Below are 56,268 nucleotides of genomic sequence, written 5' to 3' on the forward strand. Positions count from 1 at the left end.
GTCCAGGCCGGCGCCAGCGCGGCGAGCACCCCGGCCAGCACCGCGACTCCGGCGATCGTCGCCAGCGCCGCCGGCCAGCAGCGGTACCCACCGAAGCGCGCCCCGAACAGGTACTGCTCCACCAGTGGCCGGCCGGCGAACGCGGCCGCGACGCCGAGCGCCACCCCGGCGACGGCCCCGACCGCACCGAGCACCACCCCGTCGGCCAGCACGATCCGGCGCAGCTGGGCGGCGTCCCCGCCGGCCACCGCCACCAGCGCGAGGTCCCGCCGCCGGCGCCGTACGCCGACCGCGAAGGCCGGCCCGACCAGGAGCACCACCTCCAGCAACCCCAGCCCGCCGACCAGCACCCCGGTGCTCATCTGCTCGACGTCGACCGCGGGGGAGCGGCCCGGCCAGAGGGCGGCGTCGGCGGGCGGCGGGGGGACCGGCGCCGGGGTGCGGGCGGTCACCACGATCCCGGCGTCGTTGAGTCGGCGGACCAGGTCGCCGTCGAGGGCGGCGGGCAGGTCGACCAGGAAGGTGCGGTCCGGCGCCGCCCCGGCGTCGGGCGCGGCGGCCGGGTGCAGCGCCGCCACCGGACCCAGTTCCTCGGGAAACTCGACCACGCCGACCACGGTGTAGGTGGTGGAGCCGTCGGCGGCGGTCACCGTGCCGCCGGGGCGGACGTGCAGCCGGCGCGACGCCGCCGGGTTCAGCGCGATCTCGCCCGCCCCGGCCGGTGGCCGCCCGGAGCGGAGCCGGGCGAGCCCCGCACCGAGCGGGTCGGTGAGGTCGACCACCCGGCCGGAGAGCGTCTCGTCCCGGTCGCCGAGGCGGACCGGGACCGGCACCCAGCGGCGTACCTCCAGGGCCCGACCGCCGGCCGGCAGCAGCGCGGTGACCTGCTCGGCGGTGATCGGTCCGGGCGGCGGGCCGGATTCGCCGTGGTGGCTCCAGCCGTCTCCCCAGGCGTCCTGCGTCACCGGGCCCGGGCCGACCCAGCGCAGCTCGGCGTCGGCGGTCCCGAGCTGGCGTTCGACCTGCTCGGCGCGGGTCAGCTCGGACATGTCGTAGCTGGCGGCGGCGAAGCTCAGCGCCAGCACCGGCAGGGTGATCATGGCCAGCACCAGCGCGGTCCGGCCCCGGGCGCGGCGTGCCTCCCGCCGGGCGATGCGCAGCGCCGCCCGCCAGGACCCGATCGCCCCGGCGAGCCGGGTGTCGCGGCGCGGGCTCACCGCCCGCTGCCGGTCAACAGCTGCTCGACACCGACCAGCGGCGCGGTCGTGTCGACCAGCACCCCGTCCCGCAGGAACACCACCCGGTCGGCCCAGGCGGCGTGCCGCGCCTCGTGGGTGACCAGCACCCCGGCCGCGCCCGCGTCCACCCGGCGGCGCAGCAGGTGCAGCACCGCCTCGCCGGTCTGCGAGTCGAGCGCGCCGGTCGGTTCGTCGGCCAGCACCAGCCGGCGCTCGCCGACCAGCGCCCGGGCGATCGACACCCGCTGCTGCTGCCCGCCGGAGAGCTGGTCCGGGAAGCGGTCGCCCAGCTCGGGCAGGCCCACCTCGGCCAGCGCGTCCGTGGCCAGCCGGCGGGCCCGCCGCGCGCCGGCGCCGTCGAGTTCGAGCGGGAGGGCGACGTTCTCCACCGCGGTGAGGCTGCCGAGCAGGTTGAGGTCCTGGAAGACGTAGCCGATCCGGCGCCGGCGCAGTTGCGCCAGCCGCCGCCGGTCCAGCTCGCCCAGCGGCTGGCCCTCGACACGCACCTCGCCGGCGGTCGGGCTGTCCAGTCCGCCGGCGAGGGCCAGCAGGGTCGACTTCCCGGAGCCGGACGGGCCCATCACCGCGACCAGCTCACCCGGTCGCACCGACAGGCTCACCCCGCGCAGGGCGTGCACGGCGGCCGGGCCGGTGCCGTGGGTGCGGTGCACGTCGCGCAGGTCGAGCACGGCGTCGTCCGCCGCGCTCCGCGGACCGTCCGGCTCCCCGCCCGTGCTCACCGGCGTACCTCCTCGTCGGCCCGGTCCACCGCCCCGGCCGTGGTCGTCGGCCCGCCACCCGCCGGCCGGTACCGCACCAGGCTGCTCTCGCAGTGGTCCAGCCAGCGGACCTCCGCCTCGGCCTGGAACACCATCGCGTCCAGCACCAGCCGCCACGGCAGGTCCTCGGGGCGGTCGCTGGCGTACTTCAACCGGGTCAACTCCTGCAGCGTGCGCATGGTCGCGCTGCGTTGGGTCTGCACCACCGACCGGACGTCCACGCCCGGGGTGGTCAGCGCCAGGGCGAGCTTGATCGCCAGTTCGTCCCGGGGGCGGTCGGCCCGGCTGATCGGGGTGGCGAACCACAGGGCCAGGTCCGCGCGCCCGGCGTCGGTGATCTCGTACGGGCGCTGCCCGGCCTCGCTCTCGGGCAGCGACCGGACCAACCCGTCCCGTTCCAGACGGGACAGGGTGGTGTAGACCTGCCCGATGTTCAACGGCCAGGTCGAGCCGGTCGACTCCTCGAACGCGGCGCGCAGCTGGTAGCCGTACATCTGGCCGCGTTCGAGCAGGGCGAGCAACCCGTGACGGATGGACATGGCAACGGAGTATGCATACCTGGTATGCCACCCGCAACCGGAGGCGCGACGGCCCTGCGGCCGAGGTCAGGCGGGTCGGCCGGGGAACGGCACGGTCAGTGGGGTGATCCCGGCGGTGCGCCGCCAGCGGGTGGCGCGCAGCGCGTACTCCACCAGGGCGGCCAGCGCCTGGTCCCGGTCCGCTCCGGTGGTGTCCGGCAGGGCCGCCCGCCAGAACGCCGCGGTCCGCTCCTCGACCTCCACCGCCAGCCGCAGCGCGCTCGCCCGGTCGGTCACCGGAAACGGCAGCGCGTAGCCGGCCCGGTCCGGCGGGACCGTCCCGCCGGTGGTGCTCAACCGGAGCACCAGGGCGTCCCGGCGGCTCCGGTGGGCCGCCTCGGCGTCCCGGGCGGCCTCCCGGGCGGCTCCGGTGAGTCGCACCCCGATCGGGCCGTACGCCCAGATGGCGGCGTACTCGGCGGTGAGCGCGTCGGCCAGGACGGCGGGGGGCCCGGCCGGGGCGGTCGGCTGCGTCACTTCAGTGCCTCCACGTGGGTGGCCCGGGCGGCGGCGATCGAGCCGAGCAGCGCGGCCCGCTCCGCCGGCGCCGCCGCGCAGGCCTTCGTCGCGGTCTGCCGGCCGGCGCGTTCCGCCTCGCGCAGCGCGCCGAGGGCCGCGTCCGGGTCGGTCGCCGCGGGGTCGGACGGGGTCGGTGCGGGCGCCGACGGCAGCGGGGTGCCGATCACCCGGGCGAGTTCGGCCGCGTGCGCCTGGTGCGCCTCGGCGATCGGGGTGAGCCGGTCGGCCAGCGCCGGATGGGCGGCGGCGGCCGCCCGGTGTCCGGCGGCCAGCCGGAGCGACTCCTCAACCAGCGGCGCGAGCGGATCGGGGCCGGGGGCGGGGTCGCCGTCGCGGTCGAGAAGATCACAGCCGGTCAGCGGCGCGACCGCGCCGCCGAGGGCCAGCAGCGCCCCCGCGCGCAGCACCGTTCGTCGGGAATGCCCGGAAACCCGGCCGTGTTGTGTCGTTCTGCCCGTCGCCACCGGACAAGTCAACACCATCCGTGGCGGCACGTGGGCCACCGGCGTCGGTGCGCCGCCCGGTCCGGGACGGCGCGGGCGCGTTACGCTCTGCGCAGCCACCGGCGCGTCCGCCCCGGTGGCGTGCCGGCATGGCGGCAGACCGCCGCCGAGGATCAGGAGAAGGGTGCGCCAGATGACGCAGCGTGGCCGTGCCACCAGGCCGACGGGGAGACCCCGGCGCGCCGACGGCCCGCGCGGCGCCGACCGCGCCGGCGCCCCCCGCGGCGACCTGGCCGCCCGGCGCGCCCGGCTGCGTGAGGTCGTCGAGCCGGTGGTCAACGAAGCCGGCTACGACCTGGAGGAGCTCACCGTCTCCCGGGCCGGCCGGCGGCACGTGGTGCGGGTGATCGTCGACGCCGACGGCGGGATCAACCTGGACGCCGTCGCCGACGTCTCCCGGGCCGTCTCGGCGGCGCTGGACGCGGCGGAGGAATCCGGTGGCGACCTGGTCGCGGGGGAATACCAGCTGGAGGTCAGCTCCCCGGGCGTGGACCGGCCGCTCACCCTGCCGCGGCACTGGCGGCGCAACGTGGGCCGGCTGGTGAAGGTCACCGCCCGCGGCGGCCTGCCCGAGCAGCGCGGCGAACGCCCCGCGGGGGACCGGCAGGTCACCGGCCGGGTGGTCGCCGCCGACGACGAGCGCGTGGTGCTGGAGACCGAGGCCGGCCGCGCGGAGTGGGCCTACGCCGATCTCGGCCCGGGCCGGGTGCAGGTCGAGTTCACCCGCCTCGACGAGATCGACGAGACAGACGACACCGACGACTTCGACGACGACGATGATGTGGAGGACGAGGAGAGGTGAACATCGACCTCGCGGCGCTGCGCGCACTGGAGCGCGAGCGGGAGATCCCGTTCGACACGATCCTCGCGGCGATCGAGACCGCGCTGCTGACCGCCTACCGGCACACCGAGGGTGCGGAGCCGCACGCCCGGGTGGAGATCGACCGCAAGACCGGCGCCGCCCTGGTGTACGCGCAGGAACTGGACGACGAGGGCGGGGTGGTGCGGGAGTGGGACGACACCCCGCACGACTTCGGCCGGATCGCCGCCATGACGGCCAAGCAGGTGATCCTCCAGCGGCTGCGGGAGGCCACCGACGAGGTGCACTTCGGCGAGTACGTCGGGCGGGACGGCGACCTGGTCACCGGTGTGGTGCAGGCGCACGAGGCGCGGGCTGAGAAGGGCATCGTCAGCGTCGACCTGGGCAAGATCGAGGGCGTCCTGCCCCAGTCCGAGCAGGTGCCCGGCGAGCGCTACGCGCACGGCGAGCGGATCCGGTGCGTGGTGGTGCACGTGGCCAAGGGCATGCGCGGTCCGCAGATCACCCTGTCCCGTTCGCACCCGGCGCTGGTGAAGAAGCTCTTCGCGCTGGAGGTGCCGGAGATCGCCGACGGCACCGTCGACATCGCGGCGATCGCCCGTGAGGCAGGTCACCGTACGAAGATCGCGGTGCGCTCGACGACTCCCGGGGTGAACGCCAAGGGCGCCTGCATCGGCCCGATGGGGCAGCGGGTCCGCGCGGTGATGAGCGAGCTGCACGGCGAGAAGATCGACATCATCGACTGGTCGGACGACCCGGCGACCTTCGTCGGCAACGCGTTGTCGCCGGCCAAGGCGCTGCGCGTCGAGGTGGTCGACCTGGCCAGCCGGACCGCCCGGGTCACCGTCCCGGACTTCCAGCTGTCGCTCGCGATCGGCCGGGAAGGGCAGAACGCCCGGCTCGCGGCCCGGTTGACCGGTTGGCGGATCGACATCCGCTCCGACGCCGAGCAGGCCGCCGCGCCGGGCCGGGGCGAAGCTGATCACGTCCCGGAGCCGGGCGGCGCGATCTCGAGCAGCTAGGGGTAGACTTTCTCCAGTGGTACGACGCGCGCAGCCGGAGCGCACCTGTGTGGGATGCCGGCGGCGTGCGCCGGCCAGCGAATTGCTGCGGATCGTCGCGGTCGGCGACGAGGCTGGCTACAGCCTCCGGCCCGATCCGGCCCGCAGACTGCCGGGTCGGGGAGCGCACATGCACCCGGATCCGGCCTGCTTCGCGCTGGCGGTGCGGCGTCGCGCCTTCGGGCGTGCGCTGCGCATCACCGGGGTCCTCGACCACGGTGAGCTGGCGGAGCACGTCGATGCGCCAACCACTACGTCCGGTCAACCCGACCGGACGAGGGTCGCTAGCAAGGTAGGACGACCGACATGAGCACACGATGAAGTCGCAGAAATGACCAGGCTTCAAGTGCACGAGTGAGGTCGCTGCGGGTGCTGCCCGCACGACCTCGGAGTGAGGAGTGCAGTGGCAGGTAAGGCCCGCGTACACGAGCTTGCTAAGGAGCTCGGGGTCGAAAGCAAGACCGTTCTCGCCAAGCTGAAGGAAATGGGCGAGTTCGTGAAGTCCGCGTCCAGCACCGTCGAGGCGCCCGTCGCCCGACGGCTGCGTGGCGCATTCGTCGCGTCCGCCGGTGGTTCCTCGGCGCCGTCCGCCCCGGCGGCCGCTCCGAGCCCGGCGCCGACCCCGACGCCGTCCCCGACGCCGAGCCCGGGTGCCCCCCGGGTCTCGGCCAAGCCCATGCCGCCCCGGCGGCCGGCCGCGACGACACCCGGACCGAAGCCCAAGGGCCCGGTCCCCGGCCCGCCGCAGCCGGCGACCCCGGTCGCCAAGCCGGCGAGCGCGCACGACATCGAGGTGGCGGCCGCCGAGGCGCGCGCCGCTGCCCTCAAGGCTGAGCAGGAGGCCGCGGTCAAGGCCGCGCAGGCCGCCCGCCAGCAGCAGCGGGAGAACGTCCGCCGGGAGCCCCCGGCCGAGGGCGGTCCCCGTCCGGGTCCGCGTCCGGGTCCGAACGCGGTGCCGCCGCGTCCGGGTACCCCGGCCGCCGGTCGTCCCGGCGGGCCGACCCCCGGTCCGGGTGCCCGTCCGGGCGGTCGTCCGCCGGCGCGCGGCGCCGGTAACAACCCGTTCGGCATCCAGGGTGGCCAGCAGCAGCGGCCCCCGGCCGCCGGTGCGGGTGGCCCGCGGCCGAGCCCGGCGGGCATGCCGCCGCGGCCCAGCCCGGCCTCCATGCCGCCGCGGCCCAGCCCGGCCTCGATGCCGAGCCAGCGGCCCACCACCGGTCGCCCCGGCGGCCCCGGTGGCGGTCGTGGTGGCCCCGGCGGCGGCGCAGGTCGCCCCGGCGGCGGTGGCGGTGGCTTCCGCGGCGGTCCCGGTGGCGGCGGCGGTGGCGGTGGCTTCCGCGGCGGTCCCGGTGGCGGCGGCGGTGGCGGTGGCTACCGTGGTGGCCCCGGTGGCGGCGGCGGTGGTGCTCCCGGCGGCGGTTTCCGTCCGGGTGCCCCGGCCGGTGGCGGCGGTCGCCCCGGTGGCGGCGGTCGTGGCCGTGGCGGCGGCGCCGCGGGTGCCTTCGGGCGTCCGGGTGGTCGCCCGACCCGCGGTCGCAAGTCCAAGAAGCAGCGCAGACAGGAGTTCGACAACCTGTCGGCCCCGACCATGAGCTCGGGTGCTCCCCGGGGTCAGGGTCAGGTCGTCCGGCTCTCCCGTGGCGCCTCGCTGTCGGACTTCGCCGACAAGATCAACGCCAACCCGGGTTCGCTGGTCCAGGAGATGTTCAACCTGGGCGAGATGGTCACCGCGACCCAGTCCTGCTCTGACGACACCCTGCTGCTGCTGGGTGAGCACCTCGGCTTCAACGTGCAGATCGTCAGCCCGGAGGACGAGGACCGCGAGCTGCTCGCGCAGTTCAACATCGACCTCGACGCCGAGGTGGCGGAGGACCGCCTGGTCGACCGGCCGCCGGTGGTGACCGTCATGGGTCACGTCGACCACGGTAAGACCAAGCTGCTCGACGCGATCCGCAAGGCGAACGTGGTGGCCGGCGAGGCGGGTGGCATCACCCAGCACATCGGCGCCTACCAGGTCCACGTCCCGCACGAGGGCGAGGACCGGGCGATCACCTTCATCGACACCCCGGGTCACGAGGCGTTCACCGCCATGCGTGCCCGTGGTGCCCAGGTCACCGACATCGTGATCCTGGTGGTCGCGGCCGACGACGGCGTGATGCCGCAGACGATCGAGGCGTTGAACCACGCCAAGGCGGCCGACGTGCCGATCGTGGTGGCGGTCAACAAGGTCGACAAGCCGGAGGCGAACCCGGACAAGGTCCGCCAGCAGCTGACCGAGTACGGCCTGGTCGCCGAGGAGTACGGCGGCGACACGATGTTCGTCAACGTGGCCGCCAAGCCGGGCATCGGCATCGAGGACCTGCTCGAGGCCGTCCTGCTGACCGCCGACGCGTCGCTGGAGCTGACCGCTCCGATCGACGGGCCGGCCCAGGGTGTGGCCATCGAGGCGCACCTGGACAAGGGCCGCGGTGCGGTGGCGACGGTGCTGGTGCAGAAGGGCACCCTGCGGGCGGGCGACTCGATCGTCGCCGGAGGGGCGCACGGCCGGGTCCGCGCGATGCTCGACGAGAACGGCAACCAGGTCGCCGAGGCCGGGCCGGCACGTCCGGTGCTGGTGCTCGGTCTGACCGCGGTGCCGGGGGCCGGCGACACGTTCCTGGCGGCCGAGGACGACCGCACGGTGCGGCAGATCGCCGAGCAGCGGCAGGCACGGCGGCGGGCGGCGTCCTTCGCCAACTCCCGGGGCCGGGCCACCCTCGAGACGCTCATGGAGCAGCTCAAGGAGGGCGAGAAGACCTCGCTCAACCTGGTGCTCAAGGGCGACGTCTCCGGTTCGGTGGAGGCGCTCGAGGACGCGCTGTTCAACCTCGACATCCCCGAGGAGGTCCAGCTCAGGATCATCCACCGGGGCGTCGGCGCGATCACCGAGAGCGACGTCATGCTCGCGAGCGCCTCGTCCGAGGCGGTCACGATCATCGGCTTCAACGTGCGGGCGGCCAACAAGGTCCGCGAGATCGCCGACCGCGAGGGCGTGGAGATCCGGTACTACACCGTCATCTACCAGGCCATCGAGGAGATCGACGCGGCCCTCAAGGGCCTGCTCAAGCCGGAGTACGAGGAGGTCGAGCTGGGCAGCGCGGAGATCCGCGACGTGTTCCGCTCGTCCAAGATCGGCAACATCGCCGGCTGCATCGTCCGGTCCGGTGTCATCCGCCGCAACGCCAAGGCGCGGCTGCTGCGGGACGGGTCGGTCGTGGCGGACAACCTCACGATCAACTCGCTCAAGCGGTTCAAGGACGACGCCACGGAGGTCCGCGAGGGCTTCGAGTGTGGTCTGACCCTGGGTGGTTACAACAACGTCCAGGTCGGCGACATCATCGAGACCTTCGAGATGCGGGAGAAGCCGCGCGCCTGATCCCGCGGTGACGCACTGATCAAGGGGTTTACGCCGAAAGGCGTAAACCCCTTGATCATGTGGGGGTCCGGCCGGGTATCGTCCGGGGCGATGTTCACCGGAACCGCGCTCTTCGACCTGCTGCTGCCGGGCGACTCCCGGTCGCTCAAGGCCAAGAGATCATACGTACGCCCGATCGTGGCGGCGCTGCGTCGCTTCGAGGTGTCCGCCGCCGAGGTGGGCGCGCTCGACCTGCACGGCCGGGCGCAGATCGCGGTGGCCGTGGTGGCCGCCGAGGCGGCCCACGTCCGCGAGGTGCTCGACTCCTGCGAGCGCCTGGTGGCCGGCCGGCCCGAGACCGAACTGCTGTCGGTGCGCCGGCGGCTCTACGGCGAGGAAGACTGACCGGCGGGCGCCCGGCCGGCGCCACCCCGGTGCCGCGCGACGGGCCCGGCCGCGCAGGTAGTGTTCGAGATGTTGGCCGGTCGGTTCCGGCGGCGCCGTGGCGCCGTCGGCCGACCGGGAGCGGGACGCCGTGGAGGTGGCGGAGATGACGGATCCGGCCAAGGTACGCCGGCACGCGGAGCGTATTCGCGAACTGGTCGCGTCGGTGGTGCGGAGCCAGATCAAGGACCCGCGGCTCGGGATGATCACCATCACCGACGCGCGGATCACCGCCGACCTGCGCGACGCCACGGTCTTCTACACCGTGCTCGGTGACGCGGCGGCCCAGTCCAGCACCGCCGCCGCGCTGGAGAGCGCCAAGGGCATGCTGCGCAGCACGGTCGGCAAGGCCCTCGGGCTGCGACACTCGCCGACCCTGACCTTCGTCCTCGACGACGTGCAGGACCAGGTCAAGCACATCGACGACCTGCTCGCCGCGGCCCGTAACGCCGACGCCGAGGTGCAGCGGCTGGCCGCCAAGGCCGCGTACGCGGGCGAGGCCCAGCCGTACCGGCTGGACGAGGAGTCCGAGGACGAGGACGCGGTGGGCGAGGACGCCGAGGACGAGGACGAGACCCCGCCCCGGGGCGAGGACCGACGGTGACCGACCCCTCCGGCCAGCCCGGGAGCGCCCTCGTCGCGGCGGCGCCCCCGGCCGGCACCGGCCCCACCGAGGCCGACTGGGCCGCCGCCGTCGCGGCCGTACGACAGCTGCCGCCCGACGCCCGGGTGCTGCTGATCTGCCACGTCAACCCCGACGGTGACGCGCTCGGCAGCATGCTCGGCTTCGGCCTCGGCCTGCGGCAGCTCGGCGTACGCCAGTTGCAGGCGACGTTTCCCGGCCCGCCCGAGGTGCCCGAGCCGTTCCGCGGGCTGCCCGGGCTCGACCTGCTGGTGCCGGCCACCCGGGCCTACCCGGACCCGGACCTGGTGATCTGCTTCGACGCCGCGAGCGAGTCGCGCCTCGGCGAGCTGGTCGACCGGCTGACCGGCGCCGGCGCGGCCGTGGTGCTCGACCACCACGCCTCCAACACCGGCTTCGGCGACGTCAACCTGGTGGACCCCCGGGCCGCGGCCACCTCGGTGGTCGCCGAGGAACTGCTGGCCCGGCTGGACGTGCCGCTGGACGCCGGCATCGCCGAGTGCCTCTACGTGGCGCTGACCACCGACACCGGCTCGTTCCGGTTCGAGGCCACCACCCCGGCGGTGCACCAGATGGCGGCCCGGCTGCTCGCCACCGGCATCCGCCCCGGCGACATCTCCCGTCGGGTGTTCGACACCCGACCCTTCGGCGCCGTCCGGCTCTTCGGCGAGGTGCTCGGCCGGGCCCGGCTGGAGCCCGCCGCGGCCGACGGGCACGGCCTGGTCTGGACCTACGCCACCCTGGACGACCTGGCCCGCCACGACCAGCGGCCGTACGTGCTGGAGGCGCTGATCGACTCGGTCCGGTGCACCGCCGAGGCCGACGTGAGCTGCGTGGTCAAGCAGACCACCGCCGGCGAGTGGGCCGTCTCGCTGCGCAGCAAGGGCGCGGTCGACGTGAGCCGGGTGGCGGTCGCCCTCGGCGGGGGCGGGCACCGGTTCGCCGCCGGCTTCGTCGGCGCGGGTACCGCCGACGAGGTGGTCGACCGGATCCGCGCCGAGTTGCCCGGCGCGCTGCTGCACCCCGCCGAGGGCTGACCGCGACCCCTCGCCGGACGTCGGGCGGCGCCGGGCCGGGTTCGGGCGGGCAGAGATCAGGGTCAGCTCCGGGGAGTGTTGACCTTTCCGCGCTCGGTGACGGCGGGGAGAATTGCGGGATGGAGCACCCCCACGACCTCACCGTCGACGCGCCCCGCGCCTGGGACCGGCCCGCCGTGGCCGTGCCGGTGCTGGTCTGTCTCTCCCTGGTCGGCGGTCGCTTCCCGTCCTTCTCGACGGAGGCGAATCTCTACACCCTCGGCACCGGCGGCGTGTTGATCTGGCTGGGCCTGAGCAACCGGGTGCCCCGGCGGCCGGCGCCTGCCCGGCTCGGCTCCGGCGCGGTCTGGTGGACGCTGCCGGTGGTGGTCTTCGGCGTCTTCGAGGGGGCCACCTTCGTGCTCGCCGCGGGCGACGAGTTCCCCACCTTCTCCCGGCTCGCCGACCCGCTGCTGGAGGACCAGCTGGTCCGCTCGGCGGGCTGGCTGGTCTGGCTCTCCGCGTTCTGGGGGCTGGTGCGGCGATGATGCGGACGCTGGCCATCACGGGCTTCCTGGCCGCGCTGCTGCTCTTCGGCGCGGTCGAGTGGCTCGCCCGGCGGGAGGGCTCACGGATCCCCACGCTGGGCGAGGTCTGCGCGTACGTGATGCGCTACGAGGTGGGCCCGGTGCCGGTCGGCCGGATCGGGCTCTTCGGCTTCTGGTGGTGGCTGGGCTGGCACTTCCTGGCCCGCTGACCTGATCAGGTCCGAATGGCGGGAACCCCGGGCAGCATGTGGACCTGAACGATAGCTTGGGAAACGGCCGGCGCCGCACGTGGCGGCGGCCGTGGGCGGTGGGGCCACACCGGGCGCCGCCTCCCTCCAGGGTCGACCGACCCGGGCACACGCTGCCCCACCAGCCGCTCCGGTGACCCCGGACCGCTGTCGGGCGCTCAGCACGACCGCCCGTGAGAGCTGCCGTCCGGCGGCGGCTCGCACCCTGGAAGGGGATCACCACCATGCCGAGCAAGCCGAAGCCCGAGACCACCGACGAGGCCCGTGAGCAGATGCGCCGCGCGCTGCAGACGTCGATGGACACCCGTCAGTGACGCTGACCGACCGGCGGTGACGCCGCCGACGTGCCACGCCGACGACGTCACCGCCCACCCGGCGCCGACCGGCGCCGAACCCCTTCCTCCCAGACGCTGACCGCGCCCCCGCCGGTCCTCCGCGCCCGCTGACCGGGCCCCCGCCGGTCCTCCGCGCCCGCTGAGCGCGTCGACGCCGGTCCTCCCGGCCCGCCGGCTCCGGTCCGCCCCGGGGCGCTGACGGCAGGGTGATGCCGTACGCGATTCCGGTCGCCTTGCGGGCACTCACGTCGGTGCTCCCGGGCCGCTGACGGCGGCCCACGGCGGTCCGACCAATCCGTGGAGACTCCGCGCTCGTCCGTGGCGGCCAGGTCGGTCAGGGTGCCGGTCCCGAGCTCTCCGCAGGCCGGCGGCGCGGCCGTCCACCGTCCCGGCCGCGGGTCGCTACCGTCCCCGAGGTGCGACGGATTCTCATCGCCGGCAGCCCGGGCGCCGGCAAGAGCACCCTCTCCCGCGAGGTCGCGCGCCGGCTCGACCTCCCGCTGATCCACCTCGACCGGCACTACTGGCGCCCCGGTTGGGTGCCCAGCGACGACGCCTCATGGCGGGCGGTCGTCGCCGGTCTGGCCGCCCGGCCGGCCTGGGTGATGGACGGCAACTACGGCGGCACCCTCGACCTGCGCCTGCCCCGGGCCGACCTGCTCGTCCTCTGCGATCCGCCCCGGCGGCTCTGCCTGCTGCGGGTACTGCGCCGACGCTGGACGTACCGGGCCACCGGCCGCGCCGACCTGCCGCCCGGCTGCCCGGAACGGATCGAGGCGCAGTTCCTCCGCTACGTCTGGCGCTATCCCCGGCACTCCCGGCCCCGGCTGCTGCGCGGCGTCGAGACCTGGGCGCCCGGGTTGCCGGTGGTCCGGCTCCGCACCCCTGCCGAGGTCCGCCGCTGGCTCGGTTCCCTGCCGAAGCCGTGATCGTCCGATGCCCGGCAGGGCGGGTCCACGCCCAGGGCCCTGCCCAGGGTCAGACGATCCCGCGAGGCGTCGGCCGGCGACAGGGAATGTAAGTGATGGGGCGTCTTGCATGCCTTACCTGGCTGTGTCAGGATCGGCGGCGATGAGCCAGACCAGCACCCTCACCGCGGCGCGGGCCGCCTCGCCGCGCCGGATCGCCGCGCTCGCCCTGCCGGCCCTCGTCGTGCTGGCCGCCGAGCCGCTCTACGTGCTGGTCGACACCGCCGTGGTGGGCCACCTCGGCCGGGTGCCGCTGGCCGCGGTCGCCGTCGGCGGCACCGTGATGACGCTCACCGCCTGGCTCGGCACCGTGGTCGCGTACGGCACCACGGGGCGGTCGGCACGACGGTTCGGCTCCGGCGACCGGGCCGCCGCGGTGGCCGAGGGGGTGCAGGCCTCCTGGCTGGCACTCGGCGTCGGGCTGCTGGTCGCGGTCGGCATGCAACTCGGCGGTGGCGCGCTGGCGCGTACCCTCGCCGGGGGCGCCGGGGAGGTGGCCGACGCCGCCGGGCAGTGGCTGCGGATCGCGGCGCTCGGCACGCCCGGCCTGCTGCTCGCCGCCGCCGGCAACGGCTGGCTGCGCGGCATCCAGGACACCCGCCGCCCGCTGTGGTTCGTGCTCGCCCCCAACCTGCTCTCCGCGCTGCTCTGCCCGCTGCTGGTCTACCCGGCGGGGCTCGGCCTGACCGGCTCGGCCGTGGCCAACGCGGTGGCCCAGACCATCTCCGGCGGGCTGTTCGCCGCCGCCCTGGTCGGCGAGCGGGTCGCCCTGCGGCCCCGGCCGCGGCTGATCCGGCAGCAACTGGTGCTCAGCCGCGACCTGCTGATCCGGGGGGTGGCGTTCCAGGCCAGCTTCCTCTCCGCCACGGCGGTCGCCGCCCGGTTCGGCGCCGCCGCGGTCGGCGCGCACCAGATCGCCCTGCAGCTGTGGTTCTTCACCGCGCTGGTGCTCGATGCGCTCGCCATCGCCGCCCAGTCGCTGGTCGGCGCCGCGCTCGGCGCCGGCGACGCGACCGGGGCCCGCGCGCTGGCCCGCCGGGTCGCGCTGCTCGGCGCGGCCTGCGGCCTGGTGTTCGCGGTGCTGATCGCCGCCGGCGCCGGCGTGGTCCCGTCCTGGTTCAGCTCCGACCCACAGGTACGCGAGCAGACGATGGCCGCCTGGCCGTGGTTCGTCGCCATGCAGCCGCTGGCCGGGGTGGTCTTCGCCCTCGACGGTGTGCTGATCGGCGCCGGCGACGTCCGCTACCTGCGCAACCTCACCGTGGTGTCCGCGCTCGGCGGGTTCCTGCCGGCGATCTGGCTGGCGTACGGCCTCGACCTCGGGCTGGGCGGGATCTGGGCCGGGCTGACCCTGTTCATCGTGCTCCGGCTGGCCGCCCTGCTGCTGCGGCTGCGCTCCGGCGGCTGGGCGGTGGTCGGCGCGGTGCGCTGAGCTGCCGGTCAGCAGGCCTCTCCGTCGCCCGGCCGCCAGGTCGGGTCGTAGACGTCACCGGTCGGTCCCGGGGTCGGCCTGCGGCGCAACGGCTCCTCGGGGGCCAGCGCGAGGAAGCCCCGGCCGATGCCGGCGCAGTCGGCGTTGACCAGGGTGCTCGCCGCGTCCTGCACCCAGAGCCCGCGCGACGACGGGCGGACGTCGTCGGGGTGCGGCAGGTGCCAGACCACCCTGTCCCGCACCGTGACCAGCTCGGCCCCCGGCGGGTACTCCTGCGCCCGCCACAGGTCGAAGTGGTAGACCCAGATGAAGCTGGTGGTGATCTCCAGCACCCGAATGCCGTCCTGGTCGGTCGTCGCGCGGTAGCTGACCGTGCCCTGCGCCCGAACCCGGTCCTCGGCGTCCAGCCCCGGCTCGGCGTCGTCGTCCACGCGGGTCGCGTAGTTCAACACGCTGCCGTTCGACAGGTCGTCACGGACCTCGGCCCGGCTGTCCGCGGCCAGCAGGTCGAGGAAGGGCGCCGGGTCGCCGAGCTCCACCATCGACCGGTCGAGCCGCGCCTCGACGAGCGCCTGCCGGACCGTGGACAGGGCGTCCGTGACCTGCTCGGCCGTGAACGGGCCGGCTGCCTTCGCAGGCGGCGGGACGATGGCCTCCGCCCCGGCGGCGAACGACTCGGCCGGGGTGGCCGCCCACGGGCTGACCGAGTTGCCGTCGGCGTCGGTGGGCCGGGGCTGGCCGGGGACGCCCCGGCGGTCGGGCAGGAGCGGCCCGTTGTCCCGCGTATGGTCGTAGATCCCGAGCCCGCCAATGCCGAGGACCGCCAGGAACGCCAGCACCACCACGGCGGCGAGCCCGCCGAGCAGCTTCCCGCTGTGCTCCGCCCAGCCCAGCCGGAGCCGCTCGGCACGGGTCAGCGGGCGGTCCGGCTGCGGCTCGCGCATCCAGTCGGGTACCCGGATCGGTGCGGCCTCGGCGAACTTCACTCCGCCGACGGCATCACCGCGAGAAGGCTCGGCCGGTACCGACTGCGCGGTGCCGGCCGGTGAGGCGGCGGTCGCCGACCGGTCGTGCGGTGGGTCGGCGCTCATCGGGTCCTCCGTCACAGCTCACCGCGCATCATCTTGTGGAACAGGTAGAGCGTGCCGGTGACCAGGGCGGTCGCCGCCACGGCTACGCCGAAGAACGACAGGAACGCGCTCACCACCGGGTGTCGCTCGCTCCACCGGGGGCGGTCCCACCGCCGCCACAGCGCCCGGCGGGCCGTGCGCAGCGCCGGCACCCGCTCGACCAGCTCGGAGACGCGGCGACCGAGGGTCCGCCGGGGCGGCGTCGGAGTGCGCATCCACTCCGGCAGGTCGACGTGCGGGCGGTGTTCGTGCGCGGGCGGTACATCGGGGGCCATCGTGCTCCTGCCGGTGGTGGTGAGCCCGTTCCGGCTGGCGTCGGCCGCCGGTCGGACCCGCTGAGGGCGGATGATCTTCGCACCCGCGCCGGGGTGCCCGCCGCCCCGCCCGCCGGTCGGCCGGCAGGACCGGCCGACCGGAGGAACGGTCCATCGGCCGGACGTCGGATCCGGCTCCGCGTCCACCGCCGATCGCCCCGGCCCGGCCGTCTGGCAGGCTTGGGTGTCGTGAGCGCAGACGGTCTGATCGTGGTCGACAAGCCCGGCGGCATGACGTCGCACGACGTGGTGGCGCGGATCCGCCGGCTGGCCCGGACCCGCCGGGTCGGCCACGGCGGCACGCTGGACCCGATGGCCACCGGGGTGCTGGTGATCGGGGTGGGCCGGGCCACCCGGCTGCTGACGTACGTGATCGGCGCGGGCAAGAGCTATACCGGCACCATCCGGCTCGGCCAGGCGACCGTCACCGACGACGCCGAGGGCGACGTGATCGCCACCACCCCGGCCGGCCGGGTCACCGACGACGCGGTCCGGGCCGCGCTGACCGCGCTGACCGGCGAGATCGATCAGGTGCCGAGCGCGGTGAGCGCCATCAAGATCGACGGGCAGCGGGCGTACAAGCGGGTGCGCGAGGGGGAGAGCGTCGAGCTGCCCGCCCGCCGGGTCACCATCTCCCGGCTCGACCTGCTGGCGATCCGCCGGGCGGACGACGTGGTCGACGTGGACGTGGCCGTGGACTGCTCGTCCGGGACGTACATCCGGGCCATCGCCCGGGACGCGGGGTTGGCGCTCGGGGTCGGCGGCCACCTGACCGCGCTGCGGCGTACCGCGGTGGGTGGCTTCACCCTCGCGGAGGCCGCCACCCTCGACGAGTTGGAGCGGCGCGCGCCCGAGGTGGTCAACCTCCCGCTGGCCGCGGCGGCCGACCGGTTCTTCCCGCGCCGGGAGGCCAGCGCCGACGAGGCGAAGGTGCTCTCCCACGGCGGGCCGCTCGACCCGGCCGGGATCGCCGGCCCCTACGCGGTCTTCGACCCGGCCGGCGGCTTGATCGCTATCGTCAGCGAGCGGGACGGCCGGGCCCGCGCGGAGATCGTGCTCGCGCCGGCCTGACGGGCGGGCGCGAGCCCCGCCGCGGGCCGGCGGGAGGTTCACCCGGGGCCGGGTCGCGGCCGCGGGCAGGCAGGGGAGGAGCAGCATGCAGCGGTGGCGGGGGTACGACGCGGCGCCCGGTGGCTGGGGGCGGTCGGTCGTCACCATCGGGGTCTTCGACGGGGTGCACCGGGGGCACCAGGCGACCATCGGGCACGCCGTGGCCCGGGCCCGGGAGCTGGGCGTGAAGTCGGTGGTGGTCACCTTCGACCCGCACCCGGCCGAGGTGGTCCGTCCCGGCTCGCACCCGGCGGTGCTGACCGAGCCGGCCCGCAAGGCGGAGCTGATCGAGGCGCTCGGTGTCGACGTGCTCTGCGTGGTGCCGTTCACCCCGGAGTTCTCCCGGCTGCCGGCCGAGGCGTTCGTGCACGACGTCCTGGTGGAGCACCTGCACGCCGCCCTGGTGGTGGTGGGGGACAACTTCCGCTTCGGGCACCGGGCCGCCGGCGACGTGGCGCTGCTGGAGCGACTCGGCCGCACCTTCGGGTTCGGGGTGGAGGCCGGCCCGCTGGTCGCCGAGGCGGGCACGGTCTTCTCCTCCACGTACATCCGCTCCTGCGTCGACGCCGGTGACGTGGGCGCGGCGGCCGCCGCGCTGGGCCGCCCGCACCGGCTGGAGGGGGTGGTGGTCCGCGGCGACCAGCGCGGCCGGGAACTCGGCTTCCCCACCGCCAACCTGCTCTGCCACCGCTACGCGGCGGTGCCCGCCGACGGCGTCTACGCGGCCCGGCTGGTACGCCGCGGGCAGCGCGAGCCGCTGGCCGCGGCGGTGTCGGTCGGCACCAACCCGACCTTCTCCGGCCGGGAGCGGCGGGTGGAGGCGTACGCGCTGGACTTCACCGGCGACCTCTACGGTGAACGGCTGGCGCTGGACTTCGTGGCGCACCTGCGGGAGCAGATCCGGTTCGACGCGATCGAGCCGCTGATCGCCCAGATCGAGCAGGACGTGGAGCGGACCCGCCGGGCGCTGGGCTGACCGGAGGGCTCCGGGCGGGCCACCGGCGGCCCGCGGGCGCGCGACGCCCCGGTTCGCCGCCCTTGACCGGTCGGCGCCCGGCCGGGCTGGTAGTCTGGCGGGGACGTCGGCTGACCGACGTGGGGCCTCGCGTGCCTGCACGACGCCGCGGGTGCGAGGTACCGGTCCGTTCCCGGTCCCCTGACCGGTCCGACGGACACCATCGACAACCCACGAAACAGGGAGAACATGGCGCTCGACCAGGAAGCCAAGGCCAAGATCCGCGCGGAGTACGCGACCGCCGAGGGCGACACCGGTTCGCCGGAGGTGCAGGTCGCGGTCCTCACCAAGCGGATCGCCGAGCTCACCGAGCACCTGAAGGTGCACAAGCACGACCACCACAGCCGCCGTGGGCTGCTGCTGCTGGTCGGCCGTCGCCGTCGGCTGCTCAACTACGTCCAGAAGAAGGACATCAACCGCTACCGGTCGCTCATCGAGCGGCTCGGTCTGCGCCGGTGACGTGACGGGGGAGTGGCCGACCGGCCGCTCCCCCGCTCCGCACCACAGAAGAACAGGGCCGCGCGACCACCCGAACAGGGAGCCGGTCAGCGTACCGGTCTCCGGTAGTGGCCCCCGGGCACCCGGCATCTCGCCGCCACCCGGGCGCTTCGATCGAAGACCGGCCGTCTGAGCAGCTCTCCGCGTCGTGGGCCCCCGATGCGAAGGAGCACGACCGCACATGACCGAGAGTAACCTCGGCACCCAGTCCCGCACCGCCGTGATCGACAACGGGGCCTTCGGCACCCGTGAGATCACCTTCTCCACCGGCCGGCTGGCCCGCCAGGCCGCCGGCTCCGTGATCGCCCAGCTGGGCGAGACGGTGGTGCTCTCCGCCACCACCGCGGGCAAGCAGCCCAAGGAGCAGTTCGACTTCTTCCCGCTGACCGTGGACGTGGAGGAGCGGATGTACGCCGCGGGCCGGATCCCCGGCTCGTTCTTCCGCCGGGAGGGCCGGCCCAGCGAGGACGCCATCCTCACCTGCCGGCTGATCGACCGGCCGCTGCGCCCGTCGTTCGTCAAGGGCCTGCGCAACGAGGTCCAGGTCGTCGAGACCGTCCTCGCCCTCGACCCGCAGCACCCGTACGACGTGGTGGCGATCAACGCCGCCTCGATGTCGACCAAGCTCTCCGGCCTGCCGTTCTCCGGCCCGATCGGGGCGACCCGGATGGCGCACGTCGACGGCCAGTGGGTCGCCTTCCCGACCCACGAGGAGCTGGCCCGGGCCACCTTCGACATGGTGGTGGCCGGCCGCGCCCTGCCCGACGGCGACGTCGCGATCATGATGGTCGAGGCCGAGGCCACCGAGCACACCGTGGCACTGGTCGCCGGCGGCGCCCCCGCCCCGACCGAGGAGGTCGTGGCCAGCGGTCTGGAGGCCGCCAAGCCGGCCATCCGCGAGCTGTGCCGGGCGCAGGGCGAGCTGGCCGAGGTGGCCGCCAAGCCGGTCGCCGAGTTCCCGGTCTTCCTGGACTACTCCGACGACGCGTACGACGCGGTGGCCGAGCTGGCCCGCGCCGACGTGGCCGAGGCGCTGAAGATCGCCGGCAAGGCCGACCGCGAGGAGGCCCTGGACCGGATCAAGGCCCGGGTGGCCGAGGAGCTCGGCCCGCGCTTCGAGGGCCGGGAGAAGGAGCTCAGCGCCGCGCTGCGGTCGCTGACCAAGTCCGAGGTCCGCAGCCGGGTGCTGCGCGAGCAGGTGCGCATCGACGGCCGCGGCCCGCGCGACATCCGGCCGCTGACCGCCGAGGTCGGCGTGCTGCCCCGGGTGCACGGCTCGGCGCTGTTCGAGCGGGGCGAGACCCAGATCCTGGGCGTCACCACGCTGAACATGCTGCGCATGGAGCAGTCGCTGGACACCCTCTCCCCGGAGAAGTCCAAGCGCTACATGCACAACTACAACTTCCCGCCGTACTCGACCGGTGAGACCGGCCGGGTCGGTTCGCCGAAGCGGCGCGAGATCGGCCACGGCGCGCTCGCCGAGCGGGCGCTGATCCCGGTGCTGCCCTCGCGCGAGGAGTTCCCGTACGCCATCCGGCAGGTCTCCGAGGCGCTCGGCTCCAACGGCTCCACCTCGATGGGCTCGGTCTGCGCCTCGACGCTGGGCCTGCTCAGCGCGGGTGTGCCGCTGAAGGCGCCGGTCGCCGGCATCGCCATGGGCCTGATCTCCGACGAGGTCGACGGCAAGACCCAGTACGTGACGCTGACCGACATCCTCGGCGCCGAGGACGCGTTCGGCGACATGGACTTCAAGGTCGCCGGCACCCGGGACTTCGTGACCGCGCTCCAGCTCGACACCAAGCTCGACGGCATCCCGTCCGACGTGCTGGCCGCCGCGCTGCAGCAGGCCCACGAGGCCCGGCAGACCATCCTCGACGTGATGCAGCGGGCGATCGAGGCGCCGGCCGAGATGTCGGACTACGCCCCGCGGGTCACCACCGTCAAGATCCCGGTCGACAAGATCGGCATGGTGATCGGCCCGAAGGGGCAGACCATCAACGCCATCCAGGACGAGACCGGCGCCGAGATCTCCATCGAGGACGACGGCACCATCTACGTCGGCGCCACCAACGGCCCGTCGGCCCAGGCGGCGGTGGAGCGGATCAACGCGATCGCCAACCCGACGCTGCCGAAGGTCGGCGACCGGTTCCTCGGCACCGTGGTGAAGACGGCCGCGTTCGGCGCGTTCGTCTCGCTGCTGCCGGGCCGGGACGGCCTGCTGCACATCTCCAAGGTGGGCGACGGCAAGCGGGTCGAGAAGGTCGAGGACTTCCTCAACGTCGGCGACCGGGTCGAGGTCGAGATCGCGGACATCGACGCCCGCGGCAAGATCTACCTGGACAAGGTCCGCCCGGAGGGCGCCGAGGCGCCGGCCGAGGGCGAGGCCGGTGGCGAGCGGCCGGCCGGCCGCGACCGGGGCGACCGGGGCCCGCGTGACCGGGGCGACCGCGAGCGCGGCGAGCGGGGCGGTCGGGGCCCCGGCGGCGGCGAGCGCGGCCCGGGCGGCGGCGAGGGTGGCGAGGGCGGCGAGCGTCCGCGCCGCCGGACCCGGCACAGCTGACGCCTGACCATCGCACCACCCACCCCTCGTCGATCTTGGAGCAACACGTGAGTCGGGCCGTTCGTGCGCCGTTTCCGCCGGATCGACGGGGGGTGGCCGCGTCCGCCGGGGCCACCCGCGCCGGCGGCGCCGCCCGGGCGGTCACCCGGACCCTGAGCGACGACCCGTTGGGCGGCACGGTACGCCGTACCGTGCTGCCCAGCGGGCTGCGCGTGCTCACCGAGGCCATCCCGGCGATGCGCAGCGTGTCGTTCGGCATCTGGGTGGCGGTCGGCTCCCGCGACGAGACCGGCCCGCAGGCCGGTGCCGCGCACTTCCTGGAGCACCTGCTCTTCAAGGGCACCCGCAAGCGCGGCGCGCTGGAGATCTCCTCGGCGATCGAGGCGGTGGGCGGCGAGACCAACGCCTTCACCACGAAGGAATACACCTGCTACTACGCCCGGGTGCTCGACGAGGACCTGCCGCTGGCCATCGACGTCATGTGCGACCTGGTCGCCGACTCGGTGCTGGACCCGGCCGATGTGGAGACCGAGCGGGGCGTGATCCTCGAAGAGATCGCCATGCACGACGACGAGCCCGCTGACGAGGTGCACGACCTCTTCGCCCGGGCGGTCTACGGCGACCACCCGCTCGGACGGCTGATCTCCGGCACCGAGGAGACGGTCACGCCGATGAGCCGGCGGCAGATCCAGAGCTTCTACCGGCGCCGCTACGTCGCGCCGCAGATCGTCATCGCAGCCGCCGGCAACCTGGACCACGCCGCCGTGGTCAAGCTGGTCCGCCAGGCGCTGCGCGGCACCCCGCTGGACACCGACCCGGCGTCGCCGGCGCCGCACCGGTCGGCCACTCCGGCGGTACGCACGAAGGCCGCGACCACCCTGGTCGAGCCGAAGGAGACCGAGCAGGCGCACGTCATCCTCGGCTGCCCCGGCATCGACCGGCTCGACGAGCGGCGGTTCGCCCTCGGCGTGCTCAACAACGTGCTCGGCGGCGGCATGTCCAGCCGGCTGTTCCAGGAGATCCGCGAGCAGCGCGGCCTGGCCTACTCGGTCTACTCCTACGCCAGCCAGTACGCCGACACCGGCCTGTTCGCGGTCTACGCGGGCTGCGCCCCGGGCAAGGTGGACGAGGTGCTGGAGCTGACCCGGGCCGAGCTGGCCCGGGTGGCCGCCGACGGGCTGACCGAGACGGAGGTCGCCCGGGGCAAGGGCATGTCGAAGGGGTCGTTCGTGCTCGGCCTGGAGGACACCGGCTCCCGGATGAGCCGGCTGGCCAAGGGCGAGCTGCTCTACGGCGACCTGATGCCGGTCGACGAGCTGCTCACCCGGGTGGACGCGGTGACCGTGGACGACGTCAACACCCTCGCCGCCGAGCTGCTGAGCCGACCGATGTCACTGGCCGTGGTCGGCCCGTTCGGCGAGCACGACTTCGCCGCCCGCTGACCGTCGACGCCGGTCCGGGGCCGGTGGGACGGTGGCCGGCCCGCCCGGTGACGGCGTCCCGATTGGGATAGGTTGTGCCCCGTGACTGACGAGCAGGAGAAGGGCGCGGCCGAGCCGATCCGGGTCGGTGTGCTGGGTGCCCGCGGCCGGATGGGTGTCGAGGTGTGCAAGGCGGTCGACGCCGCCGCCGACATGGAGTTGGTGGCGATGGTCGACCAGGGCGACTGGCTGTTCAACGCCTCCGACGCCGGCGCCGAGGTGGTCGTCGACTTCACCACTCCGGACGTCGTCATGGACAACCTGCACTGGTGCATCGACCAGGGCATCAACGCGGTGGTCGGCACCACGGGCTTCACCGAGCAGCGGCTGGAGCGGGTGCGCGGGTGGCTGGCCCGCAAGCCCGGGGTCGGCGTGGTGATCGCGCCCAACTTCGGCATCGGCGCGGTGCTGATGATGCAGTTCGCCGCGCGGGCGGCCCGGCACTTCGAGTCGGTCGAGATCATCGAGCAGCACCACCCGCGCAAGCTGGACGCCCCGAGCGGCACCGCCACGCACACCGCGCGGCTGATCGCGGCGGCCCGCGCCGAGGCCGGGTTCGGCCCGGTGCCCGACGCGACCAAGGACGAGGTCGCCGGTGCCCGGGGCGCCGACATCGACGGGGTACGCGTGCACGCCGTGCGCGCCACCGGGCTGGTCGCCCATCAGGAGGTGCTCTTCGGCACCACCGGCGAGACGCTGACCATCCGGCACGACTCGTACGACCGGGCCTCGTTCATGCCCGGGGTGCTGCTGGCCGTGCGCGCGGTGCGCAACCGGCCGGGCCTGACCGTCGGCCTGGACGCCCTGCTCGACTGAAACCGCTCGCCGGACCGCCGGGGCGGCTCCTACGCTGCCCCGGTGATCGATTCTGGAGAGCTCGACCGGGCCGGGCGCCGGGTCACCCTGCGGCCGGTGGACGACCACAACTGGCGGGCGGTGGCCGACGTCGCCCCGCGCGACGACCAGCGGGACTGGGTGCCCGCGCTGGCGGCCCGCTACCTGCTGCTGACCATGCGCTCGGAGGTGTGGACCTCGCTCGCCGTGTACGCGGACGAGACGGTGGCCGGGCACGTCATGTGGGGGGTCGACGACGACGGCTCCCGCTGGATCGGCGGGATGGTCATCGACGCCGCCGAACAGGGCCGGGGCGTCGGGCGTGCCGCCGTGGCCACCCTCGCCGGCTGGCTGGCCGCCCAGGGCGAGCCGGTCCGGCTCTCGTACCACCCCGACAACACCGACGCCGCCCGCCTCTACACGACCCTCGGCTTCCGCCCCACCGGCGCGATGGAGGACGACGAACTGATCGCCGAACTCGCGCCCTGACCCCGCCGTCCGGTCCCGCGATCTTGCACTTCGGCCCGTGGTACGGGCCGACCTGCCCCGGTTCGCCGGGTGCAAGGTCGCGGGGGTCAGTCGGTGGGGAGCGGTTCGGTGGGGACCGCGACGTGGAGGCGGAGCTGGTTGACCAGCATGTCGTCGACGTCCAGGGCGCGGGCGGCGCCGTCGGGTTCCCAGCCGGTGCCGGTGAGGAACTTCCGGGTCGCCTCGTCGGCGTCGAACGCCCAGGCCAACGCGCGGGCGAAGCCGTCTTCCCGCCACAGGTCCACGCTGGCGGCGAGCAGCCGGCTGCCGTGCCCCCGCCGGCCCCAGCGCGGCTCGACCAGCAGGTCGGTGACCGCCACCACGTCCGGCCCGAGCGCCTCGGCCGGCTCGCCCGGGGCGAGCGCCTCCGCGTCGGCCGGACCGGAGGCGGCGAACCCCACCAGATAGGATTGCTCGGCCTGTTCGACGGCGACCAGCACCCGGTGGCTGGGCGACGGCGGCTCCTGCACCGCGGCGCTCCACCGCCGGGCGAGCCACGCCTCGTCCAGGTTGTCGAGCACGTGCCGGGGCAGGATCCGGCGATAGGCGACCCGCCAGGTCGCGAGCTGGATGCGTGCGATCTCGCCGGCGTCCTCGGGACGCGCCGGGCGGACGTACCCGAGAGCCATGGGACGGAAGCCTACGCAGGGCGAGGGAGGCGACGGTGGCCGAGGGTGCCAGGCGGACGGTCGGGCAGGTCGTCGGGGTGGTGGCGCTCGCCGCCGCGGTGACCGCCTTCCTCTCCGTGGCGGCCGTGCGGCACGGCTTCTTCGACCTCAAGGTCTACTACGGCGCGCTCACCTGGTGGGTGCACGACGGCGGGGAGGTCTACGACTTCCTCAAGCCGGGCACCCAGTACGGCTTCACCTACCCGCCGTTCGCCGCCCTGGTCATGTTGCCGATGGCGTACCTGCCGTGGTTGGCGGCGATCACCGTCAGCGTGACCGCCAGCGTGCTGACCAGCGCCGTGCTGATCTGGTGGCTGGTCGACCCGATCGCCCGCCGGGCCGGCTGGACCCGCTGGTTCGCCCTCGCCGTCGCGCTCTGCCTGGCCGCCGCCTACGAGCCGATGCGCGAGACGGTCAACTTCGGCCAGGTCAACACCCTGCTGCTCTTCCTGGTCGCGGTCGACCTGCTGCGGTTGCTGCCCGCCGGCAGCCGGTGGGCCGGGGTGGGCATCGGCCTGGCCACCGCGATCAAGCTGACCCCGGGCATCTTCATCGTCTACCTGCTGGTCACCGGGCGCTGGCGGGCGGCGGTCACCTCGATGGCCACCGCGGCCGGGGCGAGCCTGCTGGCCGCCGCGCTCTTTCCGGACGCCTCCCGGGAGTTCTGGACCGAGGCGTTGTGGAACACCGCCCGGGTGGGCGAGCTGGCGTTCGTCTCCAACCAGTCGCTGAACGGCGTGGTGGCCCGGCTGGACCCGGAGCACCCGAGCACCCTGACCTGGCTGGTCCTGGTCCTCGGCACGCTGACGCTCTGGGCGTGGCGCTCCCGGGCCGCGGTGGCCGCCGGCGACGAGGCGACCGGCCTGGCCCTGACCGGCGCGGCGATGTGCCTGGTCAGCCCGGTCACCTGGGTGCACCACCTGGTCTGGCTGCTGCCCGGGCTGATCCTGCTGGTGGACAACGGCATGGCCGCGCCCGCCCGCGGCCGCCGGCGCCGGGTGCTGCTGGCCGCCGCGGCCGTCGGGTACGGCTTCCTGATCAGCCGGATCGTCTGGGCCTGGGAGAAGGACTTCACCGGGGTGGACGGTTTCCTCGGCGCCAACACCTACGTCTGGATCAGCCTGGCCCTGCTGGCGTTCCTGCCGATCCGCCGCCCGGCGGCGCCGGCCGGGTCAGCCGTCGAGACGTCCGGCGTACCGCAGCTCGACCAGCCCGACCGGCGGACGGCCGCCGGCGAGCGGCACCGGGTAGGTCGACCGCTCACCGTCCGGTGACAGGCCGGCCCGCTGGTAGAACCGGCGGGCCCGGTGGTTTCCCTCGAGCACCCAGAGCCGGTAGTCGGCCCAGCCGCGTTCGCGCAGGCCGGCGTGGGCGGCCGCGAGCAGGGCGAGGGCCGTGCCGTCACCCCAGTGCGCCGGCTCCACGTACATCGCCACCACCTCCCCGTGCGCCGGGTCGAGGTCGGCCCGGTCCTGGTTGTTGCGGTACGGGCCGAACGTGGTGAACCCGGCCAGTACGCCGTCGACCTCGGCGAGCAGGGTGGTGAACGGGTGCTCCGGATCGGCGGTGCCGACGTCGCGGCGGCGCTGGGCCCAGGCCGTGACGTTCAGCCGGGCCAGCACCTCGTCGGGCATCAGCCCGGCGTACCCGGTCTGCCAGCCGTGCACGTGCACCCGGGCGACCGCCTCGGCGTCGTCGGGCTCCTCCCGGCGGATGGTGAGCATGCGTCCGTTCTATGCCGGCACGGGCGATCGGTCCAGCGTCCGCTCCGGCGTCGTACCCGTGGATTAACCTCGCCGACGATGGCCGCACCGGAATCGCTCTCGCTCGCCCAGGCCCGCCGGGTGGCGCTCGCCGCCCAGGGCTTCGCCGACCCCGCACCCGCCGGGGTGCCCACCCGACGGCACCTGCGCCGGGTGCTCGACCGGGTCGGGCTGATCCAGATGGACTCGGTCAACGTGCTGCAACGCGCGCACTACCTGCCGCTCTACAGCCGGCTCGGCCCCTACCCGACGGCGCTGCTCGACACCGCCGCCTACCGCCGCCCCCGCGAGCTGTTCGAATACTGGGGGCACGAGGCGTCGCTGGTGCCGGTCGGGCTGCACCCGGCGCTGCGCTGGCGGATGGCCAAGGCCCACTCGGATTCCTGGGGCGGCATGCGCCGGATCGCCCAGGAGCAGCCCGGCCTGGTCGCCTGGGTGCGTGACGAGGTGGCCGCCCGGGGCCCGCTCACCGCGGCCGAGATCGAGCACGACGCGCCCCGGGAGACCGGCAACTGGGGCTGGAACTGGTCGGCGGTGAAGCGCGCCCTGGAGTTCCTGTTCTGGGCCGGCGAGGTCACCGCCGCCGAACGCACCACGTCCTTCGCCCGCCGCTACGACCTGCCCGAGCGGGTGCTGCCCGCCGCCGTGCTGGACGCGCCGACACCGACCGACGCCGAGGCCCACCGCGCACTGGTGGCGATCGCCGCCCGGTCGCTGGGGGTGGCCGCCGAGCCGGAGCTGCGCGACTACTTCCGGCTTCCGCTGGCCGGCGCCCGGCAGGCGATCGCCGAGCTGGTCGAGGCCGGCGAGCTGACCCCGGTCTCCGTCCAGGGCTGGCGGCAGCCGGCCTGGCTGCACGCCCAGGCCCGGCTGCCCCGCTGGGTGCGCGGCAACACCCTGGTCAGTCCGTTCGACCCGCTGGTCTGGGAACGCGCCCGCACCGAACGGCTCTTCGACTTCAGCTACCGGATCGAGATCTACGTGCCGGCGCCGCAGCGGGTGTACGGCTACTACGTGCTGCCCTTCCTGCAGGGGGAGCGGTTCACCGCCCGGGTCGACCTGAAGGCCGACCGCAAGGCCGGGGTGCTCCAGGTGCCGGCCGCCTGGGTGGAGCCGGGCGCCGACCCGGGCGAGACCGCGCTGGCGCTCGCCGCCGAGCTGCACCGCCTCGCCGGCTGGCTCGGCCTGGACGCGGTGGCCCCGCCCACCGCCGGTGACCTGGCCGTCCCGCTGGCCGCCGCGCTGGTGGGCATCGCCGGTGTACGGTGAGCGGCGTGACGAGCGTTGACGGACCGGCCGGCCAGCCGCAGCCGCCGGCCGGCGCGCCGGACGCCCCGGCGTGGCCCGCGGACCAGGTACCGCCCTACCCGGTCGCCGAACCGGACCGGCTCACCCGGTTCGTGACCCGGCTCTACGGCCGTTCGCCCCGCTGGGTGGTGCCGCTGGCCGCGGTCGGCTGCGTCGCCGCCGGCATCGGCTACACGCTGCTCAGCGACCCGACCCGGTCGGCGCCGGACGCCGCGCCGACCTGCCTGCTGAAGCTGACCACCGGGCTGGACTGTCCCGGCTGCGGCGGCACCCGCGCGCTCTGGTACGTGCTGCACGCCGACCTGCCGGCCGCCGCCCGGCACCACTTCCTCTTCGTCTTCGCGCTGCCCTTCCTGGCCTACCTCTTCGTCGTCTGGGCGGGGCGGCAGGCGTTCGGCTGGCGCCTGCCGGAGCTGCGGATCGGCCCGAAGGTGATCTCCGGTTTCCTGGCCGTCTGGATGGCCTTCTCGGTGCTGCGCAACCTGCCCTGGGCCCCGTTCACCTCGCTCTACGTCTGACCGGGGGCCTGCGCCCGCCGCGCGTGACGGGTGATCGAGGTTGCACCGGGCGAGCCTGACTTGGGTGGGGCGGGGGCCCGCCACTACAGTCCGAGGAATGCCGGACATGGTGCAGCCCCAGGTGAAGCTCGTCGCGTGGACCCACTTCGAGGCCCCGGACGACGTGCCGTGGTCGACCGACGCCGACGGCGGGCAGGCGCTCGCGGAGTTCGCCGGCCGGGCCTGCTACCAGAGCTGGAAGAAGCCCAACCCGGCCACCGCCACCAACGCCGGCTACCTGGCGCACATCCTGGAGGTCGGCCACCTCTCGGTGCTGGAGCACGGTTCGGTGAGCTTCTACTTCACCGGGGTGTCCCGGTCGTTCACCCACGAGCTGATCCGGCACCGGCACTTCTCGTACTCCCAGCTGTCCCAGCGGTACGTGCCGGAGCGGGACGCCGCCATGGTCGAGCCGGCGGTGATCGCCGAGGACCCGGAGCTGCACAAGCGGTTCGTCGAGGCGGCCGAGGCGAGCGTGCGGGCGTACAACGAGTTGCTGGAGGGGCTGGAGCGACGCTTCGCCGACGTGGAGAACGCCACCCTGCGGCGCAAGCAGGCGCGGCAGGCCGCCCGCGCGGTGCTGCCCAACGCCACCGAGACCCGGATCGTGGTCACCGGCAACTACCGGGCCTGGCGGCACTTCATCGCGATGCGCGCCACCGAGCACGCCGACGTGGAGATCCGCGAGCTGGCGGTGGAGTGCCTGCGCCAGTTGCAGCGGGTCGCGCCGAACGTCTTCGCCGACTTCGCCATCTCGACCCTGCCGGACGGCACCGAGGTGGCGGCGAGCCCGCACGCCGAGCTGTCCTGAGCCCTTCCCCGGCGGGCGCCCGGTGCTCGTCCGCTAGGTTGGATGGCATGACGCACGACCACCCTGACAGCCGCGACCGGGCGGTGTCCCGCCCGTTCGGGCGAGTGCTCACGGCCATGGTGACCCCGTTCACCGCCGACGGCTCGCTCGACCTCGACGGCGCCGCGCGACTGGCGAACCACCTGGTCGACGAGCAGGGCAACGACGCGCTGGTGGTCAACGGCACGACCGGCGAGTCGCCGACCACCACCGACGCGGAGAAGGAGCGGCTGATCCGGGTCGTGGTGGAGGCCGTCGGCGACCGGGCCAAGGTGGTGGCCGGGGTGGGCACCAACGACACCCGGCACACCATCGAGCTGGCCGCCGCCGCCGAGAAGGCCGGCGCGAACGGCCTGCTGGTGGTGACGCCGTACTACAACAAGCCGCCGCAGAGCGGCCTGCTGCGCCACTTCACCGCCGTCGCGGACGCCACCGGCCTGCCGATGATGCTCTACGACATCCCGCACCGCGCGGGCGTGCCGATCGCCACCGAGACGATGGTGCGCCTCGCCGAGCACGGCCGGATCGTCGCGGTCAAGGACGCCAAGGGCGACCTGACCGCCACGAGTTGGGTGACCAGCCGCGCCAACCTCGCCTTCTACAGCGGCGAGGACTCGCTCACCCTGCCCGCGCTGGCCGTCGGCGCCGTGGGCGTGGTCGGCACCTCGACCCACTTCACCGGCGCGCCGACCAAGCGGATGATCGAGGCGTACGACGCGGGGGACACCCGCACGGCGCTGGAGCTGCACCGGCGGCTGCTGCCGCTGTACACCGGCATCTTCCGCACCCAGGGCGTGATCCTGGTGAAGGCGGGTCTCGCGGCCAAGGGCCTGCCGGCCGGCCCGGTCCGCCCGCCGCTGGTGGACGCCACCGACGACGAACTCGCCCAGCTGCGCGCGGACTGCGCGGCGGCGGGCCTGGAACTGCCCGAATGACCGAACGACACGACGGACGCCGGATGACGGCGTCGCAGAATGAGGTGGACGCGTGACCGAGGCGCACATCGCGGTGGAACTTCCCCCGCCGCTGCCGGAGGGTGGACTGCGGATCATCCCGCTCGGCGGGCTCGGCGCCATCGGTCGGAACATGACCGTCTTCGAGTACGACGGCAAGCTGCTGATCGTCGACTGCGGAGTGCTGTTCCCGGACGTGGAGCAGCCCGGCGTCGATCTGATCCTGCCCGACTTCGGCCCGATCCTGGACCGGCTCGCCGACGTGCAGGCGATCGTGCTCACCCACGGCCACGAGGACCACATCGGCGCGGTGCCCTACCTGCTCGCCCACAAGCCGGACATCCCGCTGGTCGGCTCCCAGTTCACCCTCGCCCTGGTCGAGGCGAAGCTCGCCGAGCGGCGGATCCAGCCGTACACGCTGACCGTGCGGGAGGGCGGCCGGGAGCGGCTCGGCCCGTTCGAGTGCGAGTTCTTCGCGGTGAACCACTCGATCCCGGACGCGCTCGCGGTGGCCATCCGCACCCCGGCCGGCCTGGTGCTGCACACCGGCGACTTCAAGATGGACCAGCTCCCGCTGGACGGCCGGATCACCGACCTGGCCGGGTTCGCCCGCCTCGGCGCCGAGGGCGTGGACCTGCTGCTCTCCGACTCCACCAACGCGGAGATCCCCGGCTTCGTCACCCCCGAGCGGGAGATCGGGCCGGTGCTCGACTCGATCTTCGCCAAGGCCACCGGCCGGATCATCGTGGCCTCGTTCGCCTCGCACGTGCACCGGGTGCAGCAGGTCTTCGACTCCGCCGCCGAGCACGGCCGCAAGGTCGCGCTGATCGGCCGGTCCATGGTCCGCAACATGGGCATCGCCCGCGACCTGGGGCTGCTCAACATCCCGGCCGGCCTGGTCGTCGGGATCGAGGAGGCGACCACGCTGCCGCCGGAGCAGATCGTGCTGATGTCCACCGGTTCGCAGGGCGAGCCGATGAGCGCGCTGGGCCGGATGGCCAGCGGCGACCACCGGCACATCACCATCGCCCCCGGCGACACCGTGGTGCTCGCCTCCTCGCTGGTGCCCGGCAACGAGACCTCGGTCTACCGGGTGATCAACCGGCTGGCCCGGGCCGGGGCGGTCGTGGTGCACAAGGACGTGGCCAAGGTGCACGTCTCCGGTCACGCGCCCGCCGGTGAGCTGCTCTACCTGCTCAACGTGGTGCGGCCCAGCAACCTGATGCCGGTGCACGGCGAGTGGCGCCACCTGCGCGCGCACGCCCGGCTCGGCATCGAGTCCGGCGTGGCGGCGGACCGGGTGGTGCTCTGCGAGGACGGCGACGTGGTCGACCTGGTCGAGGGGCGGGCGAGCCTGGTCGGGCACGTGAAGAGCCGCTACGTCTACGTCGACGGCCTCGCCGTCGGCGACGTCAGCGAGTCGCTGCTCACCGAGCGGCGGATCCTCGGCGACGGCGGCTTCATCGCCACCACCGTGGTGGTCGACTCGGTCACCGGCAAGGTGGTCGGCGGCCCGACCCTCTCCGCGAAGGGCTTCTCCGAGGACCCGGAGGCGTTCAACCCGGTGATCCCGCTGGTCACCGAGGCGCTGAACCGGGCCGCGGCGGACGGCATCACCGACCCGCACCAGCTCCAGCAGATCGTCCGGCGCACCGTGGGGCGGTGGGTCAACGACGCGTACCGTCGGCGGCCGATGATCGTCCCCACCGTCGTCGAGGTCTGAGCCGTACGATCCGGCGCCCGTCCGCACCCACGTGCGGGCGGGCGCCGTCGGCTTCGACGGCACGATTTTTGCCCCTGGAATAGTTTTCGGTCGATTGTTCAACCGTCCGTCGCCCGCACCCGTACTCCGTCCCAGGCAGGCGTACCCCGCGCCGGCCGGGAGGAGCGTGGCGGATGGACCGCAGACGGATGACAGCCATCGGCGTCCTGGTGGCGGCGGCGGGAGCGGCGGCGGCGGTGACCCTGCCGGCGCTGGCCGGGGAGGGCACCGCCCCACCGGCCGACCGGACGGGCGACGCGGCGGCCACCGCCGGGGTCGCCCGTGAGGTGGTCGACGCGATGCGCCGCGACCTGTCGCTCAGCCCGGAGCAGGTGGCCGACCGGCTGCGCAGCGAACGCCGGGCCGCCGGCGCGGTGGCCCGGCTCCGCGCCGAACTCGGCACCGACTACGGCGGCAGCTGGCTCAGCGGGGACGGCCGCCAGCTGACCGTGGCGGTCGCCGACCCGGCCGAAGCCGACCGGGTGCGCGCCGCCGGTGCGGTGCCGAAGCAGGTGGCCCGGGGCGTCGGCGAGCTGGACGCGGTCAAGCGCCGGCTGGACCGGGCCGGCGGCCAGGCCAGCCCGGACGTGGCCGGCTGGTACGTCGACGTGGCCGACAACAGCGTGGTGGTGCTCGCCCAGCCGGGCGCCGAGGCGGCCGGCCGGCGGTTCGCCGCCGCGAGCGGGGCACCGGCGGGGGCGGTCCGGGTGCGGACCGCGGCCGAGGCGCCCCGCCTGCTGTTCGACGTGCGCGGCGGGGACGCGTTCTTCATCAACAACGCCGGCCGCTGCTCGGTCGGCTTCTCCGTGGTCGGCGGGTTCGTCACGGCCGGGCACTGCGGCCGGCCGGGGGACCGCACCACCGGGTCGAACCGGGTCGCCCAGGGCACCTTCCGCGCCTCGTCCTTCCCCGGTGACGACTGGGCGTTCGTCGAGGTGAACGACGACTGGACGCCGCAGGGCGTGGTGAACGACTTCAACGGCGGCACGGTGCCGGTGGCCGGCTCGCAGGAGGCGCCGATCGGGGCGTCGATCTGCCGGTCCGGCTCGACGACCGGCACCCGCTGCGGGGTGATCCAGGCCCGCAACGCCACGGTCAACTACCCGGAGGGCACGGTCACCGGGCTGACCCGCACCAACGTCTGCGCCGAGCCGGGCGACTCGGGCGGCGCCTGGCTCTCCGGCGACCAGGCGCAGGGCGTCACCTCCGGTGGTTCCGGCGACTGCACCCGGGGTGGGGTCACCTTCTTCCAGCCGGTCAACGAGATCCTCGCCGCCAACGGGCTGACCCTGGTCACCGCCGACGGCGGCGAGGCGCCGGCGCCCACCGCGCCGGCCGAGCCGCCGGCGCCCACCGCGCCGGCCGAGCCGCCGGCGCCCACCGCGCCGGCCGAGCCGCCGGCCGCCACCACCCCGCCGCCCCCGCCGGCCGCCGGCGACACCGACTGCGCCGGCCAGGTCACCCGCGCCGGCTCGCTGGCCGCCGGGCGGACCCAGACCCAGCCGGACGGCCGCTGGTTCCGCGCCCCGGCCGGCCCGCAGCGGGCCTGCCTGGACGCCCCGGACGGGGCCGGGTTCGCGCTCACCCTCCAGCGCTGGACCGGCACCGGCTGGCGGACCGTGGCCCGCGCCGACACCGACGGGGAGGCGGCCCGGTTGACGGTGGACGGCCCGGCCGGGGCCTACCGCTACCGGGTGACCGCGCTGCGCGGGTCCGGCGACTACACCCTGGCGTTCTCCGCCGGCTGAGCCGCGCGACACCCGAGGCGGGCGGGCCGCCGACATCCCCGTGCATGTCGGCGACCGGCCCGAGCCGGGTGCGGGGTCCGGTGACGCCGCCGGTCAGCTCCGCCCGAAGCGGCGGCGGAGCAGCAGCAGCCCCGCCCCGACGGTGCCGGTGGAGGCGGGTCATCGTGGACTCCCAGGGGGCGGTGCGCTCGACGGGGGAGTCACTCCCGGGCCGGCGATCGGGTTGCGCTGCTGTCGGATGGCGGTCGGTGGACGTGGTCACCGCAACCGGCGGAGCCGTTCGCGCGTCAGGGCAGCTCGGCGACCGCCTCGGCGTACCCGACGCCGGTGCGGACGGCCGCGTCCAGCAGCACGCTGAGCTGGGCCGGGGCCACCCCGTGCGCCAGATCGGTGCTGACGTCGCCGGCCAGCGCCAGCTCACCGCCGAGATCGTGCACGTACGCCTTCGGCAGCAGCCGGTCGTGGTTCCAGGCGTTGCAGAACGCGTACGCCTCGGCGAGCCGGCCGGCCGGAAGTCGGCGCGCCGCGACCACCCGCACGTGCAGGATCTCCCCGCGTTCGCCGGCCTGCCGGAACTGGATCACCGCCGGGCCCCACCGGCCGACCACCGTGCCGCCGTCGCCCAGCTGGTAGCGGTCACCCCGCCGGTCCAGCGCCGCCATGATCATGGCCTGGGTCAGCGGCGCCGGTTCCAGCTCCGCCGGCCCGGCGTCGTCGTCGAGCGGGTCGTCGAGGTCGTCCGGCGCGTCGTCGGCGGGCAACGGGACCGGGCCGGCCAGCGGCCGCTCGGCCAGCCAGGACGCGATCCGGCCGGACTGGTGGCCGGTGCCGTTGCGGGCGTCGAAGCTGCCGGCCAGCCGGGTGGCGGTGCCGAGCAGGGTGTGCCCCAGCGTCTCGACGTCCAGCTCGGCGGCCGGCCGGGGCCCGGCGGCGGGTCGGTGCAGCGTCCGGCCGCCCAGCCCCGCCTCGACGGCGAGCGCGCAGACCAGCGCCCCGGCGGCGGCGAACTCCATCGCGGACAGGTCGTCGGCCGGGCGGTCCAGCCGGGGCAACTGCTCGGCGAGGATGTCCAGCCCCCGGTCGAGGTGCCCGCCGAGCGCGCAGAACCGCAGGTGCGCCGAGAGGTACGGGAAGGCGGCGGGTTCCCGCCGGTGCCGCCGGTACGCCCGCACGTGCGCCTGTCCGGCCTGCTCCGGCTCCCCGGCCCGCAGCCAGGGCAGCAGTGCCGCGGCGAGCGCCCGCTCCGGCTGCTCGGTGCAGGCGACCGTCCCGTCGACCGGGCCGCGCAGCACCTCCAGCGCGGCCCGCCAGTCGCCCCAGCCGGCGAGCAGTTCGGCCCGGCGGGCCGGGGCGCAGCCGGGGCACCCGTCGGCCGGCCCGGGCGCGGCGGCCGCCCACCGGTCGTACCACCGGCGGGCGGTGGGCTCGTCGCCCAGGTGGTCGGCGATCCGGCAGCGCAGCTCCGCGACCACCGCGACGTCCCCGTCGGCGGGAGCCGTCCGGGCGGCCAGGTCGTCCAGCATGGACCGGGCCTGGTCCAGCCCGATCCGGGGCGTGCCGAGCAGCGCCTCCACCGCGTACCGCTGGTAGCGCAGCAGCAGCTCGGCGTCGGCCGCCGGGAGCAGGTCGGGCCGGCGGTCGACGGCGGCCAGGCAGCGGCGCACCGGTTCCACCAGCCGCCACCGCTCCCCGCCCAGCAGGTACGCCTCGACCAGCGCGAACCGGGCGGCCACCGCGGTCCGGTCGGCCCCGGCCGCGTCCGCGTGCGCGGCGATCCGTTCCAGCTCGGCGGTCCGGGCCTCGCCGTCGGGCAGGTCCCCGGCGTCGGCGAGCGCGTCGGCCAGCTGGCGCTCGCTCATGCCGGCACTCCGCTTCGCTGCGTGCCGTCATGAGGCACGTCCGCGCCGCGCCGATGATTCGCTCGCTGGCGCTCGCTCATGCCGGCACTCCGCTTCGCTGCGTGCCGTCATGAGGCACGTCCGCGCCGCGCCGATGATTCGCTCGCTGGCGCTCGCTCATGGCACCACCGCGCCGGGCAGCCGGTGCACCTCGGCGGCGAGCTGGCAGCCGGTGGCGATGCCGCAGTCGAGCAGCTGGTCCAGCTGGTGCGGGGTGACGCCGAGTTCCAGGTCGGCGATCACCTCGCCGCAGACCCGGGCCCGGCCGTCGTCCTCCACGTGTACGAACGCCTTGGGCCAGAGCCGGTCGTGGTTCCAGCCGTTGCAGAACGCGTACAGCGCGGGGACGTGCTCGATGGAGAAGGTGGGAGCGGCGACGGTGCGGACCTGGAGCAGCTCCCCGGCGGGACCCAGGCGCAGGAACCAGATCAGGCTGTCGTCCCAGCGGCCGACCAGGTCGCCGTCCGGGTCGTGGTGGACGACGTAGCCCCGGCTGGCCAGCACCGCGGCGATCAGCTCGCGGGTCAACGGTCGCAGTTCCCGGGGATGTCCGGCCAGGGGGCCGTCCGGACCGTCCTCGATTTCCGGCGACGCCATGGGGCATCCCTTCAGCGGCGAATATCACGGCGGACGGCGAGGTCCGTGCTGCGACGCGCGGACACGACCCGGAAAAGCGGCGATCTGCCGGGTCACGCCGTTAAGTTGATGCTATGGCGGGCCGTACCTCTCAGGCGAGCCGGCGGCGCGGCGCGTCGCCGCGCGGCGCAACGAACAGCCGTGCCCGCCAACCGGCGAAGAAGACCCGGGCCCCGGCGCGGCGCACCGCGGCCACCCGTCCGGGTCCGGCGGCCTACGTCGGCCGGGCCGTCGGTGCACTGTGGATGGGGCTGGCGCACGGCGTCGGCTGGGCGGTGCGCGCGGCCGGTCGGCAGGCGGCCACCGCCCGGGACCTCGATCCCGAGCACCGCCGCGACGGCGCGGGCCTGCTGGTCTTCGGGCTCGCCCTGCTCAGCGCGGTGGGGATCTGGTTCTCGGCGGCCGGCCCGGTCGGCGAGCGGGTGGCCGACACGGTCCGGCTCTTTCTCGGCGCGATCGCCATCGTGGTCCCGGTGCTGCTGATGATCGGCGCCTGGCGGCTGATGCGGCAGCCGGTCGACCCGGAGCACCGCGGTCGCGGGCTGGTCGGCTGGGGCTCGCTGCTGGTGGCCACGGCCGCGCTGCTGCACATCGGGCAGGAGCCGGTGGACGAGGTCCAGCGCGACTTCGCCGGCGGGCTGGTCGGCGCCGGGGTGGGCAGCCTGCTGGAGCGGGCGGTCACCGCCTGGGTCGCGGTGCCGCTGCTGATCCTGCTGCTGGTCTTCGGCCTGCTGGTGGTCACCGCCACGCCGATCAACAAGATCCCCGAGCGGCTCGGGCTGCTGGCCGGCGCGGTGACCGGCGCGCCCGCCGCCGAGGACGCGGCGGAGGAGACCGAGGCCCGCGCCACACCCGGCCGCCGGCGCCCCGCGAAGCGGATGCCGCCACCGCTGGACCCGGACGACTTCGACGACCTCGACGACGGCGTGGACCTGCAGGACACCATCGTGCTGCCGCGCAAGGCGCCGGCCAAGGTGCCGGCGACCCGCAAGCCGGTCGAGCCGCCGGAACACTCGCCCGCGCCCACCCGGGCCGAGCAGTTGGCGCTGACCGGGCTGGCCGGCGACTACACGCTGCCGCCGGCGAACATGCTCAGCGGCGGCGCGGCCCCCAAGAAGCGGAGCAAGGCCAACGACGAGGTGATCGCCGCGCTCACCGGCGTCTTCGAGCAGTTCGACGTGGACGCCGCGGTCACCGGCTTCACCCGCGGCCCGACGGTCACCCGTTACGAGGTCGAGCTGGGGCACGGCGTCAAGGTCGAGCGGATCACCCAGCTCTCCCGCAACATCGCGTACGCGGTGAAGTCGCCGGACGTGCGCATCCTCAGCCCGATCCCGGGCAAGAGCGCGGTCGGCGTGGAGATCCCCAACACCGACCCGGAGAACGTCGCGCTCGGCGACGTGCTGCGCTCGCGGGCCGCCACCGGCGACCACCACCCGATGGTGGTCGCGCTCGGCAAGGACATCGAGGGCGGCTACGTGGTGGCCAACCTGGCCAAGATGCCGCACATCCTGATCGCCGGCGCCACCGGCGCGGGCAAGTCCTCCTGCCTGAACTCGCTGCTGGTGTCGATCCTCACCCGGGCCACCCCGGACGAGGTGCGGCTGCTGCTGATCGACCCGAAGCGGGTCGAGATGACCGGCTACGAGGGCATCCCGCACCTGGTCACCCCGATCGTGACCAACGCGAAGAAGGCGGCCGACTCGCTGGAGTGGGTCGTCCGCGAGATGGACATGCGCTACGACGACCTCGCCGCCAACGGGGTCCGGCACATCGACGACTTCAACCGCAAGGTGCGCAACGGCGAGATCAAGGCCCCGCCGGGCAGCGAGCGGGAGCTGCGGCCGTACCCGTACCTGCTGGTGATCGTGGACGAGCTGGCCGACCTGATGATGGTCGCCCCGCGCGACGTGGAGGACTCGATCGTCCGGATCACCCAGTTGGCCCGGGCCGCCGGCATCCACCTGGTGCTGGCCACCCAGCGGCCGTCGGTGGACGTGGTCACCGGCCTGATCAAGGCGAACGTGCCGTCCCGGCTCGCGTTCGCCACCTCCTCGCTGGCCGACAGCCGGGTCATCCTCGACCAGCCGGGGGCGGAGAAGCTGCTCGGCCGGGGCGACGGGCTGTTCCTGCCGATGGGCGCCTCGAAGCCCATCCGGATCCAGGGCGCCTGGGTCACCGAGCGCGAGATCGCCGACGTGGTGAAGTTCTGCAAGGACCAGCGCGAGCCGGAGTTCCGCCCGGACGTGCTGACCGTCGCGCAGGACAGCAAGAAGAAGATCGACGAGGACATCGGTGACGACCTCGACCTGCTGGTGCAGGCGATCGAACTGGTGGTCACCTCGCAGTTCGGCTCGACCTCGATGCTGCAACGCAAGCTGCGGGTCGGCTTCGCCAAGGCGGGCCGGCTGATGGATCTGATGGAGACCCGGGGCGTGGTCGGGCCGTCCGAGGGTTCCAAGGCCCGCGACGTGCTGGTCAAGCCGGACGAGCTGGAGGAGGTCCTGGCCGGCCTGCGCGGCGATGAGTGATCCGCTGGCGGAGGAGCTTTTTCCGATCCTCACCGCCGCGGACCTGCCGGCCGCCCTCGGCTTCTACCGGGACCTGCTCGGCGGGACGCTCAGCTACCGCTTCCCCGACACCGGCGACCCGGAGTACGTCTCGCTGAGCTTCGGGGCCGGTCAGCTCGGCATCGGGCGCCAGGCGGAACCGGGGCCGCCGCCCGACGACCGGGTCGCGCTCTGGGTGTACGTACGAAACTGCGACGTCGCGGTCGACCGGCTGCGCGCGGCCGGGGTGACCGTGCTGGCGGAACCGGCGGCGCAGCCGTGGGGTGAGCGGATGGCGGTCGTCCGCGACCCCGACGGCCACCGGGTGATCGTCGCCGACCGGGGCGGCACCGACGCCCGCTGAGCCGGTGCGCGCCGGGGTGCGCCGGCCGGCCCCTTACGCGGACACGGACGGGCCCGCCGGCGTGCGGCGGGCCCGTCGCGTCGGGGGAGCGGTGTGGTCAGTTGTTGAGGATCGCGGCGACCAGCACGAGGCCGATCACCGCGCCGGCCACGCTGGCGGCGGCGGCGTACCAGCCGAGCGGCTTGTCGCCGAGCACCGCGCCGATCACGCCGAGGATGACGCCGAGGATGCCGAAGATGATCGGGTTGAGCAGGAGCGCGAGAACCGCGAACACGAAGCCCAGGATGGTGCAGATGCGGGCGGCGTTGCTGCGCGGGCGGGCGGTGCCGTGGATGTCGGCCATATCTGCCTCCGTCGGGTGAGAGCCTGCGATGCCAGCCGATCACTACCCACTGTGGGCGTTCGGCACGCCTGGGACACTTCGGCGCGCCGGAACTCAGTGGAAGATCTTCAGCCCGACCACGCCGGCGACGACCAGTCCCAGGCAGGCGATCCGGGGCAGGCTGGCCGGTTCGTTCAGCGCCAGCATCCCGACCAGGGCGGTGCCGGCCGCGCCGATGCCGACCCAGATCGCGTAGCCGGTGCCGACCGGGATCTCGCGCAGCGCGTACGCCAGCCCGAGCATGCTGAGCACCAGGGCGACGAGGAAGACCAGCGACGGGACGAGGCGGGTCAGGCCCGCGCTGCGGTCCAGGGCCACCGCCCAGGCCGTCTCCAGCAGTCCGGAGATCACCAGCACGATCCAGGCCATCGAAGTGCACCTCACCGGGTCCGCCCGGACCGTCGGGGGCCGGGACGAGTCGAGTCTGTACGTCACGCGGGGCGTCTTGGCCTGACCGGGTACGCCCACCACTCGTCCGGGGCGGCCCGCCACGGGGCCACCGGGCCCGAGGCTAGCACCGGCCGGCGGTGGGTAGGGAAGGGTGAGCCGGACCACCGTCCGTTGACCTGAACTTCACTTCAACTTGCAGGATTGGTTCATGACGCTGCTCTTCTCCGACCGGGAGGTCGCCGCCGCGCTGGACGCCGCCGCGACGGTGGACGCCATGCGCGACGCCCTGCGGTCCGCGTACGCGGGTCGCCTGGTGGCTCCGCCCCGGGCGTCCGCGCCGCTCGGCGGCGGCCGGATGGTGCTGACCGCGGGCCACCTGACCGGCGAGTGGTACGGCTTCCGGTCGTACGACACCTTCGGCCACCCGGAGTCGGAGCAGGTGGTGGTGCTGCACGACGGGCGTACCGGGGCGGTGCGGGCGGTCGCGGTCGGCGAGGAGCTGGGCTCCCGGCGCACCGGGGGACTGGGCGGGGTCGCGGTCGACGCGCTGGCCCGGCCCGACGCCGCCACCCTGGGCGTGGTCGGCTCCGGCCGGCAGGCCTGGACGCAGGTGTGGGCCGCCGCCGCGGTGCGCCCGCTGCGCGAGGTGACCGTGCACAGCCGCTCCGCCGCCCGGCGGGAGGCGTTCGCCGCCCGGGTCCGCGCCGAGCTGGGCATCCCGGCCCGGGCGGTGGACTCGGCCCGGGCCGCCGTGCGTGACCGGGACGTGGTGGTGCTCGCCACCACCAGCCCGACGCCGGTGCTCGACGCCGCCGACCTGCGCCCCGGCACCCACGTCAACGCGGTGGGCTTCAAGCAGCGCGACCGGGCCGAGTTCGGCACCGACCTGCTGGACGCCGCCGACCTGCTGGTCACCGACTCGCCGGCGCAGGCGCTCGGGTACGCCCCGCCGATGCTCGCCGCCGACCCGCCGTACGCCGACCGGCTGGTCGACCTGGGCGCGGTGCTGGCCGGCGCCGCCGCCGGCCGGACCGGCGCGGACCAGGTGTCGGTCTTCTGCTCGGTCGGCCTGGCCGGCACCGAGGTCTTCCTGCTCGACCGGTTGGTCCGGGTCGGCGCGGCGGCCGCCGCCTGACCGCACCGACGGGTCCGGTCGGCACGGCGCGGTGGCCGCGGCCGGACCGGGCGGATGTGAGCCGGCCGACTGCCGGCGGCCCGCCGACGGCGGGGACCCGGGCCCGGCCCGGTACCCTCGGATGGTGTCTGCCACCTCCCCTTCCGACAACTCCAGCTCGGCGCGTCGCCGCGACCTGGGGCTGTCGCCCGACGGCCGCCGGGTCGCCCTGCTGACGTTGGGCTGCGCCCGCAACGAGGTCGACTCGGAGGAGCTGGCCGCCCGGCTGCACGCCGACGGCTGGCAGGTGACCACCGACGGCGAGGGCGCCGACGTGGTGGTCGTGAACACCTGCGGCTTCGTGGAGAAGGCCAAGCAGGACTCGATCCAGACGCTGCTCGCCGCGGCCGACACCGGGGCGAAGGTGGTCGCCGCCGGCTGCATGGCCGAGCGGTACGGCCGTGAGCTGGCCGACAGCCTGCCCGAGGCGCAGGCGGTGCTCAGCTTCGACGACTACCCGGACATCGCCGCCCGGCTGGACGCGGTGCTCGCCGGCGAGCAGGTCGCCGCGCACACCCCGCGGGACCGGCGCGAGCTGCTCCCGCTGACCCCGGTGAAGCGGCGCGCGGCGGCGGTGTCGCTGCCGGGCCACGGCACGCCGGCCCGCGCCGCCGTCGAGACCGACGAGCACACCCCGGCCCACCTGCGCCAGGTACTGCGCCGGCGGCTGGACTCCGGCCCGGTCGCCTCGCTGAAGCTGGCCAGCGGCTGCGACCGCCGCTGCGCGTTCTGCGCCATCCCGGCGTTCCGCGGCGCGTTCGTCTCGCGTACCCCGGACGAGTTGCTCGCCGAGGCGGAGTGGCTGGCCAAGACCGGCGTCCGCGAGCTGGTGCTGGTCAGCGAGAACTCCACCTCGTACGGCAAGGATCTGGGCGACCCCCGGGCGCTGGAGAAGCTGCTGCCGCAGCTCGCCGCGATCGACGGCATCGTCCGGGTACGGGCGAGCTACCTCCAGCCGGCCGAGACCCGGCCGGGCCTGGTCGAGGCGATCGCCACCACGCCCGGGGTGGCGCCCTACTTCGACCTGTCGTTCCAGCACTCCAGCGAGCCGGTGCTGCGCCGGATGCGCCGCTTCGGCTCCACCGACCGGTTCCTGGAGCTGCTGGCCGGCGCCCGGGCGCTGGCCCCCGAGGCGGGCGCGCGGAGCAACTTCATCGTCGGCTTCCCCGGCGAGACCCGCGCCGACGTCGACGAGCTGGTCCGGTTCCTGACCGCGGCCCGGCTCGACGCGATCGGCGTGTTCGACTACAGCGACGAGGACGGCACCGAGGCCGCCGGGCTGTCCGGCAAGGTCTCCGCCGCCACCGTCAAGCGCCGCTACGACCGGCTCGCCGCGCTCGCCGACGAGCTCTGCTCGCAGCGGGCCGAGGAGCGGCTGGGCTCCACCGTCGAGGTGCTGGTCGACTCGGTCTCCGACGGCGTGGTCGAGGGCCGCGCCGCCCACCAGGCCCCGGAGGTGGACGGCTCGACCACCCTGGTCGCCCCGGACGGCGGCGGGGTGGACCTGGCCGCGCTGCGCCCCGGCGACCTGGTCCGGGCCACCGTCACCGGTACCGAAGGGGTGGACCTGCTCGCCGTGCCGGATGAGATGATCTCGGCGGCGCCCGGCGCGGCACGGTGACGGCGGGCCCGGACGGAGCGGGGAGGCCACGTGGTGCGGTACCGGGAACGCCACGGCGGTCCGTGCGGGGTGCGGCGGTGACCGGCGCGACCGGATCGACGCCGGCTCCGGTGGTCGGCCGGGTGCCGGTGCTCAACGCGGCCAACGCGCTCACCGCGCTGCGGCTGGTGCTGGTGCCGGTCTTCGCGGCCAGCGTGGTCATCTCCGCGATGAGCAACGCCGGCTGGCGGATGGCCGCCTGCCTGATCTTCGCCGTCGCCTCGGTGACCGACCTGGTCGACGGCTGGATCGCCCGCCGGTTCGGCCTGGTCACCTCGGTCGGCAAGGTGGCCGACCCGATCGCCGACAAGGCCCTCACCGGCGCCGCGCTGCTGCTGCTCTCCTGGTACGACCGGCTGCCCTGGTGGGTGACCGTGGTGATCCTCGTCCGCGAGCTGGGCATCACCGGGCTGCGGTTCTGGGTGATCCGCCGCGGCGTGATCGCGGCCAGCCGCGGCGGCAAGATCAAGACAGCGCTGCAGATCCTGGCCATCGCCTGGTACCTCTGGCCGATGCCGGCCGCGCTGACCGCCGTCGGCCCGTGGATCATGGCCGCCGCGGTGGCGGTGACCGTCGTCACCGGCTTCGACTACGTGGCCCAGGCCCTGCGCCTCCGCCGCACCCGCTGACCCCCGACGGCCCGGGTGCCGGGCGGGCGGGGGCATGATCGACGAGTCCCGTGGGCATGGTTGATCGGGAACGGTGGGGGAAGGATCGGGGACATGCAGAGCAGCGACGCGAACGGGGAGCGGCCGGTCGGCAGCCCGGCGGCGGCCGTGGTGCACAGCCTGGCCGAGCGGGAGGAGACGCTGGCCACCGTCGAGTCGCTCACCGGCGGCCTGCTGGCCGCCTCGATCGTCGAGATCGCCGGGGTGAGCGGGGTGTTCCGCGGCGGGCTGGTGGTCTACGCGACCGAGCTGAAGTCCGAGCTGGCGGGGGTGCCGGCCGGCCTGCTCGCCGAGCGCGGGCCGGTCGACCCGGACGTGGCGGCCGCGCTCGCCGAGGGCGGGCGGCGGCGCTGCGGCGCCGACTGGGGCCTCGCCACCACCGGGGTGGCCGGGCCGGAGCCGCAGGACGGCAAGCCGGTCGGGCTGGTCTACGTGGCGGTCGCCGGGCCGTCCGGCACCACCGTCCGGCAACTCGACCTCGACGGTGGCCGCGACCACATCCGCTCCGCGGCGGTGGTCGAGGCGCTCCGGCTGCTCGCCGACCGGGTCCACGAGGCCGACCCGGCCGCCGACGGTGCGGCGCCGCACAGCGGGGCGGGGCGGCGGTAGGCGGACAACCGGCGATCCCCGGGCGGGGTGGGATGTCGCCGGGCCCGGCAACGGGTACGGTTGCGGGAAGGCTCCGGCGCTCGGGGCCGGCGCGGTCAGCCGTGCCGGACCGCGCGGCCGGGTGGAACAGAGGTGTCCCTCAGGGGGAGGTGCGATGGTCCTGCTACGCCGGGTGATCGGTGACGCACTGCGGGCGCGCCGGCAGGGGCAGCACCGCACCCTGCGCGAGGTCTCCTCCGCCGCCAACGTCAGCCTCGGCTATCTCTCCGAGATCGAGCGCGGCCAGAAGGAGCCCTCCAGCGAGCTGCTGGCCGCCATCTGCGACGCGCTGGGCGCGCGCCTGTCCGAGCTGCTGCGCGAGGTCAGCGACACCGTCGCGCTCGCCGAGCAGATGCCGGGCGTGCTGGTGCCCGTGCAGGACGAGCCGGTCGAGCCGGCCCCGGTAGGGCGGCCCGCCGTGCGCAAGGCCACCAACCGGCCGGTGCACCAGGTCAGCTCCGACGGCAAGGTCGCCGTCTCGGTCCACCAGGACTCCCCGCTCAAGGCCACGCTGCGCAGCACCCGGGTCCGCCCGGCCGACCGCGACGTGGTCTGCGCCGCCTGATCTCCACCCGCCGCGCTCCGTGGCCACCTGTGGCCCGCGCCGCGTAGGGTTGATCGCGGACGGCGTCGGCGTTGCCCGCTGGCCGGTACGGATGCCGGGATGGCGTCCGGCTGGGACGATGGTGCCATCGCCGCGCCGGGATCGTCGGGCCGTCCGGCACGGCGCGGCGCAGCGACGCGACTGAGGGGATACCGCGGAGATGGCGAACCCGTTCGTCAAGGGTTGGAAGTACCTGATGGCGCTCTTCGGCGCCAAGATCGACGAGCACGCCGATCCCAAGGTGCAGATCCAGCAGGCCATCGAGGAGGCCCAGCGCCAGCACCAGGCGCTCGTCCAGCAGGCCGCCGCGGTGATCGGCAACCAGCGCCAGCTGGAGATGAAGCTCTCCCGCCAGATGTCCGAGGTCGAGCGGTTGCAGGCCAACGCCCGGCAGGCCCTGGTCCTCGCCGACCAGGCCCGGGCCCGGGGCGACGAGGCCGAGGCCGGGCGCTACGAGCAGTCCGCGCAGACCCTCGCCAGCCAGCTGGTCTCCGCCGAGCAGGCCACCGAGGACCTGAAGACCCTGCACGACCAGGCGCTCGGGGCCGCGGCGCAGGCGCGCAAGGCGGTGGAGAACAACTCGATGATCCTCCAGCAGAAGCTCGCCGAGCGCACCAAGCTGCTCAGCCAGCTGGAGCAGGCCAAGATGCAGGAGAGCGTCGCGCAGTCGCTGGAGTCGATGTCGGCGCTGACCGCGTCCGGCACCACCCCGACGCTCGACGAGGTGCGCGACCGGATCGAGCGGCGCTACGCCACCGCGATGGGCCGCGCCGAACTGGCCGGCAACTCCGTCGAGGGCCGGATGCTGGAGATCCAGAAGGCGACCCTGGACTCGGCCGGTTCGGCCCGGCTGGAGCAGATCCGTGCCAGCATGGCCGGTGAGCAGCTCGGCGCCCAGCAGGAGCGGCCGGCCGTGCCCCGCGCCGAACCGGCCGCGCCGGCCGCCGACCCGGCGGCCGCCCGGCTCGACGAGATCCGGTCCAGCATGAGCCGGGAGCGCGGCACCGGGGACACCACCGCCGCCGGCTGAGCGGCCCGGTCGAGGAGGCACAGGTGGCAGACGAGCGTACGCGGTACTTCCGGCGGCTCGGCCGGCTGCGGCGGTCCGCCCGCCGGTGGAGCGTGCTGGCCGGAGGGCTCGGCGGCGCCGCGGCGGTGCTCACCCCGTACGCCGGGCTGGGGCTGCCGGACGCGGCCTGGGCCGCCGGCGCGGGCAGCGCGGTGGCCCTCGCCGCCTGGCGCTGGGTCGACCTGCGCGCGCTGACCGCCCGCCCGGCGCCCCCGCCGCTCGACCCGGCCGAGGCCGCCGCCCGGTCCCGGGCCCGGCTGGTCGCCGCGGTGGAACGACTTCCCGTCGGCCCGGGCGTCCTCGCCGAGGTACGCCGGGTCCGCTCCCGGGTGGCGCTGCGCGGCACCAGCGCCGCCGGGCCGTGGGCCCGGCTGGACCGGGCCGCGCTGACCCTGGCCGGGATGGCGCCCCGGCTGACCGGCCTGGCCGAGCCGGCCGTGCTGGCGGCGGCCGCGGCCGACCGCTCCCTGCGTGACCTCGCCAACCGGGTGGCCAGCGTGGAGCGCGCGCTGCGGCTCGCCCCGGTCGACGCCCGGCCGCCGTTGGCCGAGGCGCACCGGGCGCTCACCGCACAGCTGGACAGCGGCGTCGCCGCGTACGAGCGGCTGGTGGTGGCCGCCGCCGGCTACGTCGCCGAGGACGCCCGGCCGGACGCCGAGCACCCGGCCGCCGCCCGGCTGACCGAGGCGACCGACCTGCTGCACGGCGTCGCCGCGGCGCTCGCCGAGCTGCGCACCGTCAACACCCCGCTGCGCGCGTCCTGAGCCGGCCGGTCACTGCGGCGTGGTGACCGCGACCGGGGTGGTGAACGGGGAGCTGCCGACGACGTTGAACGAGCGGATCCGGTAGTGGTAGGTGACCCCGCGGGCCAGGCCGGTGTTGGTGAACCCCCGGCCGGTGACCGTGAAGGTGGCCACCTCCCGGCTGAACGCCCTGTCCAGTGCCCGCTGCACGATGAACCCCGCGCCGGGCCCGGTCGGGGTGCTGGCCGCCCAGCCCACGATCACCGTGGCGGTGTCCGGGCCGGGCGCGGTCGCGGTGACGCTCACCGCGGTCGGGTTGCCGGGCACCGGCGGGGTGGTCACCGTGGCCACCGTCGACCAGGGTGAGGCGGCGCCCAGGTACGTCGTGCGCACCCGGTAGTAGTAGGTGGTGTCCGGGGCGACGGCGGCGTCCAGGTGGTTCTCGCCGACCCCGATCGCGGTGGTGCCCGGTCCGCTGGTGAACGTCGGGTTGGTGGCCCGTTGCACGTCGATGCCGGTGGCGAAGGAGCGGTTGGCCCAGCGCAGCGCGATCCGCAGCGGTGCGGCCGGCGGGATCGCCGCGGTCAGCCCCGCCGGGGCGGTGAGCCGCACCGCGGCGGGCACGCTGTTCGACCAGGCGGAGCAGCTGACCGCGTTCTCGGCGCGGATCCGGTAGTGGTAGGTCACCCCCGGCGTGACGGTGGCGTCGGTGTAGCGGGTGGCGGTGGCCGCCACGGTGATCTCGGTGAGCCCGTCGCTGAAGGCGGCGTCGGTGGCCCGCTGGAGCAGGTGGCTGGTGGCCGGGGGACGGCTGCCGTTGCCGGTCCAGGCCAGCGCGATCGCGGGCAGCGCGGTGGCCGAGCCGGGGGCCGGGGTGGCGGTCAGCCCGGTGGGCGCCTTGGGCGCGACCCGCAGCACCAGCGGCCGGCTCATGCCCTGGTCGCGGTGCCCGGCCAGCCGGCTGTGCCAGCGGTACTCCCAGCCCAGGTTGACCAGGTGGTTCAACACCATCGCCGGGCGCCCGTCGACCGGGCTCACCGGGGTCGAGCCGGTCCGGGCGCCGGCCGGCCGGGCCGGATCGAGCAGCCGCACACTGTCGCCGATCTTGAACGGCAGGGCGGGGGCCGTCGGCCGCAGGGCGACGATCACGTCCTCCCGGGGGTCGACCCGGACGATCTGCTTCCAGCCCAGCTCGGCCGCCTCCGCCGGCCGTACCGTGCCGTCCCAGCCGACCCGGTTGACCACCTGCACGTCGCAGCCGTCGAACTGCACCGGCTGGGACTGCCGGGCGTGCCCGCTGATCCGCCAGAGCTGGGTGCCGTCGGCGGGGGAGCCGACGCCGACCGCCGGGTCGGTGGCGAAGAGGATCTCGGTGGGCGGGTCGGTCGGGTCGAGCGGCAGGGTGGCGGGGGCGAACGGCCCGGCGTGCGGGTGCCCGACGCCGAGCCGCCCGGCCAGCCGGCCGTACCCGGGCTCGAAGACCTGCTGCACCGTCTTGACGGCGAGCGGCAGGGTCACCGGGGCGGCGGCCCCGGCCGGGGTGAACGTGACCGTGGTGGCGTGCGCCGGGACCAGGGTCGCCCGGTCGGTGCGGGTGCCGAAGGCGGCGTCGTGGCCGGGCTGCGGCACGATCGGCGGCCGCTGGCTGGCCGCGTACGCCCGGGGCAGCCGGTCGCGCAACCGGGCCAGGTCGTACCGGGGGGCCGGCGTGCCGGACACCCGGAACTGGAGCAGGGTCCGGGTGTTCGGGCCGTACCCGGGGCGGGTGGGTGGCCCGGCGCCCTCGGCGGTGCGGTCCGGGCCGCCGGTGTGGTGGTCGTAGCGGGGGTCGAAGCCGGGCAGCGGGGCCGGGCCGTCGTTGTAGAGAATCAGCGTGCTGCCCGGGGCGACGGTGGAGAAGTCGACCAGCACGTCGGCCCGCTCGCCGGGGGCGAGCAGCAGGGCGTGCCCGTCGACGTTGAGCACGGTGGGGTCGCGCCGGTCGTACCGGTAGCCGACCGGCCGGTTCGGGATCACCACCGGCGCGGGCAGCAGCCCGCACTCGTTGCCGATCTGGACCAGTTCCGGGCCGGCCGCGGCCGGGTCGGGCACCCCGCCGTCGCGCCCGTCGGTCGGCCAGCCGGCCGGCCGGTCCGGCGCCCGGACCGCGTCCACCATCGGCACCTCGCCGGCGTCGGCGTCGGCCAGGCTGCCGTCGGCCGCCCACATCGGGCCGCCCGACCGGGCCCGGTAGAGCGCCAGGTTGAGGCTGCGGTCCGGGCAGGCGTTGAGGATCCGGAACCGGTAGGTGCGGGGCGCCACCGCCAGGTAGGGGTAGGCGACGCCGTTGACCAGCATGGTGTCGCCGAACATCTCCGGCACCGCCGACGGGTGCGGCACGCCGGGCGTCCACGGGGGCTCGGCCGGGTCGGTCACCGGGTCGTGGTGCGGGTTCGGCACCGGCTCGGGGCCGGGCTGCGCGCCGTCGCTCCCGGCGGGCGCGCCGCCGACCGGCCCGGCCACCTCGGCGGTACGCGACCACGGGCCGTAGTCCCACCGGCCGGTCGGGTTCGTCCCGCCGGCCCGGTACGGGTTCTGCCGGGGCTGGTAGACGTGCGGGTGCCAGAGGCTGCCCCGGGCGCCCCAGCGGTCCCGGTCCCAGGTCGGGTCCTCCCCGGCGAGCTGGGTGTCGTCCGGCACGAACGTCTTGTCCTCGATCACCAGCGGCAGCTGCTCGGCCGGCAGCACCCCGTCGGCGACCAGCTGCTCCTCGGCCGGGTCGGTGAGCAGGTAGAGCGCCACCTGCCCGGAGTAGACGGTCAGCCGGGCCAGGCCGAGGGTGTTGTCGTGGAACCAGAGCAGCCGGCCGCTCTGCTCGTTGGGGTAGTAGAGCGTGGTGGCGCCCGCCCCGGGTGGCGGCATGTCCGGCACGTGGGTCAGCCCGGTCCCGCTCGGGTACGGGGTGATCTCGCCGGCCGGAGTGATCCACTGCCACGGGTTCCCGGCACAGATCCAGGCGGTCTGCGCGCCCGACAGGTGCAGCACCGCCCGGTTCTGCGGATACGGCGCCGGGCCGTCCAGCGGGCCGGCGCCGGCGCCGTACACGGTCGGGTCGACCGGCAGGAAGAGCTCCCCGGCCCGGCCGGTGGGGAGCTGGTTGATGAACTTGATCCGCACCGGCCGCCCCCGCCGGGCCAGTACGACGGGCCCGAGGTGCCAGGGGCGTTCCGGCGGCGCGACGGTGTTGTGCCCGTCGGCGTCGGTGCCCAGGTTGAGCTGCCGGTAGCCGCGCAGCCGGGTGGCCGGCAGGTCCCGGTGCAGGCGCTGGGCGTACTCCTGCAGGCCGATCTCGTAGTAGTCGCAGCCCGGGTAGCTGATGGTGTCCGGGGTGGCCACCGGCAGGTGGGCCCCGAGCCCGTTGGCGCCCAGCGCGCCGAAGCCGGGCAGCGCGTCGACGAACTTCCGGATGCCGGTGCCGGCGGTCACCCGGCCGTCGGCGGCGGGCACCGGGCGGGGGCTGCCGGCGTGGTTCGGCACCGGGCCGAAGCAGCGCGGCACCGCGGCCGGGTCGAGGCTGGCCGGCGCGGGGGCGACCGGCTCGGCGGCCCGGGCCGCCGGGACGGTGTCCGGTGGGCCGGCGGCGGCGCCGAGGCGGGCGGTCCAGGGGATCCGGAGTCGGCGGAACATGACCATGGCTCTCCCCGGGGTCGGGACGCGGCGGCCACCACTCCGGCGTGGCGGCCCGATCGCGCTCGGCGTTGCGTTGACGATCGGTGAGCACTCAACCGCAGCATGCGACCTGGACCGGTGGGTTAGGAAGTACCCAATCGTCCGTATCTGGGATCGGCTGCCCATCTCCACCCGATCGACCCGCGGCGACGGCGCTGGTCGTGACGGTCGGGCCCGCGGCGTCGGGGATCGCCGGCCGGCCCGGCCCCTGCTCGGGCGGGTCGGGAGCCGCCGGCAGCGACCGCCGTCCGCGTCCTTTGCTCTGCGTCAACCCACGCAACACTTTCCCGGGTCAACCTGTGCGTCCGTTGAAGCAGAGCAAAGGGGGCGTGGGAGGGTGCCGGCCGTGCGGCGTCGGGCCGAGGGCGGGGCCCCCGGCCGAGTGGAGGCCGGCCGGGCGCCGCCACGGCGGACGCGCCGCGGCATCACCGCGCGTCGTCGCCCGCGCCGCGCTCCGGCTGGCAGACCGGGCACCAGTAGGTGACCCGCTCGCCGAGCTCCTCCTTGCGGATGGCGGTGCCGCAGCGGCGGCAGGGCTGGGCGCGCCGGCCGTAGACGTAGCTGGTCTGCCCGCGGTGCAGCGACCCCGTGGTGCTCTGCGTCCACCGGCCCCGGTTGGCCGCGAGCAGCCGCTGCGCCAGGGTGACCGTGCCGGCCAGGTCGGGCACCGCGCCCACCGGCGTCCACGGCGAGATCCCGCGCAGGAAGAGCACCTCGCACTTGTAGAGGTTGCCGATGCCGGCCAGGTTGCGCTGGTCCAGCAGCGCCTCGCCGATGGCGACCTCGGGCCGGGCGGCCAGCCGGCGGACCGCCTCGGCCGGGTCCCAGTCCGCGCCGAGCAGGTCGGGGCCGAGGCGCCCGACGAGCGAATCCTCCTCGGTGGTGGGGACCAGCGCCAGTTCGTGCAGGTGGTAGCCGACCGCGACCGCCCCGGGGCTGCGCAGCACCGCCCGGATCAGGTGGGCCGGCCGGGCGGTCCAGCGCTCGCCGGGGGCGTACGCCCGCCAGGCGCCCTCCATCCGCAGGTGCGAGTGCAGCGTCCAGTGCGCCGGGCCTTCCCGGTCGTCCGGTGCGGTGAGCCGGAGCAGCAGGTGCTTGCCCCGGCTGGCCGACTCCCGCACGGTCCAGCCGGTGAGGTCGGTGGTGGCGAGCCGCGGCACCCGGAAGTCGCTGCCGGTCAGCCGGGCGCCGGCCAGCGCGCGGTGCAGCACGCGGGCGGTGTTCCAGACGGTGTCGCCTTCGGGCACCCTGCCATCCTCCTCCCGTCGAGGGATATTCGCATGTGTCGCTATTTGTACGGAGGTTCCAGTCGATCTCCGGACACCGGCACTATCAGGAGGTTCTGAGGAGAATGCCCATGAGTCGTCCCCGACGTCCTGTCCGATCCTCCATCCTCGCCGGCCTCCTGACCGCCGTCCTCACCGCAACCCTCCTACCCACCTCGTCACCCGCCGTCGCCGCGCCCGGTGGCAACCGGTGGACCGCCGACCTCTCCCGGGTCGACGGCGACGACGTCAACGTCCGGCGTACCCGGGCCGGGCTCCGGCTGGCCGACGCCCGCCCGGCGCCGGCCCGCACCGGGCACGCGCCGCGCGGCGCGGTCGCCGAGGGGATGTTCCTGGCCGCCCCGCACACCCTCGCCCGGCCCGCCACCCGGGTCCGCGCCGAGGTCGCCGCCCGGACCGGGCGCGGCGGCTCGGTGACCGCCGAGGTGCGCGGCTGGCGCGACAGCGGCTGGACCGAGTGGCGCGCGGCCGGCCCGGCCGCGCTCTTCGACCAGCCGGTCAGCCGGGTGCAGACCCGGGTGGTGCTCACCGCGTCGTCCGGGGCCGTCGTCGAGGTGCGCTCGGTGCGGTTCACCGCCGACACCGCCGCCGCCGTCACGGCCGCCACCCCCGGTCTCACCTACCGGGTGTACGCCACCCGGATCGGCCTGGTCGGCGAGGTGACCGCCAACGGCCGGACCATCCAGCCCCGCGACCACTTCGTGGCGCTGCCGTCCCGGCGCGGCCTGGCTCCGCTGAACGCGGGCGACTACACCGTCCGGGTCTGCACCACCACCGGCAGCCGCTGCGAGTACGCCCCGGTCTGGGACGTCGGGCCGTGGAACACCCGGGACGACTACTGGAACCCCAGCCCCGTGCGGGAGAACTGGAAGGACCTGCCGCAGGGCCGACCGCAGGCGCAGGCGGCCTACCAGAGCGGCTACAACGGCGGGCGGGACCAGTTCGGCCGGGTGGTGCTCAACCCGGCCGGCATCGACCTGGCCGACGGGACGTTCTGGGACGGGCTGCGGCTCACCACCAACGCCTGGGTGGACGTGGCGTACCTGTGGACCGGGACCGGGCCGCGCGGGGTGGTCGGCGACGGCCCGCTGAACATCCGCACCGGCGCGAGCACCGCCTACCCGGTCCGCGGGCTGGCCGCCCGCTTCGCGCACGTGCCGATCCAGTGCTACGTGACCGGCCAGACGGTCGCCGGGCCGTACCGAACCACCAACCGGTGGAACCGGCTGGCCGGCGGGCAGTACGTCAGCCACGCGTACATCTCGGCGGTCTGGGGCGGCACGGTGCCGGCCTGCTGAACCTCCCGTGCCGGGCCGGCCAGCTCCGGCCCGGCACGGGTCAGGGCCGCTCGTCCGGGCGGGCCGGCCGGACGATGTCCTGGTAGCGCGGGTGGCTGGCGCCGTAGATGGCGAAGTTGAGCCGGGCGTGCGACAGGCTCAACTCGCCGTTCGGGCCGCCGCGCACCACATCGGCGTCGGCGTCGTTCTGACCGTCGTCCGTCCAGAAGCACACCGGACAGGTGCCACCACCGGTCCGCGAGGCGCAACAGGGACAGGCCACGGGAACCCACTGCTCACCCACCCGGGCAGCATTCCACAGTCGATGAACGGTCGCCGACCGGGAGGCCGGTTCCGGCGTCCCGGCCGGCGCGGTCCACGCCGACGCGGACAGCCCGCCGGCCGATCCGCGCGGTCGGGACCGACCGGCCGGTCAGCCGGCGTCCGGGGCGGTGACCCGGAGCAGGTCGCCGGGCGCGACCCCGAGCAGGTCGGCGGCCCGGCCGCCGTTGACCGCCACCGCCACCAGGCCGGCCGAGTCGGGGTGCACCAGCAGCCCGCCGGCCGGGGCGTCGCCGAAGGTCCGGCCGTGCACCGCGTCCCGCCCGGCCACCCGCACCCGGCCGGGCAGCGAACCCAGCAGCTCCGCCGGCGCGGCGAGCTGCACGTTGCCGAAGTGGTCCACGGTCAGCACCTCGGCGGTGAACCCGGCCGGCTCGCGGTCGAGCACCGGCGCGGGCAGCCGGACCAGGGTCGCCGGGTCGACGGCCGGGCCGGCGTCGGCCAGCGGCGCGCCGAGCGCGAGCCGGGCCGCCACCGGCGCGAAGACGTCCCGACCGTGGAAGGTGTGCGACACCCGCGGCGCCAGCCAGCCGGGGTCGGTCAGCTCGACGGCGGCGGTGATCCCGCCCAGCGCCGCCGCGGCGTCGAGCAGCAGGCCGTTGTCCGGCCCGACCAGCAGCCCGCCCGGGGCGGCCAGCCCGACTCCCCGGCGCGCCGTGCCGACCCCCGGGTCCACCACCGCCACGTGCACCCCGGCCGGCAGGTCGGGCACGGTCTGCGCGAGCACCGCCGCGCCCCGGCGCACGTCGCCCGGCGGGACCAGGTGGGTCACGTCGATCACCCGCGCCGCCGGCGCCAGCCGGGCGATCACGCCGTGGCAGGCGGCCACGAAGCTGTCGGCGAGTCCGTAGTCGGTGGTCAGCGAGATCCACGGGGTCGGTGCCATGCCGGCAGGGTAGTTCCTTCCACCCCGGCCTTCGCGTCGTCGGCGCGCCGCCGTCCCGCTGTCCCGTCGCTCCGCCGGCCGTCTGGCGGGCGGCCGTCGGGCGCGGGCCGGTCAGCCGCTGCCGGGGGCCAGGCGCAGTTCCAGGATCAGCTCGTCGTGCAGCGGGATCCCGTCCTCCCCGACCGTCGGGATGCTCGGCTTGAGCCGCCGGGCCCGGTCCACCGCGCCCCGGTCCACGCCCACCAGCCGCAGCCCCCGCCGCTGGTAGAAGCGCAGCGCCCGTAGGTTGTCGTTGGTGGTGACCAGCCAGAGCCGCGCCGCTCCCGCGGCCCGGGCGGTCCCGGTCGCCGCGGCCAGCAGCGCCGTGCCGGCACCGCCGCCCGGGGTCGCCGCGACCACGCTGACCACCTCCAGGCCGTCCGCGTCGGTGTGGTGGGCGAGTGCCCCGACCACGGCGCCGGCACCGTCCACCGCCACCAAAGTGGGCAGCGTACGCAGGTCGTAGCGGGTGTCGTGGGCGATCACGTACGGCCCGCCCCACTCGCGCTCGTGCAGCGCGTCGACCGCCGCCCGGTCCCCGGGCTCCGCCGGACGTACCCGTGGCTCGCTCATCCCGCCTCCCGTCCCCGACCGGCCGGATCGTACCGACAGCGCGGCCGACCGGGCCCACCCGATGACGCCGGCCCCGCGGGCGGCTTCGTCGAGGTGCGGTCGGTCGACAAGGCGGGCGTGCTGGCGGATATGGGACAGCGGCACTGGCCGACCGGCCACTGCCGGGACCGGGAGCGGGTTGGGCAGACTGCCGGGGTGACCAACCGGAAGCTGCCCGCCGTCGCGGTGCTCCTGATCGCCGCCAGCCTGACGGCCGCCTGCGGCGACGACGCCCGGGACCGGTCGGGCGCCGCTGGCGCCCCCGCCTCGACCGGCGCCCAGGACGGCGCTTCCCCGACCGCGCCCGGCGGCGCGACGACGACCGCGCCCGGCGGTGCGACCGGGACCGTCCCGCCGGGCGGCGCGGCGCCGGTGGGTCCGAGCGCCACCGGGTCCACCGAACGCCGCCCGGCCAGCCCGTCGCCGGTGGTGCTTCCCGCCCGGCCGGCCGGGGCGCCCGGTGCCCGGCAGGTCGTCGCCGCCTTCCAGGCCGCCGGGCTGAAGGCGGCCAACCCGCGGGACCGCTCCGTCGACTGCGGGCCGGACGGTCTCGGGCTGGGCTGTTCGGAGATCGTGGCGACCGACGGGGTGACCGTCTACGTCTTCCCGGACGAGACCAGCGCCGGCGACATCGCGGAGACCTGGGGCGGCCAGTCGTTCCGGCGGGGCGCCGTGGTGCTCAACTATCTGGAGGCGAAGACCCCCGCCGCCGACCGCGCCAGATACGAGCGGGTGCTCACCACCCTGCGCTGACCGGCCCGCGGACCAGCGCAGCCCGCCCCGGGCCACCGGCCCGGGTGGCTGGCCGGTCGGTCAGCCGCGCAGGCGCAGCCCGCGCGGGGTGGTGCGGAAGCCGGCCGCGGTGAGCGCGTCGCGCAGCGGCGAGGAGTGCACCGCCTCGCCGTCGGCCCGCTCCACCGACATCGCGCCCAGCGCTCCGGAGTGCACGGCGTCGGCGAGCGCCTTGCCGGCCGCGGCGAGCGCGTCGGCGTCGTCGGTGAAGGAGAGGATGGTCCGCCCGCCCCGCTCCACGTAGAGCACCAGGTCGCCGCCGACCAGCACCACCAGCGCGCCCGCCTTGCGACCCGCCCGGTGCCCGGTGGCCGGCGCCGCCCCGTCGCCCGAGTCGACCGCCCGCTCCGGCCACGGCAGTGCCGCGCCGTACGGGTTGGCCGGGTCGGTGGCGGCGAGCACCAGCGTCGGCCCCCCGCCGCGGCCGCGCCCGCCGTCGGCCGGCTCGGCCAGCGCCCGGATCCGGTCGACGGCGCCGGGCACCGCGAACTGCGCCGCGCCCAGCCCCTCCACGAAGTAGCCCCGCCGGGCCGCGCCGCGCTCCTCGAGCGCGGACAGCACCGGGTAGACGGCGGCGAAACCGCCCGCCACCTGTTCGGCCACCACCGCGCCCCGGGTGACCACCCCGTGCCGCTCCAGCAGCACGTCGGCCAGCGCCGCCGCCCGGCGGGTCGGGTCGGTGTCGCGGTCGGGCAGCCGGGACCACCGGCCGGCGACGGTGGGTGGGCCGCCGCGGGTCGGCAGCGCCACCCGCCCGGGGCGCCGGTAGCGGGTGCGTGGCGCGGCCGGGCGGGACCGGTGCGCGCCGCCGCCGCCGAGCGCCGCGCGCAGTGGAGCCAGCGTGTCGTTGGTGAGGTGACCGGCCCAGACCAGGTCCCAGATGGCGGCGGCCAGCGCGGCGTCGTCGGTCGAGCCGACCCGGTCGGCCAGCGAACG

At 75.3% G+C, this 56,268-nt stretch carries 55 protein-coding genes, 1 pseudogene and 1 riboswitch (2 of these 57 running past the window's edge); of the genes and pseudogenes, 37 read left to right on the forward strand and 19 right to left on the reverse strand.

From position 1 onward, the window contains the following. From AC1WTP_RS14810 to AC1WTP_RS14830, 5 genes are all read right to left on the reverse strand, one after another. Positions 1-1,217 carry the 5' portion of an FtsX-like permease family protein gene (locus tag AC1WTP_RS14810; protein ID WP_481649828.1) on the reverse strand. It extends 1,504 nt beyond the left edge of the window, so 1,217 of the gene's 2,721 nt are visible here — the first part of the coding sequence; its start codon is at positions 1,215-1,217; the stop codon falls past the left edge of the window. Beyond that, positions 1,214-1,978, reverse strand: coding sequence for an ABC transporter ATP-binding protein (locus tag AC1WTP_RS14815; protein WP_481649829.1), 765 nt, complete (start codon positions 1,976-1,978; stop codon positions 1,214-1,216). The genes AC1WTP_RS14810 and AC1WTP_RS14815 overlap by 4 nt, the downstream gene beginning before the upstream one ends. Beyond that, positions 1,975-2,556: a PadR family transcriptional regulator gene (locus AC1WTP_RS14820; protein WP_481649830.1), complete on the reverse strand. Its 582-nt coding sequence runs from the start codon at positions 2,554-2,556 to the stop codon at positions 1,975-1,977. The genes AC1WTP_RS14815 and AC1WTP_RS14820 overlap by 4 nt, the downstream gene beginning before the upstream one ends. Before the next feature lie 66 nt (positions 2,557-2,622). Further along, entirely contained in the window at positions 2,623-3,072 is a 450-nt protein-coding gene (locus AC1WTP_RS14825) for a ferritin-like domain-containing protein (protein WP_481649831.1), read from the reverse strand. After that, positions 3,069-3,521: a hypothetical protein gene (locus AC1WTP_RS14830; protein WP_481649832.1), complete on the reverse strand. Its 453-nt coding sequence runs from the start codon at positions 3,519-3,521 to the stop codon at positions 3,069-3,071. The genes AC1WTP_RS14825 and AC1WTP_RS14830 overlap by 4 nt, the downstream gene beginning before the upstream one ends. A 229-nt stretch (positions 3,522-3,750) precedes the next feature. Here AC1WTP_RS14830 and rimP point away from each other — a divergent pair, with 229 nt between their 5' ends. From rimP to AC1WTP_RS14890, 12 genes are all read left to right on the forward strand, one after another. Further along, positions 3,751-4,419, forward strand: coding sequence for a ribosome maturation factor RimP (rimP, locus tag AC1WTP_RS14835; RefSeq protein ID WP_481649833.1), 669 nt, complete (start codon positions 3,751-3,753; stop codon positions 4,417-4,419). Then, complete coding sequence (nusA, locus tag AC1WTP_RS14840) at positions 4,416-5,459, forward strand: transcription termination factor NusA (RefSeq protein WP_481649834.1); 1,044 nt, start codon at positions 4,416-4,418, stop codon at positions 5,457-5,459. Before rimP ends, nusA begins: the two co-directional genes overlap by 4 nt. A gap of 16 nt (positions 5,460-5,475) precedes the next feature. Then, positions 5,476-5,808, forward strand: coding sequence for a YlxR family protein (locus tag AC1WTP_RS14845; RefSeq protein WP_447135575.1), 333 nt, complete (start codon positions 5,476-5,478; stop codon positions 5,806-5,808). A 93-nt stretch (positions 5,809-5,901) separates the two neighbouring features. Then, positions 5,902-8,913, forward strand: coding sequence for a translation initiation factor IF-2 (gene infB / locus AC1WTP_RS14850; protein WP_481649835.1), 3,012 nt, complete (start codon positions 5,902-5,904; stop codon positions 8,911-8,913). Positions 8,914-9,003: 90 nt separating this feature from the next. After that, on the forward strand, positions 9,004-9,297 hold the full coding sequence (locus tag AC1WTP_RS14855) for a DUF503 domain-containing protein (RefSeq protein WP_481649836.1): 294 nt from the start codon (positions 9,004-9,006) through the stop codon (positions 9,295-9,297). Between the two features lie 145 nt (positions 9,298-9,442). Next, positions 9,443-9,940, forward strand: coding sequence for a 30S ribosome-binding factor RbfA (gene rbfA / locus AC1WTP_RS14860; protein ID WP_481649837.1), 498 nt, complete (start codon positions 9,443-9,445; stop codon positions 9,938-9,940). Continuing rightward, positions 9,937-11,016: a DHH family phosphoesterase gene (locus AC1WTP_RS14865; RefSeq protein ID WP_481649838.1), complete on the forward strand. Its 1,080-nt coding sequence runs from the start codon at positions 9,937-9,939 to the stop codon at positions 11,014-11,016. Before rbfA ends, AC1WTP_RS14865 begins: the two co-directional genes overlap by 4 nt. Before the next feature lie 119 nt (positions 11,017-11,135). Further along, positions 11,136-11,543, forward strand: coding sequence for a hypothetical protein (locus AC1WTP_RS14870; RefSeq protein ID WP_447135570.1), 408 nt, complete (start codon positions 11,136-11,138; stop codon positions 11,541-11,543). Next, positions 11,543-11,752, forward strand: a complete 210-nt coding sequence (locus tag AC1WTP_RS14875) for a DUF6186 family protein (RefSeq protein ID WP_481649917.1) — start codon at positions 11,543-11,545, stop codon at positions 11,750-11,752. Before AC1WTP_RS14870 ends, AC1WTP_RS14875 begins: the two co-directional genes overlap by 1 nt. Positions 11,753-11,964: 212 nt before the next feature. Continuing rightward, positions 11,965-12,105, forward strand: coding sequence for a hypothetical protein (locus AC1WTP_RS14880; RefSeq protein WP_481649839.1), 141 nt, complete (start codon positions 11,965-11,967; stop codon positions 12,103-12,105). 437 nt (positions 12,106-12,542) lie between these two features. Continuing rightward, positions 12,543-13,055 (forward strand): P-loop NTPase family protein, encoded by a 513-nt coding sequence (locus tag AC1WTP_RS14885; protein WP_481649840.1) that lies wholly within the window; start codon positions 12,543-12,545, stop codon positions 13,053-13,055. 142 nt (positions 13,056-13,197) lie between these two features. After that, on the forward strand, positions 13,198-14,526 hold the full coding sequence (locus AC1WTP_RS14890) for an MATE family efflux transporter (RefSeq protein ID WP_481649841.1): 1,329 nt from the start codon (positions 13,198-13,200) through the stop codon (positions 14,524-14,526). Positions 14,527-14,534: 8 nt separating this feature from the next. Here AC1WTP_RS14890 and AC1WTP_RS14895 read toward each other — a convergent pair whose 3' ends face one another. Together AC1WTP_RS14895 and AC1WTP_RS14900 are read right to left on the reverse strand one after the other, a co-directional pair. Beyond that, positions 14,535-15,617 (reverse strand): hypothetical protein, encoded by a 1,083-nt coding sequence (locus tag AC1WTP_RS14895; RefSeq protein ID WP_481649842.1) that lies wholly within the window; start codon positions 15,615-15,617, stop codon positions 14,535-14,537. Between the two features lie 11 nt (positions 15,618-15,628). Then, a complete protein-coding gene (locus AC1WTP_RS14900) occupies positions 15,629-15,931 on the reverse strand; it encodes a hypothetical protein (protein ID WP_481649843.1) in 303 nt (100 codons plus the stop codon). Between the two features lie 228 nt (positions 15,932-16,159). Between AC1WTP_RS14900 and truB the strand changes: the two genes are divergently transcribed. The 7 genes from truB (at position 16,160) to AC1WTP_RS14935 (ending at position 23,957) form a co-directional block, all read left to right on the forward strand. Next, positions 16,160-17,041: a tRNA pseudouridine(55) synthase TruB gene (truB, locus tag AC1WTP_RS14905; RefSeq protein ID WP_481649844.1), complete on the forward strand. Its 882-nt coding sequence runs from the start codon at positions 16,160-16,162 to the stop codon at positions 17,039-17,041. Positions 17,042-17,126: 85 nt separating this feature from the next. After that, the gene (locus AC1WTP_RS14910; RefSeq protein WP_481649845.1) at positions 17,127-18,056 is read left to right on the forward strand and encodes a bifunctional riboflavin kinase/FAD synthetase; all 930 of its coding nucleotides are present in this window, start codon (positions 17,127-17,129) and stop codon (positions 18,054-18,056) included. 228 nt (positions 18,057-18,284) lie between these two features. Further along, positions 18,285-18,554 (forward strand): 30S ribosomal protein S15, encoded by a 270-nt coding sequence (rpsO, locus tag AC1WTP_RS14915; RefSeq protein WP_043962418.1) that lies wholly within the window; start codon positions 18,285-18,287, stop codon positions 18,552-18,554. A 220-nt stretch (positions 18,555-18,774) separates the two neighbouring features. After that, positions 18,775-21,153, forward strand: coding sequence for a polyribonucleotide nucleotidyltransferase (locus AC1WTP_RS14920; protein ID WP_481649846.1), 2,379 nt, complete (start codon positions 18,775-18,777; stop codon positions 21,151-21,153). A gap of 47 nt (positions 21,154-21,200) precedes the next feature. After that, a complete protein-coding gene (locus AC1WTP_RS14925; protein WP_481649847.1) occupies positions 21,201-22,595 on the forward strand; it encodes a M16 family metallopeptidase in 1,395 nt (464 codons plus the stop codon). Between the two features lie 81 nt (positions 22,596-22,676). Beyond that, positions 22,677-23,450, forward strand: coding sequence for a 4-hydroxy-tetrahydrodipicolinate reductase (gene dapB / locus AC1WTP_RS14930; RefSeq protein WP_481649848.1), 774 nt, complete (start codon positions 22,677-22,679; stop codon positions 23,448-23,450). 42 nt (positions 23,451-23,492) lie between these two features. Then, complete coding sequence (locus tag AC1WTP_RS14935; RefSeq protein WP_481649849.1) at positions 23,493-23,957, forward strand: GNAT family N-acetyltransferase; 465 nt, start codon at positions 23,493-23,495, stop codon at positions 23,955-23,957. An 86-nt stretch (positions 23,958-24,043) separates the two neighbouring features. On the opposite strand, the gene AC1WTP_RS14940 is transcribed toward AC1WTP_RS14935, so the two are convergent. Next, complete coding sequence (locus AC1WTP_RS14940; RefSeq protein WP_481649850.1) at positions 24,044-24,625, reverse strand: N-acetyltransferase family protein; 582 nt, start codon at positions 24,623-24,625, stop codon at positions 24,044-24,046. A gap of 35 nt (positions 24,626-24,660) precedes the next feature. Between AC1WTP_RS14940 and AC1WTP_RS14945 the strand changes: the two genes are divergently transcribed. Further along, positions 24,661-25,938, forward strand: a complete 1,278-nt coding sequence (locus tag AC1WTP_RS14945; RefSeq protein ID WP_481649851.1) for a glycosyltransferase family 87 protein — start codon at positions 24,661-24,663, stop codon at positions 25,936-25,938. Here the strand turns inward: AC1WTP_RS14945 and AC1WTP_RS14950 are convergent. Beyond that, positions 25,837-26,388 carry an N-acetyltransferase family protein gene (locus AC1WTP_RS14950; RefSeq protein WP_481649852.1) on the reverse strand — a complete coding sequence of 184 codons (552 nt, stop codon included), beginning with the start codon at positions 26,386-26,388 and terminating at the stop codon, positions 25,837-25,839. The genes AC1WTP_RS14945 and AC1WTP_RS14950 overlap by 102 nt on opposite strands. A 78-nt stretch (positions 26,389-26,466) precedes the next feature. On the opposite strand from AC1WTP_RS14950, the gene AC1WTP_RS14955 reads away from it, so the two are divergent. From AC1WTP_RS14955 to AC1WTP_RS14980, 6 genes are all read left to right on the forward strand, one after another. Next, positions 26,467-27,696, forward strand: a complete 1,230-nt coding sequence (locus tag AC1WTP_RS14955) for a winged helix-turn-helix domain-containing protein (protein WP_481649853.1) — start codon at positions 26,467-26,469, stop codon at positions 27,694-27,696. Beyond that, positions 27,693-28,253 (forward strand): DUF2752 domain-containing protein, encoded by a 561-nt coding sequence (locus AC1WTP_RS14960; protein ID WP_481649854.1) that lies wholly within the window; start codon positions 27,693-27,695, stop codon positions 28,251-28,253. Before AC1WTP_RS14955 ends, AC1WTP_RS14960 begins: the two co-directional genes overlap by 4 nt. A gap of 106 nt (positions 28,254-28,359) precedes the next feature. Then, complete coding sequence (thyX, locus tag AC1WTP_RS14965) at positions 28,360-29,103, forward strand: FAD-dependent thymidylate synthase (protein ID WP_481649918.1); 744 nt, start codon at positions 28,360-28,362, stop codon at positions 29,101-29,103. Between the two features lie 47 nt (positions 29,104-29,150). Beyond that, positions 29,151-30,077, forward strand: coding sequence for a 4-hydroxy-tetrahydrodipicolinate synthase (gene dapA, locus AC1WTP_RS14970; RefSeq protein WP_481649855.1), 927 nt, complete (start codon positions 29,151-29,153; stop codon positions 30,075-30,077). 52 nt (positions 30,078-30,129) lie between these two features. Then, positions 30,130-31,818, forward strand: coding sequence for a ribonuclease J (locus AC1WTP_RS14975; RefSeq protein WP_481649856.1), 1,689 nt, complete (start codon positions 30,130-30,132; stop codon positions 31,816-31,818). A 173-nt stretch (positions 31,819-31,991) separates the two neighbouring features. Further along, entirely contained in the window at positions 31,992-33,605 is a 1,614-nt protein-coding gene (locus AC1WTP_RS14980; RefSeq protein ID WP_481649857.1) for a S1 family peptidase, read from the forward strand. Positions 33,606-33,892: 287 nt separating this feature from the next. Here the strand turns inward: AC1WTP_RS14980 and AC1WTP_RS14985 are convergent, their stop codons facing one another. Then, the gene (locus AC1WTP_RS14985) at positions 33,893-35,464 is read right to left on the reverse strand and encodes a YbjN domain-containing protein (RefSeq protein ID WP_481649858.1); all 1,572 of its coding nucleotides are present in this window, start codon (positions 35,462-35,464) and stop codon (positions 33,893-33,895) included. Between the two features lie 156 nt (positions 35,465-35,620). Continuing rightward, positions 35,621-36,100 carry a type III secretion system chaperone family protein gene (locus AC1WTP_RS14990; RefSeq protein WP_481649859.1) on the reverse strand — a complete coding sequence of 160 codons (480 nt, stop codon included), beginning with the start codon at positions 36,098-36,100 and terminating at the stop codon, positions 35,621-35,623. Positions 36,101-36,213: 113 nt separating this feature from the next. Here AC1WTP_RS14990 and AC1WTP_RS14995 point away from each other — a divergent pair, with 113 nt between their 5' ends. Beyond that, a complete protein-coding gene (locus AC1WTP_RS14995) occupies positions 36,214-38,670 on the forward strand; it encodes a DNA translocase FtsK (protein WP_481649860.1) in 2,457 nt (818 codons plus the stop codon). Continuing rightward, positions 38,663-39,052, forward strand: a complete 390-nt coding sequence (locus AC1WTP_RS15000) for a VOC family protein (protein WP_481649861.1) — start codon at positions 38,663-38,665, stop codon at positions 39,050-39,052. The genes AC1WTP_RS14995 and AC1WTP_RS15000 overlap by 8 nt, the downstream gene beginning before the upstream one ends. A 97-nt stretch (positions 39,053-39,149) precedes the next feature. On the opposite strand, the gene AC1WTP_RS15005 is transcribed toward AC1WTP_RS15000, so the two are convergent. Beyond that, positions 39,150-39,395 (reverse strand): hypothetical protein, encoded by a 246-nt coding sequence (locus AC1WTP_RS15005; RefSeq protein ID WP_481649862.1) that lies wholly within the window; start codon positions 39,393-39,395, stop codon positions 39,150-39,152. 93 nt (positions 39,396-39,488) lie between these two features. Further along, entirely contained in the window at positions 39,489-39,803 is a 315-nt protein-coding gene (locus AC1WTP_RS15010) for a DMT family transporter (RefSeq protein WP_481649863.1), read from the reverse strand. Between the two features lie 65 nt (positions 39,804-39,868). Continuing rightward, a riboswitch (guanidine-III (ykkC-III) riboswitch) is annotated at positions 39,869-39,937 on the reverse strand. Between the two features lie 95 nt (positions 39,938-40,032). On the opposite strand from AC1WTP_RS15010, the gene AC1WTP_RS15015 reads away from it, so the two are divergent. The 7 genes from AC1WTP_RS15015 (at position 40,033) to pspM (ending at position 46,411) form a co-directional block, all read left to right on the forward strand. After that, complete coding sequence (locus AC1WTP_RS15015; protein ID WP_481649864.1) at positions 40,033-40,959, forward strand: ornithine cyclodeaminase family protein; 927 nt, start codon at positions 40,033-40,035, stop codon at positions 40,957-40,959. A gap of 121 nt (positions 40,960-41,080) precedes the next feature. After that, positions 41,081-42,619 (forward strand): 30S ribosomal protein S12 methylthiotransferase RimO, encoded by a 1,539-nt coding sequence (rimO, locus tag AC1WTP_RS15020; RefSeq protein ID WP_481649865.1) that lies wholly within the window; start codon positions 41,081-41,083, stop codon positions 42,617-42,619. A gap of 77 nt (positions 42,620-42,696) precedes the next feature. Continuing rightward, positions 42,697-43,287: a CDP-diacylglycerol--glycerol-3-phosphate 3-phosphatidyltransferase gene (pgsA, locus tag AC1WTP_RS15025; RefSeq protein ID WP_481649866.1), complete on the forward strand. Its 591-nt coding sequence runs from the start codon at positions 42,697-42,699 to the stop codon at positions 43,285-43,287. A 93-nt stretch (positions 43,288-43,380) separates the two neighbouring features. Beyond that, on the forward strand, positions 43,381-43,935 hold the full coding sequence (locus AC1WTP_RS15030) for a CinA family protein (protein ID WP_481649867.1): 555 nt from the start codon (positions 43,381-43,383) through the stop codon (positions 43,933-43,935). A gap of 154 nt (positions 43,936-44,089) precedes the next feature. Further along, entirely contained in the window at positions 44,090-44,539 is a 450-nt protein-coding gene (locus AC1WTP_RS15035) for a helix-turn-helix domain-containing protein (protein ID WP_481649868.1), read from the forward strand. A 199-nt stretch (positions 44,540-44,738) separates the two neighbouring features. Continuing rightward, entirely contained in the window at positions 44,739-45,608 is an 870-nt protein-coding gene (locus AC1WTP_RS15040; protein ID WP_481649869.1) for a PspA/IM30 family protein, read from the forward strand. A 23-nt stretch (positions 45,609-45,631) separates the two neighbouring features. Continuing rightward, complete coding sequence (gene pspM / locus AC1WTP_RS15045) at positions 45,632-46,411, forward strand: phage shock envelope stress response protein PspM (RefSeq protein ID WP_481649870.1); 780 nt, start codon at positions 45,632-45,634, stop codon at positions 46,409-46,411. A gap of 9 nt (positions 46,412-46,420) precedes the next feature. Here the strand turns inward: pspM and AC1WTP_RS15050 are convergent, their stop codons facing one another. Both AC1WTP_RS15050 and AC1WTP_RS15055 read right to left on the reverse strand, forming a co-directional pair. Then, the gene (locus AC1WTP_RS15050; protein WP_481649871.1) at positions 46,421-50,062 is read right to left on the reverse strand and encodes a hypothetical protein; all 3,642 of its coding nucleotides are present in this window, start codon (positions 50,060-50,062) and stop codon (positions 46,421-46,423) included. 461 nt (positions 50,063-50,523) lie between these two features. Then, the gene (locus AC1WTP_RS15055; protein ID WP_481649872.1) at positions 50,524-51,345 is read right to left on the reverse strand and encodes a DNA-formamidopyrimidine glycosylase family protein; all 822 of its coding nucleotides are present in this window, start codon (positions 51,343-51,345) and stop codon (positions 50,524-50,526) included. A 110-nt stretch (positions 51,346-51,455) separates the two neighbouring features. On the opposite strand from AC1WTP_RS15055, the gene AC1WTP_RS15060 reads away from it, so the two are divergent. Next, positions 51,456-52,682 (forward strand): hypothetical protein, encoded by a 1,227-nt coding sequence (locus AC1WTP_RS15060; protein ID WP_481649873.1) that lies wholly within the window; start codon positions 51,456-51,458, stop codon positions 52,680-52,682. 40 nt (positions 52,683-52,722) lie between these two features. Here the strand turns inward: AC1WTP_RS15060 and AC1WTP_RS15065 are convergent, their stop codons facing one another. The 3 genes from AC1WTP_RS15065 to AC1WTP_RS15075 all read right to left on the reverse strand — a co-directional run bounded on the left by AC1WTP_RS15065 (position 52,723) and on the right by AC1WTP_RS15075 (position 54,501). Then, positions 52,723-52,965, reverse strand: a complete 243-nt coding sequence (locus AC1WTP_RS15065; RefSeq protein WP_481649874.1) for a CPCC family cysteine-rich protein — start codon at positions 52,963-52,965, stop codon at positions 52,723-52,725. Positions 52,966-53,094: 129 nt separating this feature from the next. Continuing rightward, on the reverse strand, positions 53,095-53,889 hold the full coding sequence (locus AC1WTP_RS15070; protein ID WP_481649875.1) for an S-adenosyl-L-methionine hydrolase: 795 nt from the start codon (positions 53,887-53,889) through the stop codon (positions 53,095-53,097). 111 nt (positions 53,890-54,000) lie between these two features. Next, positions 54,001-54,501, reverse strand: coding sequence for a GNAT family N-acetyltransferase (locus tag AC1WTP_RS15075; RefSeq protein WP_481649876.1), 501 nt, complete (start codon positions 54,499-54,501; stop codon positions 54,001-54,003). A 195-nt stretch (positions 54,502-54,696) separates the two neighbouring features. Between AC1WTP_RS15075 and AC1WTP_RS15080 the strand changes: the two genes are divergently transcribed. After that, on the forward strand, positions 54,697-55,293 hold the full coding sequence (locus tag AC1WTP_RS15080; RefSeq protein ID WP_481649877.1) for a hypothetical protein: 597 nt from the start codon (positions 54,697-54,699) through the stop codon (positions 55,291-55,293). Positions 55,294-55,353: 60 nt separating this feature from the next. Here AC1WTP_RS15080 and AC1WTP_RS15085 read toward each other — a convergent pair. Next, positions 55,354-56,268 (reverse strand): annotated as a pseudogene (locus AC1WTP_RS15085) (ATP-dependent helicase) (its annotated part continues 3,681 nt past the right edge of the window); the annotation flags it as partial.

It is taken from the genome of Micromonospora sp. R311, assembly GCF_056780015.1.

Coding starts and splice junctions, on each gene's coding strand:
- AC1WTP_RS14820 (WP_481649830.1), bottom strand. CDS start 2,556: ATGTCCATCCGTCACGGGTTGCTCGCCCTGCTCGAACGCGGCCAGATG.
- rimP (WP_481649833.1), top strand. CDS start 3,751: ATGACGCAGCGTGGCCGTGCCACCAGGCCGACGGGGAGACCCCGGCGC.
- AC1WTP_RS14855 (WP_481649836.1), top strand. CDS start 9,004: ATGTTCACCGGAACCGCGCTCTTCGACCTGCTGCTGCCGGGCGACTCC.
- rbfA (WP_481649837.1), top strand. CDS start 9,443: ATGACGGATCCGGCCAAGGTACGCCGGCACGCGGAGCGTATTCGCGAA.
- AC1WTP_RS14870 (WP_447135570.1), top strand. CDS start 11,136: ATGGAGCACCCCCACGACCTCACCGTCGACGCGCCCCGCGCCTGGGAC.
- AC1WTP_RS14875 (WP_481649917.1), top strand. CDS start 11,543: ATGCGGACGCTGGCCATCACGGGCTTCCTGGCCGCGCTGCTGCTCTTC.
- AC1WTP_RS14890 (WP_481649841.1), top strand. CDS start 13,198: ATGAGCCAGACCAGCACCCTCACCGCGGCGCGGGCCGCCTCGCCGCGC.
- AC1WTP_RS14895 (WP_481649842.1), bottom strand. CDS start 15,617: ATGAGCGCCGACCCACCGCACGACCGGTCGGCGACCGCCGCCTCACCG.
- AC1WTP_RS14900 (WP_481649843.1), bottom strand. CDS start 15,931: ATGGCCCCCGATGTACCGCCCGCGCACGAACACCGCCCGCACGTCGAC.
- AC1WTP_RS14910 (WP_481649845.1), top strand. CDS start 17,127: ATGCAGCGGTGGCGGGGGTACGACGCGGCGCCCGGTGGCTGGGGGCGG.
- rpsO (WP_043962418.1), top strand. CDS start 18,285: ATGGCGCTCGACCAGGAAGCCAAGGCCAAGATCCGCGCGGAGTACGCG.
- AC1WTP_RS14920 (WP_481649846.1), top strand. CDS start 18,775: ATGACCGAGAGTAACCTCGGCACCCAGTCCCGCACCGCCGTGATCGAC.
- AC1WTP_RS14940 (WP_481649850.1), bottom strand. CDS start 24,625: ATGGCTCTCGGGTACGTCCGCCCGGCGCGTCCCGAGGACGCCGGCGAG.
- AC1WTP_RS14950 (WP_481649852.1), bottom strand. CDS start 26,388: ATGCTCACCATCCGCCGGGAGGAGCCCGACGACGCCGAGGCGGTCGCC.
- AC1WTP_RS14955 (WP_481649853.1), top strand. CDS start 26,467: ATGGCCGCACCGGAATCGCTCTCGCTCGCCCAGGCCCGCCGGGTGGCG.
- thyX (WP_481649918.1), top strand. CDS start 28,360: ATGGTGCAGCCCCAGGTGAAGCTCGTCGCGTGGACCCACTTCGAGGCC.
- dapA (WP_481649855.1), top strand. CDS start 29,151: ATGACGCACGACCACCCTGACAGCCGCGACCGGGCGGTGTCCCGCCCG.
- AC1WTP_RS14980 (WP_481649857.1), top strand. CDS start 31,992: ATGGACCGCAGACGGATGACAGCCATCGGCGTCCTGGTGGCGGCGGCG.
- AC1WTP_RS14985 (WP_481649858.1), bottom strand. CDS start 35,464: ATGAGCGAGCGCCAGCTGGCCGACGCGCTCGCCGACGCCGGGGACCTG.
- AC1WTP_RS14990 (WP_481649859.1), bottom strand. CDS start 36,100: ATGGCGTCGCCGGAAATCGAGGACGGTCCGGACGGCCCCCTGGCCGGA.
- AC1WTP_RS14995 (WP_481649860.1), top strand. CDS start 36,214: ATGGCGGGCCGTACCTCTCAGGCGAGCCGGCGGCGCGGCGCGTCGCCG.
- AC1WTP_RS15000 (WP_481649861.1), top strand. CDS start 38,663: ATGAGTGATCCGCTGGCGGAGGAGCTTTTTCCGATCCTCACCGCCGCG.
- AC1WTP_RS15005 (WP_481649862.1), bottom strand. CDS start 39,395: ATGGCCGACATCCACGGCACCGCCCGCCCGCGCAGCAACGCCGCCCGC.
- AC1WTP_RS15010 (WP_481649863.1), bottom strand. CDS start 39,803: ATGGCCTGGATCGTGCTGGTGATCTCCGGACTGCTGGAGACGGCCTGG.
- AC1WTP_RS15015 (WP_481649864.1), top strand. CDS start 40,033: ATGACGCTGCTCTTCTCCGACCGGGAGGTCGCCGCCGCGCTGGACGCC.
- rimO (WP_481649865.1), top strand. CDS start 41,081: ATGGTGTCTGCCACCTCCCCTTCCGACAACTCCAGCTCGGCGCGTCGC.
- AC1WTP_RS15030 (WP_481649867.1), top strand. CDS start 43,381: ATGCAGAGCAGCGACGCGAACGGGGAGCGGCCGGTCGGCAGCCCGGCG.
- AC1WTP_RS15035 (WP_481649868.1), top strand. CDS start 44,090: ATGGTCCTGCTACGCCGGGTGATCGGTGACGCACTGCGGGCGCGCCGG.
- AC1WTP_RS15040 (WP_481649869.1), top strand. CDS start 44,739: ATGGCGAACCCGTTCGTCAAGGGTTGGAAGTACCTGATGGCGCTCTTC.
- AC1WTP_RS15050 (WP_481649871.1), bottom strand. CDS start 50,062: ATGGTCATGTTCCGCCGACTCCGGATCCCCTGGACCGCCCGCCTCGGC.
- AC1WTP_RS15060 (WP_481649873.1), top strand. CDS start 51,456: ATGAGTCGTCCCCGACGTCCTGTCCGATCCTCCATCCTCGCCGGCCTC.
- AC1WTP_RS15070 (WP_481649875.1), bottom strand. CDS start 53,889: ATGGCACCGACCCCGTGGATCTCGCTGACCACCGACTACGGACTCGCC.
- AC1WTP_RS15075 (WP_481649876.1), bottom strand. CDS start 54,501: ATGAGCGAGCCACGGGTACGTCCGGCGGAGCCCGGGGACCGGGCGGCG.